General features: G+C 71.1%; 62 protein-coding genes (1 of these 62 running past the window's edge). 50 read left to right on the plus strand and 12 right to left on the minus strand.

All coding sequences use genetic code 11. From position 1 onward, the window contains the following. Positions 1-210 precede the first annotated feature (210 nt). Positions 211-1,125, plus strand: a complete 915-nt coding sequence (locus FHS88_RS19080; protein WP_184487094.1) for a hypothetical protein — start codon at positions 211-213, stop codon at positions 1,123-1,125. Here the strand turns inward: FHS88_RS19080 and FHS88_RS19085 are convergent. Next, complete coding sequence (locus tag FHS88_RS19085; RefSeq protein WP_184487095.1) at positions 1,122-1,391, minus strand: hypothetical protein; 270 nt, start codon at positions 1,389-1,391, stop codon at positions 1,122-1,124. The two genes, FHS88_RS19080 and FHS88_RS19085, sit on opposite strands and share 4 nt — an antisense overlap. Between FHS88_RS19085 and FHS88_RS19090 the strand changes: the two genes are divergently transcribed. Further along, positions 1,390-2,139 carry a hypothetical protein gene (locus tag FHS88_RS19090; RefSeq protein ID WP_184487096.1) on the plus strand — a complete coding sequence of 250 codons (750 nt, stop codon included), beginning with the start codon at positions 1,390-1,392 and terminating at the stop codon, positions 2,137-2,139. The two genes, FHS88_RS19085 and FHS88_RS19090, sit on opposite strands and share 2 nt — an antisense overlap. A 59-nt stretch (positions 2,140-2,198) precedes the next feature. Here the strand turns inward: FHS88_RS19090 and FHS88_RS19095 are convergent, their stop codons facing one another. From FHS88_RS19095 to FHS88_RS19105, 3 genes are read right to left on the minus strand one after another with little or no spacing between them, the layout of a single operon-like run. Beyond that, positions 2,199-2,657 (minus strand): hypothetical protein, encoded by a 459-nt coding sequence (locus FHS88_RS19095; protein ID WP_246420359.1) that lies wholly within the window; start codon positions 2,655-2,657, stop codon positions 2,199-2,201. 2 nt (positions 2,658-2,659) lie between these two features. Next, positions 2,660-4,012: a recombinase family protein gene (locus tag FHS88_RS19100; RefSeq protein ID WP_184487097.1), complete on the minus strand. Its 1,353-nt coding sequence runs from the start codon at positions 4,010-4,012 to the stop codon at positions 2,660-2,662. Continuing rightward, entirely contained in the window at positions 4,009-4,518 is a 510-nt protein-coding gene (locus tag FHS88_RS19105) for a DUF2924 domain-containing protein (protein ID WP_184487098.1), read from the minus strand. The genes FHS88_RS19100 and FHS88_RS19105 overlap by 4 nt, the downstream gene beginning before the upstream one ends. Before the next feature lie 351 nt (positions 4,519-4,869). On the opposite strand from FHS88_RS19105, the gene FHS88_RS19110 reads away from it, so the two are divergent. The 14 genes from FHS88_RS19110 (at position 4,870) to FHS88_RS19175 (ending at position 17,120) form a co-directional block, all read left to right on the plus strand. Next, positions 4,870-6,111, plus strand: a complete 1,242-nt coding sequence (locus FHS88_RS19110; RefSeq protein ID WP_184487099.1) for a hypothetical protein — start codon at positions 4,870-4,872, stop codon at positions 6,109-6,111. Further along, the gene (locus tag FHS88_RS19115) at positions 6,074-7,072 is read left to right on the plus strand and encodes a winged helix-turn-helix domain-containing protein (protein ID WP_184487100.1); all 999 of its coding nucleotides are present in this window, start codon (positions 6,074-6,076) and stop codon (positions 7,070-7,072) included. Before FHS88_RS19110 ends, FHS88_RS19115 begins: the two co-directional genes overlap by 38 nt. 110 nt (positions 7,073-7,182) lie before the next feature. After that, entirely contained in the window at positions 7,183-7,755 is a 573-nt protein-coding gene (locus tag FHS88_RS19120) for a sigma factor (RefSeq protein WP_184487101.1), read from the plus strand. 33 nt (positions 7,756-7,788) lie between these two features. Continuing rightward, positions 7,789-8,130 carry a hypothetical protein gene (locus FHS88_RS19125; RefSeq protein ID WP_184487102.1) on the plus strand — a complete coding sequence of 114 codons (342 nt, stop codon included), beginning with the start codon at positions 7,789-7,791 and terminating at the stop codon, positions 8,128-8,130. Further along, entirely contained in the window at positions 8,130-8,621 is a 492-nt protein-coding gene (locus FHS88_RS19130; protein WP_184487103.1) for a hypothetical protein, read from the plus strand. The genes FHS88_RS19125 and FHS88_RS19130 overlap by 1 nt, the downstream gene beginning before the upstream one ends. Next, positions 8,621-9,457, plus strand: a complete 837-nt coding sequence (locus FHS88_RS19135; RefSeq protein WP_184487104.1) for an ATP-binding protein — start codon at positions 8,621-8,623, stop codon at positions 9,455-9,457. The genes FHS88_RS19130 and FHS88_RS19135 overlap by 1 nt, the downstream gene beginning before the upstream one ends. A gap of 3 nt (positions 9,458-9,460) precedes the next feature. Next, positions 9,461-10,192: a hypothetical protein gene (locus FHS88_RS19140; RefSeq protein WP_184487105.1), complete on the plus strand. Its 732-nt coding sequence runs from the start codon at positions 9,461-9,463 to the stop codon at positions 10,190-10,192. A gap of 7 nt (positions 10,193-10,199) precedes the next feature. Continuing rightward, positions 10,200-10,655 carry a DUF6511 domain-containing protein gene (locus FHS88_RS20955; RefSeq protein WP_246420363.1) on the plus strand — a complete coding sequence of 152 codons (456 nt, stop codon included), beginning with the start codon at positions 10,200-10,202 and terminating at the stop codon, positions 10,653-10,655. Position 10,656: 1 nt separating this feature from the next. Continuing rightward, a complete protein-coding gene (locus FHS88_RS19150; RefSeq protein ID WP_211842465.1) occupies positions 10,657-11,439 on the plus strand; it encodes a hypothetical protein in 783 nt (260 codons plus the stop codon). Further along, on the plus strand, positions 11,436-12,761 hold the full coding sequence (locus FHS88_RS19155; RefSeq protein ID WP_184487106.1) for an ATP-dependent DNA helicase: 1,326 nt from the start codon (positions 11,436-11,438) through the stop codon (positions 12,759-12,761). The genes FHS88_RS19150 and FHS88_RS19155 overlap by 4 nt, the downstream gene beginning before the upstream one ends. Then, positions 12,758-15,334 carry a VapE domain-containing protein gene (locus FHS88_RS19160; protein WP_184487107.1) on the plus strand — a complete coding sequence of 859 codons (2,577 nt, stop codon included), beginning with the start codon at positions 12,758-12,760 and terminating at the stop codon, positions 15,332-15,334. Before FHS88_RS19155 ends, FHS88_RS19160 begins: the two co-directional genes overlap by 4 nt. A 466-nt stretch (positions 15,335-15,800) precedes the next feature. Further along, positions 15,801-16,349: a hypothetical protein gene (locus FHS88_RS19165; protein ID WP_184487108.1), complete on the plus strand. Its 549-nt coding sequence runs from the start codon at positions 15,801-15,803 to the stop codon at positions 16,347-16,349. Next, positions 16,346-16,573: a hypothetical protein gene (locus FHS88_RS19170; RefSeq protein WP_184487109.1), complete on the plus strand. Its 228-nt coding sequence runs from the start codon at positions 16,346-16,348 to the stop codon at positions 16,571-16,573. The genes FHS88_RS19165 and FHS88_RS19170 overlap by 4 nt, the downstream gene beginning before the upstream one ends. Next, positions 16,563-17,120, plus strand: coding sequence for a DUF6456 domain-containing protein (locus tag FHS88_RS19175; protein ID WP_184487110.1), 558 nt, complete (start codon positions 16,563-16,565; stop codon positions 17,118-17,120). Before FHS88_RS19170 ends, FHS88_RS19175 begins: the two co-directional genes overlap by 11 nt. Positions 17,121-17,124: 4 nt before the next feature. Here FHS88_RS19175 and FHS88_RS19180 read toward each other — a convergent pair whose 3' ends face one another. Further along, positions 17,125-17,628, minus strand: a complete 504-nt coding sequence (locus tag FHS88_RS19180; RefSeq protein WP_184487111.1) for a GNAT family N-acetyltransferase — start codon at positions 17,626-17,628, stop codon at positions 17,125-17,127. Continuing rightward, complete coding sequence (locus FHS88_RS19185; protein WP_184487112.1) at positions 17,625-17,948, minus strand: type II toxin-antitoxin system TacA family antitoxin; 324 nt, start codon at positions 17,946-17,948, stop codon at positions 17,625-17,627. Before FHS88_RS19185 ends, FHS88_RS19180 begins: the two co-directional genes overlap by 4 nt. 360 nt (positions 17,949-18,308) lie before the next feature. On the opposite strand from FHS88_RS19185, the gene FHS88_RS19190 reads away from it, so the two are divergent. The 20 genes from FHS88_RS19190 (at position 18,309) to FHS88_RS19280 (ending at position 34,795) form a co-directional block, all read left to right on the plus strand. Continuing rightward, entirely contained in the window at positions 18,309-19,781 is a 1,473-nt protein-coding gene (locus tag FHS88_RS19190) for a site-specific DNA-methyltransferase (RefSeq protein WP_184487113.1), read from the plus strand. Further along, positions 19,771-21,039 carry a site-specific DNA-methyltransferase gene (locus tag FHS88_RS19195; protein WP_184487114.1) on the plus strand — a complete coding sequence of 423 codons (1,269 nt, stop codon included), beginning with the start codon at positions 19,771-19,773 and terminating at the stop codon, positions 21,037-21,039. Before FHS88_RS19190 ends, FHS88_RS19195 begins: the two co-directional genes overlap by 11 nt. A 100-nt stretch (positions 21,040-21,139) precedes the next feature. Next, a complete protein-coding gene (locus tag FHS88_RS19200) occupies positions 21,140-21,376 on the plus strand; it encodes a hypothetical protein (protein WP_184487115.1) in 237 nt (78 codons plus the stop codon). A 95-nt stretch (positions 21,377-21,471) separates the two neighbouring features. Beyond that, entirely contained in the window at positions 21,472-22,329 is an 858-nt protein-coding gene (locus FHS88_RS20960) for a DUF3489 domain-containing protein (protein ID WP_246420366.1), read from the plus strand. 146 nt (positions 22,330-22,475) lie between these two features. After that, positions 22,476-22,676 (plus strand): hypothetical protein, encoded by a 201-nt coding sequence (locus FHS88_RS19210; protein ID WP_184487116.1) that lies wholly within the window; start codon positions 22,476-22,478, stop codon positions 22,674-22,676. Beyond that, complete coding sequence (locus FHS88_RS19215) at positions 22,676-22,957, plus strand: hypothetical protein (RefSeq protein WP_184487117.1); 282 nt, start codon at positions 22,676-22,678, stop codon at positions 22,955-22,957. Before FHS88_RS19210 ends, FHS88_RS19215 begins: the two co-directional genes overlap by 1 nt. Before the next feature lie 78 nt (positions 22,958-23,035). After that, positions 23,036-23,566, plus strand: a complete 531-nt coding sequence (locus tag FHS88_RS19220) for a MerR family transcriptional regulator (protein ID WP_184487118.1) — start codon at positions 23,036-23,038, stop codon at positions 23,564-23,566. Between the two features lie 79 nt (positions 23,567-23,645). After that, positions 23,646-25,499: a phage terminase large subunit family protein gene (locus FHS88_RS19225; RefSeq protein ID WP_338146673.1), complete on the plus strand. Its 1,854-nt coding sequence runs from the start codon at positions 23,646-23,648 to the stop codon at positions 25,497-25,499. Positions 25,500-25,511: 12 nt separating this feature from the next. Beyond that, a complete protein-coding gene (locus FHS88_RS19230; RefSeq protein ID WP_184487119.1) occupies positions 25,512-25,748 on the plus strand; it encodes a phage head-tail joining protein in 237 nt (78 codons plus the stop codon). Then, positions 25,748-27,214: a phage portal protein gene (locus FHS88_RS19235; RefSeq protein WP_184487120.1), complete on the plus strand. Its 1,467-nt coding sequence runs from the start codon at positions 25,748-25,750 to the stop codon at positions 27,212-27,214. The genes FHS88_RS19230 and FHS88_RS19235 overlap by 1 nt, the downstream gene beginning before the upstream one ends. Continuing rightward, positions 27,211-28,692: a ubiquitin-activating E1 FCCH domain-containing protein gene (locus FHS88_RS19240; protein ID WP_184487121.1), complete on the plus strand. Its 1,482-nt coding sequence runs from the start codon at positions 27,211-27,213 to the stop codon at positions 28,690-28,692. Before FHS88_RS19235 ends, FHS88_RS19240 begins: the two co-directional genes overlap by 4 nt. Positions 28,693-28,714: 22 nt before the next feature. Further along, complete coding sequence (locus FHS88_RS19245) at positions 28,715-30,859, plus strand: prohead protease/major capsid protein fusion protein (protein WP_184487122.1); 2,145 nt, start codon at positions 28,715-28,717, stop codon at positions 30,857-30,859. Positions 30,860-30,932: 73 nt separating this feature from the next. Beyond that, complete coding sequence (locus FHS88_RS19250; RefSeq protein ID WP_184487123.1) at positions 30,933-31,283, plus strand: DUF2190 family protein; 351 nt, start codon at positions 30,933-30,935, stop codon at positions 31,281-31,283. Further along, a complete protein-coding gene (locus FHS88_RS19255; RefSeq protein ID WP_184487124.1) occupies positions 31,280-31,936 on the plus strand; it encodes a structural protein in 657 nt (218 codons plus the stop codon). Before FHS88_RS19250 ends, FHS88_RS19255 begins: the two co-directional genes overlap by 4 nt. After that, positions 31,933-32,205, plus strand: a complete 273-nt coding sequence (locus tag FHS88_RS19260; RefSeq protein ID WP_184487125.1) for a hypothetical protein — start codon at positions 31,933-31,935, stop codon at positions 32,203-32,205. Before FHS88_RS19255 ends, FHS88_RS19260 begins: the two co-directional genes overlap by 4 nt. 6 nt (positions 32,206-32,211) lie before the next feature. Continuing rightward, positions 32,212-32,526 (plus strand): head-tail joining protein, encoded by a 315-nt coding sequence (locus FHS88_RS19265; protein ID WP_184487126.1) that lies wholly within the window; start codon positions 32,212-32,214, stop codon positions 32,524-32,526. Further along, positions 32,523-33,239: a DUF6441 family protein gene (locus FHS88_RS19270; protein WP_184487127.1), complete on the plus strand. Its 717-nt coding sequence runs from the start codon at positions 32,523-32,525 to the stop codon at positions 33,237-33,239. Before FHS88_RS19265 ends, FHS88_RS19270 begins: the two co-directional genes overlap by 4 nt. Further along, positions 33,236-33,364: a hypothetical protein gene (locus FHS88_RS21160; RefSeq protein ID WP_272872853.1), complete on the plus strand. Its 129-nt coding sequence runs from the start codon at positions 33,236-33,238 to the stop codon at positions 33,362-33,364. The genes FHS88_RS19270 and FHS88_RS21160 overlap by 4 nt, the downstream gene beginning before the upstream one ends. Next, positions 33,361-33,807, plus strand: a complete 447-nt coding sequence (locus tag FHS88_RS19275) for a hypothetical protein (RefSeq protein WP_184487128.1) — start codon at positions 33,361-33,363, stop codon at positions 33,805-33,807. Before FHS88_RS21160 ends, FHS88_RS19275 begins: the two co-directional genes overlap by 4 nt. 31 nt (positions 33,808-33,838) lie before the next feature. After that, on the plus strand, positions 33,839-34,795 hold the full coding sequence (locus tag FHS88_RS19280; protein WP_184487129.1) for a phage tail tube protein: 957 nt from the start codon (positions 33,839-33,841) through the stop codon (positions 34,793-34,795). A 3-nt stretch (positions 34,796-34,798) separates the two neighbouring features. Here the strand turns inward: FHS88_RS19280 and FHS88_RS19285 are convergent, their stop codons facing one another. Together FHS88_RS19285 and FHS88_RS19290 are read right to left on the minus strand one after the other, a co-directional pair. Continuing rightward, the gene (locus FHS88_RS19285; protein ID WP_184487130.1) at positions 34,799-35,242 is read right to left on the minus strand and encodes a hypothetical protein; all 444 of its coding nucleotides are present in this window, start codon (positions 35,240-35,242) and stop codon (positions 34,799-34,801) included. After that, positions 35,232-35,495 carry a type II toxin-antitoxin system Phd/YefM family antitoxin gene (locus FHS88_RS19290; RefSeq protein ID WP_184487131.1) on the minus strand — a complete coding sequence of 88 codons (264 nt, stop codon included), beginning with the start codon at positions 35,493-35,495 and terminating at the stop codon, positions 35,232-35,234. The genes FHS88_RS19285 and FHS88_RS19290 overlap by 11 nt, the downstream gene beginning before the upstream one ends. Before the next feature lie 55 nt (positions 35,496-35,550). Between FHS88_RS19290 and FHS88_RS19295 the strand changes: the two genes are divergently transcribed. The 8 genes from FHS88_RS19295 (at position 35,551) to FHS88_RS19330 (ending at position 43,824) form a co-directional block, all read left to right on the plus strand. Further along, positions 35,551-35,928 (plus strand): hypothetical protein, encoded by a 378-nt coding sequence (locus FHS88_RS19295; protein ID WP_184487132.1) that lies wholly within the window; start codon positions 35,551-35,553, stop codon positions 35,926-35,928. Between the two features lie 152 nt (positions 35,929-36,080). After that, on the plus strand, positions 36,081-36,263 hold the full coding sequence (locus FHS88_RS19300) for a hypothetical protein (protein ID WP_184487157.1): 183 nt from the start codon (positions 36,081-36,083) through the stop codon (positions 36,261-36,263). Then, the gene (locus FHS88_RS19305) at positions 36,253-38,340 is read left to right on the plus strand and encodes a phage tail tape measure protein (protein ID WP_184487133.1); all 2,088 of its coding nucleotides are present in this window, start codon (positions 36,253-36,255) and stop codon (positions 38,338-38,340) included. Before FHS88_RS19300 ends, FHS88_RS19305 begins: the two co-directional genes overlap by 11 nt. 15 nt (positions 38,341-38,355) lie before the next feature. Further along, on the plus strand, positions 38,356-39,045 hold the full coding sequence (locus FHS88_RS19310) for a hypothetical protein (protein WP_184487134.1): 690 nt from the start codon (positions 38,356-38,358) through the stop codon (positions 39,043-39,045). Continuing rightward, the gene (locus tag FHS88_RS19315) at positions 39,042-39,632 is read left to right on the plus strand and encodes a hypothetical protein (RefSeq protein ID WP_338146675.1); all 591 of its coding nucleotides are present in this window, start codon (positions 39,042-39,044) and stop codon (positions 39,630-39,632) included. The genes FHS88_RS19310 and FHS88_RS19315 overlap by 4 nt, the downstream gene beginning before the upstream one ends. A 3-nt stretch (positions 39,633-39,635) precedes the next feature. Then, on the plus strand, positions 39,636-39,986 hold the full coding sequence (locus FHS88_RS19320) for a DUF6950 family protein (protein ID WP_184487135.1): 351 nt from the start codon (positions 39,636-39,638) through the stop codon (positions 39,984-39,986). Position 39,987: 1 nt separating this feature from the next. Beyond that, on the plus strand, positions 39,988-41,973 hold the full coding sequence (locus FHS88_RS19325) for a phage tail protein (RefSeq protein WP_184487136.1): 1,986 nt from the start codon (positions 39,988-39,990) through the stop codon (positions 41,971-41,973). Positions 41,974-41,982: 9 nt separating this feature from the next. Next, positions 41,983-43,824, plus strand: a complete 1,842-nt coding sequence (locus FHS88_RS19330; RefSeq protein WP_184487137.1) for a pectate lyase family protein — start codon at positions 41,983-41,985, stop codon at positions 43,822-43,824. A 6-nt stretch (positions 43,825-43,830) separates the two neighbouring features. Here FHS88_RS19330 and FHS88_RS19335 read toward each other — a convergent pair whose 3' ends face one another. Further along, complete coding sequence (locus tag FHS88_RS19335) at positions 43,831-44,037, minus strand: hypothetical protein (RefSeq protein WP_184487138.1); 207 nt, start codon at positions 44,035-44,037, stop codon at positions 43,831-43,833. Positions 44,038-44,265: 228 nt separating this feature from the next. Between FHS88_RS19335 and FHS88_RS20965 the strand changes: the two genes are divergently transcribed. Further along, the gene (locus FHS88_RS20965) at positions 44,266-44,517 is read left to right on the plus strand and encodes a hypothetical protein (protein WP_246420369.1); all 252 of its coding nucleotides are present in this window, start codon (positions 44,266-44,268) and stop codon (positions 44,515-44,517) included. 121 nt (positions 44,518-44,638) lie between these two features. Here the strand turns inward: FHS88_RS20965 and trxC are convergent, their stop codons facing one another. The 3 genes from trxC to FHS88_RS19355 form a co-directional block, all read right to left on the minus strand. Continuing rightward, entirely contained in the window at positions 44,639-45,064 is a 426-nt protein-coding gene (gene trxC, locus FHS88_RS19345) for a thioredoxin TrxC (protein ID WP_184487139.1), read from the minus strand. 124 nt (positions 45,065-45,188) lie between these two features. Next, positions 45,189-46,010: an SDH family Clp fold serine proteinase gene (locus FHS88_RS19350; protein WP_246420387.1), complete on the minus strand. Its 822-nt coding sequence runs from the start codon at positions 46,008-46,010 to the stop codon at positions 45,189-45,191. After that, entirely contained in the window at positions 46,010-46,762 is a 753-nt protein-coding gene (locus tag FHS88_RS19355) for a rhomboid family intramembrane serine protease (protein WP_184487141.1), read from the minus strand. The genes FHS88_RS19350 and FHS88_RS19355 overlap by 1 nt, the downstream gene beginning before the upstream one ends. 283 nt (positions 46,763-47,045) lie before the next feature. Between FHS88_RS19355 and mbfA the strand changes: the two genes are divergently transcribed. From mbfA to FHS88_RS19380, 5 genes are all read left to right on the plus strand, one after another. Then, complete coding sequence (gene mbfA, locus FHS88_RS19360; protein WP_184487142.1) at positions 47,046-48,032, plus strand: iron exporter MbfA; 987 nt, start codon at positions 47,046-47,048, stop codon at positions 48,030-48,032. A 127-nt stretch (positions 48,033-48,159) separates the two neighbouring features. Further along, a complete protein-coding gene (locus FHS88_RS19365; protein ID WP_246420382.1) occupies positions 48,160-49,284 on the plus strand; it encodes a S1C family serine protease in 1,125 nt (374 codons plus the stop codon). Between the two features lie 83 nt (positions 49,285-49,367). Next, complete coding sequence (locus tag FHS88_RS19370) at positions 49,368-49,784, plus strand: phosphate-starvation-inducible PsiE family protein (RefSeq protein WP_338146676.1); 417 nt, start codon at positions 49,368-49,370, stop codon at positions 49,782-49,784. 76 nt (positions 49,785-49,860) lie between these two features. Next, positions 49,861-51,735 (plus strand): ATP-dependent zinc metalloprotease FtsH, encoded by a 1,875-nt coding sequence (gene ftsH / locus FHS88_RS19375; RefSeq protein ID WP_184487143.1) that lies wholly within the window; start codon positions 49,861-49,863, stop codon positions 51,733-51,735. After that, positions 51,735-54,461, plus strand: partial view of an ATP-dependent Clp protease ATP-binding subunit gene (locus tag FHS88_RS19380; protein ID WP_221244496.1) — the 5' portion only. 84 nt of this gene lie beyond the right edge of the window; 2,727 of the gene's 2,811 nt are visible here — the first part of the coding sequence; the start codon lies at positions 51,735-51,737; the stop codon falls past the right edge of the window. The genes ftsH and FHS88_RS19380 overlap by 1 nt, the downstream gene beginning before the upstream one ends.

Raw genomic sequence — 54,461 nt, forward strand, 5'->3', positions numbered from 1 at the left:
GCTCGCAACTCCACCCTAGCCGCCAGGTCCGATGGCCACCCCAGCCCTACACCCCGGCCGAAGCCGGAATTTCCACCACCTCCGCGGACGCTACCGGCGACCACCCTCCGGCTTCCAGCTCGGCTTGGGTAGCTGGGCTCCTCCCTTATTCATTGGATGCCTTTGAGTACCGCATCGTCCCGCTTTGCATACCCGACCGAGCAGTGCGACGTGCACGACTGCCTCGGTCTCCTGGATTACCGCCGCAAGCGGACCGAATGGCTCGGCTGGCTTCAGGGAGACCCGCACAACAGCATCAACAGGCAACTTTACGGGTTCATGTGGGACGATGCCGTATTCAGGATGCTGAACGAGGCCCGGCGCTTTGCCACGAAGGAACAGCCGACCTCTGCGGTCGCGCCGACGCTTGCATCCATGCTCGACCAGGGTTTCGTGGCGACGCAGATCCTCGCGGTCAGCAGGCTCGTGGACAAGCGCAAGGACGTCATCAGCCTACGCCGCCTTCTCGATGACATTGAGGCCCACCGGCACCTCGTCACGCGCGAGATGTTCGTCTGCCACGACGGACTGCTGTACAATGCCGCGGCGGCGGAGCGGGCGTTCTGGGCGAAGGCGCCGCGGCCGACCACGGGTGTGGTGACCATGTTTCTGCCCACCGAGGGCCCGGAGGCGTTCGACACCGCCGAGAGGGGCCACAGAGCCTACGACGCGCTGTCCGAGAAGGCGCCGGCGGACCGGTCGCGCACGGACACCATCCAGCCCGCGGTGTTCGATGGAATCCGCGCGTTGCTGGAGGACCAGACGGTCACCTCCTTGGTCGAGTTGCGACACAAGTTCGTGGCGCACGCCGCCGACAAGCTCTCGCGGCGGCGTGCCGGTATCGAGCGCTTTGGCGTCACCCTCAACGGGCTGGAGGCTGCCCAACGCTCGCTGGTGCAAGCTGCTCAGCGCATCGAGCTCGACCTTCTGTGGGGTAGCAGCCGCGGTGTGGTCCCAGTGCCGCAGCACGATCACCTCCGGTATCTGGACCTACCGTTCGCGCCGGCCGACCGGCTCCAGGAGCTCAGAGACTGGTGGCAGAGGCACTGCGAGGCGCGGGAGGAATGGACGAGCGCCCGGAGCTAGACCGCGGTAAGCGGGGGCGCTGCCGCATCCGCCGCAAGACGCAGGGCGAGTATCTCGGCGAGCCGCACTGCCGCATCCTCGGATGTGGCCTTGGCGAGCACCGAGATGCCGGCGGAGCGCGGCCGCTCATCCACTTCGTATACGAAATAACCGAAATCGCTGCCGAACGCCTTCACCTCGCACTCCGCAAGCGCGGCATGAGATAGGGTCGATACGCAGAGCGTCCGAATCGCGCCGAGCGGCGCAGACCAGAAGAGGTCGTCCATGGCCAGATCCCCGTTCAGGGAGCGCAGCACGCCCACAATCTCCGCGAACGAGCTGGCCGCCTACATGGTTGCCAGCGACGTTGGGAGGGAGGGAATCATCCAGCGGGCGCGTTGGCAACCTGCGGCCCCGGTCGTGCGGTACCGCGATGCGAGGCGCGCCATCGCTCGCTTCTTGACGGATCGCCACCGGAGCACGCAGATCCTTCTCGATGCCAGAGCCCGCCTTGAGATGCTGGCCGAGGATACTACGGGGCGCCCTTTCGCGCGTGAGGACGCACGGGCCTCGATCGGCGCCATCGACGCCTTCCAGGCCGGGCTGAACAGCTTCGGCTTCGGGGGGATGCGCTTCGAGACCCCGCCGCAAGATCTCAGCCCGTTGGACATCGAGGGCGTGGCGGTGACCGTGTCGCTGGACCTCGTCGTCAGGGCGAGCGATCGGCGGCGCGGAGACCTGGTGGGCGGCATCCTCCTCCGGCTCTCCAAGGGGGCGGACGGCGAGAGCGAGGCGGCGAGCGCGAGGCGTAGGGACGTGGGGATGTACGCGACGACCCTGGTGTACATGGCCTGTGCAGAGCAGCTCGACGGGCTGGGTATGCCCTCTCCCACGGTTTGCTTCTCGGTGGACGTCCAGCGCCGGGAGCGGCACCGGGCGTCGAGCCAGTATCTCACCCGCGAGGCCAACCTGCGCGCCGCCTGCCGTGGCATCCAGCGAGCCTGGAGCAACGTCGCGCCGCCCCCGGGCGCATGATACGGCGGGCGCGGCTGCGCAGCCTTGTCGCCTCGCCGGATGCTCACCGCAACGGCGGCTTAGCGAGGGGAAGGCGCGCAAGCTGCTGTGCCAGACGGGGAAGGCCGGACCCGCGTGAGCCGGGAGGCGGCACCGCGGTCGGATCGCACAACGAGGCGCTGCTCGGCCCACGTGGAGGGCAGCGGCGCCAGGAAGACAGGGAGCGTCAATCCGTCCGGCTGCCGCCCGTCCAGGATCGCCTCGACGATGTCGGGCGCCAGCAGCGTCAGCTGCAGGATGCGGCCGAGATAGCCCCGGTCGATCCGTTCCGCGGTGGCCATCTCGCTGATCGAGGCGTAGCGTCCCTCCTCCAGCAGGTGCTGCCACCGGTGGGCTCGCGCCAACGCCTTCACCAGCGCCGTGTCGGCGCGCGTCGGCACCGCCGCCTCGCCACCGTCCGGGACCGGCGTCACCACCGTCTTCCGCCCCGGCCGCCGTCGGATGGCCAGCGGCACCCGGACCGTGATGCTGGTCGCCATGGTCATGCGGCGGCCCTTAGCGCTCCGGGGCTGATCGCGCCGAGGTCGCGGACCAGACCGGCCAGCCCCTCAACCCGGAGCCGGATGTCGGCGCCGGTCGGCCCGACGATGACTCGCTCCACGAGCGCCCGCACGATGCGCGCCTGCTCGGCGGGGAACAGCTCATCCCAAAGCGGATCGAGCCGGTGCAGCGCGTCCCGCGCCTCGCCCTCGGTGAGGTCCGGCGCCTCCTTCCGCGCCGCGAGCCAGGTGCCGACCACGACCTCCGGCTGCCGCAGCAGCGCCCGGACCTGGTCCACCACCGCCGCCTCGATCTCGGCGGCGGACACGCGCCGCACGAGGCCGTCGTCGTGGTCTGGACCGCCCTTCAGCACGGACTGCGCGACGTAGTAGCGGTAGAGCCGGCCCTTCTTCACGCAGTGGGTCGGCGACAGCGCCCGCCCGTCCACCCCGAAGATCAGCCCCTTCAGCAGCGCCGGTGCATGCTGGCGATTCTGCGCCGCCCGGGTCCGTGGGCTGACCTGAAGGATGGCGTGCGCTCGATCCCACAGATCTCGCGGCACGATGGCCTCGTGCTCACCGCGATAGACGTTCCCCTTGTGCGTGACCTCCCCGATGTAGGTCCGCAGGTTCAGGATCTTGTAGACATCCCCCTTGTCGAGCGGCCGGCTGGACTTGGCGGTCACGCCCTCGGCCTGCAGGCGGCGCACCGTCTCGATGCCGGAGCCTGTCTCGACGAAGAGCTCGAATACCCGCCGCACCCGTGCGGCCTCCAACTTGTTCACCACCAGCTTGCGGCTGTCGACGTCGTAACCGAGCGGGACCTTCCCGCCCATCCACATGCCGCGCGCCTTGGACGCCGCGACCTTGTCCCGGATGCGCTCGCCGATCACCTCACGCTCGAACTGCGCGAAGCTCAGCAGGATGTTCAGCGTCAGCCGCCCCATACTGGTCGTCGTGTTGAAGCTCTGCGTTACGGAGACGAAAGTCACCTGGTGCGCCTCGAAAGTCTCGACCAGCTTCGCGAAGTCCATCAGCGAGCGGGACAGGCGATCGATCTTGTAGACGACGATCACGTCGATCAGGCCGACCTCGATGTCGCCGAGCAGCCGCTTCAGTCCAGGCCGCTCCAGCGTGCCGCCGGAGAAGCCGCCGTCGTCGTAGCGATCGCGCACCAGCATCCACCCCTCGGCGCGCTGGCTGGCGATGTACGCTTCACACGCCTCGCGCTGCGCGTCGAGCGTGTTGAAGTCTTTGTCGAGCCCCTCGTCGGTGGACTTCCGCGTGTAGACCGCGCAGCGGAGCTTCTTCACCGAGGCGGGCATGGCCCCGTCCGTGAGCTTGCGGCGGCTCATGCCCCGGGCCTCCCCTTTAGTCCAAAGAAGGTCCAGCCGTTCCAGCGCGTACCCGTGATGTGCCGCGCGATGGCCGAGAGCGACCGATACGGGCGGCCCTCGTACTCGAAGTCATCGGCGCGCACCGTCACCACGTGCTGCACGCCGTCGTACTCGCGCACCAGTCGCGTGCCTGGCAGCGGCCGGCTGTCGGCGCGGATCCGGCGCAGCACCACATTGCCGCCGTCGAGCTGTTCCCCGAGCGCCTCGAGCCGCGCCCGAGTTTCAGGCTTCAGCCCGCCGTATGCGAGCTCTTGCACGCGGTAGCTGAGCCGGCTCACCAGGTAGGGGCGGTTGAAGGGCGGCGGCTCCTTGCCGAACAGGGCTCGCCACTGGTCCTTCAGCTCGGCGGCCGTGGCGGTCTGCAGCGCGGCGAGGCGCGGCAGGACCTGCGCCGGCGGGATCTTCGGGATGGTGGGCGCCGGCGGCGTGATCGTCTTCGCCCTAATGGTCGATCCTCGGGTCATGCGACTCCCTTTCTCTTCGGGTTCGCATGCAGGCGCTGCCGGGCGGTGGAGTGTAGGCGAATGTCTCCCGACCCGCGGGCCTGGTCGGCGTCGCGCGCGAGATCTTCGGCAGCGCGGCTGCGGAGCCGCAGCAGGCCGCGGGCGAGGAGGTCGCAGACCTCGCGGAGGTGGGGTGGGAGGTGGGGGTTTGGCGGGATGGGCGCTGCCATACCCCGCCCTTACTCACCGCCTCGCCGAACCGTATCGCCGCCGCGAAATAGGATTCGACTCCGGGCGGGGCGCTTGTCTAGAACAAACGCGGAACGCGCTCCCATCCCCCCAACCTTCGCCCGCCGAGCGAGAACCCCGCCCATGGCCTCCGACTTGAGGAAGTTCGTCAATCCCAAGTTCCTGCGCACCGTGAGCCTGGAGCTCTTCCGCGAGTTGTTCGAGCGCGAGGCACCTGGCGCCGACCCGTCCGATTCGACCATCTTTGACCTGCCGGAGCCGGAGGCGCGAGCCGCGCTGACGAAGCTGTTCGAGGGGCCCGAGGACGCGTTGCCGAGCGGGCTGGTGGCGGATCTCCACCACGTCGCGGAGCTCGGCACCGAGGCTGGCATGGTGCTGCTGCAGGAACGCGCCGCGCGCCTGAAGGTCACCATTTCCGCACCCGCCGACGACGGCACGGATGACGCGATCCCGCTCGACCCGAAGCACTTCGCGCTGCTCGCGTACCTCCGGTACCCGAAAGTGTTCGACGCTGCGTCGGACCTCGCGGCGCTTCAGGCGCGGTCGTCCTTCGCGGAGTACGTCGGCCGCGATGAGAGCGTCGAGCCCGTCCTGGCCGGTCTGGCCAAGGACGCCTTCGAGGCCGCGGCCGGCGAGATGTTCAAGCGCGATCATCGCGGTGCCCATTGCCGCGTCGGCTGGTACGAGGATGGCGATACGCTGCGCGCTGTGGTTACCCATGGGGCACCTGTCTCGGTCCTGCCGGTGGTGGGGCGCGGGGGCGAGGAGGTGATCCGTTTCCGGCGGCTCGAGTACGCGGTCCTCTCCTACCAGGTGAGCACCGGCCGGCTCGGCATCGCGGGGCTGCGCAAGGCGTTGCGCGCGGATCTGGCGGAGTTCTTCGCGCGCCACATCCTGCAGCGGCCCGGCTTCTTCGCCGGCGAGGATTGCCAGGACCTTTACACCCTGGAGCGCATCGAGCGGACGGGCCTCGGCTTCGGTGTCGATCACGCCTTCGACCCCGGGATCCAGCGCGTCGAGATCATCGAGGTGCAGTTGGACAGGCTCGACAGCGAGACGCGCGACGGCCACCCCATCGTCCTGGCGACGCACGTCACGCGCTCCTTCAGTGGCTCTGCCCTCATGCGCGTCCAGCAGTACACCGACCGTGTGGCGTTCGGCCCCGGCCGGTACCGTATCGGGCATGTCGTACTGCGCATCCACTTTGCCGGCAGGAAGCGCGCGACGAGTGTGACGGTGAAGATCAAGCCGCCGTCGCTCGCGGTGTTCAAGCGGCACCGCTTCGAGGCCCGCATCATGGAGCTTCTCCGCCGAAACGGCTTCTGCCTTGAACGACAGCCTGGCGAAGCTGCTGCTGCGGCGTAGCGCCGCGGGGCCGGAGCCGATCCTCTCTGGGCGCGACGCGGCACCGTTCCTGGGGCCTGCATTCGCGCGACTGCTCGCGAAGGGGATCCTCACGGAACTCCCGCCGGCCTCGAGCTGGCCGCCCTGCGCGGGCTGCACCTGTGGGTTTGGCGAGCGACCGATCGTGGAGATCGACGGTCGGCTCGTTGCCGATTGCCCTGACGACGCGAACGCGGGCACCGTGCTCGACGCTGCCGATCTCCGCAGCTTCGCCATCGCAGTCGATCGCCTTGTCGCCATGCTGGCCGCCGGCACAGGCTGGCTTGACCCGCCCGAACGGCTCGCGGCCGGCGTCTGGCGGCTCGGAGACCTGGCCGAAGGCCGAGCCGTGGTGCTGGTCGTGGATCCGCTTGCCTTCCAGCCGTCCGTGCTCCTCCCGATCCTGCGGGCGGTCCCGGCGCCACCGAGCACCACGCTCCTCGTGCCTTCCGGCGTCGACGCCGATACACGGCGCCCGTTTCTCGACATGCGCTACCACCTCGTCGGGCTGCTCTACGCGCTACATCCGACCGATCTGAGCCTTCAGCGCGATCGGCTCGCGCCATCGGCGACGGGCGCCCCGGCGACCGACGCCGGCGGGATGCTGCTGGCCATCAACGTCCTCGGTGTCACGGCCAGCTTCGTCGGGGCGCAGCTGCGGCTCCGGCCGCGTGACTTCGACGTGCTGTCGGTGCTGGCCCGCGAGGCGGCCGATGGCCAGGCGCTTGCGCGGCAGGACGACCTGCTCCGGGCGCTGTCCGGTGGAGAAGATCGGGCAGAGCCGATCGCCGTCGAACAGCTGGAGAAATCGATCAGCCGCATCCGTGAGGCCCTGTGCAGCGCGGCGGAGCTCCGGCGCCAGCAGGGCCGGGACTTGATCGTCAACGTGACGCGGCGTGGCTACCGCCTGGCATCGCCCCCCATCCGGGTGGTGCTCGCCTAGCCAGCGCGCGGCGGAGAGGATTCCGGGAGGATCGGGGGAGGAGGGCGAGAGGATTCCTCCGGCTGCTCGCCCGACGCTGTGGCCATCGACCTCGATGGAGCCCAGCCCGAATGTCCCGCCCGGTCACGCCCGCCGATCTTCGCACCATCCAGACCGTCGCTGCCGAGGAAGCCCGGAGGCTCGGGCGCAGCCTCGGCTTGTTGCCCCAAGACCGCGATGACCTCCGTCAAGACCTGCTGGTGGACCTGCTGTCGCGGCTGCCGGCCTATGATCCGGCGAGGGGCACGCTCGGCGCCTTCGCCCGCGTCTGCATGCGCCACGCCGCCCTCCGCATCGGCGAGCAGTATCGGCAGCGACGGCGCCGCGCGCACACTGTCTCGCTCGACGACGGGCTGGCGGGCAGCGAAGAGCTGACCTTCGCCGACGTCCTCACCGAAGCGGACAGCTATGGGAGTTGGTGCGGCCAGCCATCCGACGCCTTCGCCGCGCTGGAGCGCCACCTCGACCTCGAGCGCGCCGTCGGCGCCATCGACCCCGAGGATCACCCCCTCTGCGCCGCGTTGAGCCGCCACACGCCGCACGAGTTCGGCGAGCAGCGCACGATGCCGCGCATGCGGATCTATCGGCGCATCCGCGAGATCCGGCTTCGGCTGCTCGCGGCCGGCATCCCCTCGGCGGCCTGATACGGAATTCGAGGTGCCCGAGTAATGCTGGTCATGGCCACCTGCTCTCCGACCCCCACCCCACCGCCGGCGCCGCTCACCGAGGCGGCGTTCTGCGCCTGGCTCGGCAACGCCGCGAGCGGCGATGCCATCACCTACCACCGCGGCGCGCTCGCGCGTGAGACCTGCCCGAGCCTCAACCTGCTGCCGCAGGACGAGCGCGTCCGGGTCGCCCGGCTGTCGAGCCGCGCGCTGAAGCTGGCCGAGGCGGGGCATGTACATCTCGTGCAGCGCCGTCGCGGCTTCGAGGACTACGAGTACGTCGCCATCGCGCGGCGCCGGCCGCGGCGGATCTCGCCCCTGCTCCTCCCGCGTATCCTGACGGAGGCGGCGTGATGGTCTCACTCGCACCGAACCGCCCCACCCTCGACAGCCTGCGCCACCTGCCAGTGGGCGACATCATCGCGCTGCCGGCCGAGCACCTCGCCCTCCTCCAGGCCGAAGCGCGCGAGGCGGTCGAGGCCGCCAAGCGCATGCAGGACTGGATCGAGGCCGCCATCGCGCTCCGCTACGAGCAGCGCGCTGTCGGCGCCCGCGCCGCCGCCGGCAAGAACACCGGCACCGTGCGCTTCGACGACGGCGCGGTCGAGGTCACCGCCGAACTTCCGAAGCGCGTCGACTGGGACCAGCGCCGCCTCGCCGACCTCGCCGCGCAGATCCGCGCCGGCGGCGAGGATCCCGGCGAGTACCTCGAGGTGAGCTTCAAGGTGCCGGAGCGCGCCTACGTCGCCTGGCCTGAGCGCATCCGCCAGGCCTTCGAGCCGGCACGCACGGTCCGCACCGGCCGGCAGACCTTCCGGCTGACCCTCAAGGCGGGAGGCGCCTGATGCCGCTGCGCATCGTCACCGCCGACGAGCGTCTCTCCGCCGCGGCGAACAAGACCACCATGGCGCTGTTCGGCCCGAGCGGCGTCGGCAAGACCACGCTGGTGAAGACGCTTCCGCACGAGACCACGCTCTGCGTGGATCTCGAGGCCGGCATGAAGTCCGTCCAGGACTGGCCCGGCGACAGCATCCCGATCCGCTGCTTCGAGGACGCGATCGACCTCGCCTGCCTGATCGGGGGCGTGAACCCGGCCGCCGATCCGAACGGCTACTTCTCGGCCGCCCACCACCAGCATCTGGTCGCCGCGCATCCCGACTTGGTCCGGCTGCTCGCCGGCAAGAGCATCGTCTTCCTCGACAGCATCACCGACCTGACCCGGCAAGCGATGGCGTGGGCGAAGACGCGGCCTGAGGCCTTCTCCGACCGCACCGGCAAGCCCGACACGCGCGGCGCCTACGGCCTGATGGCGCGCGAAGTGATCGGGTTGCTGAAGCACCTGCAGCACGCCCCGGGCAAGAGCCTGATCATGGTCGGCATCCTGGAACGTGTGACCGATGACCTCGGGCGCGTCTCCTGGCAGCCGCAGATGGAGGGCGGCAAGGCCGGCCGCGAGCTCCCCGGCATCGTCGACCAGGTGGTCTCCATGGCGCTGTTCTCGCGCGATGCGCAGGGCGCGCCGGTGCACGACCCGGAGCGCGGCACCGAGCGCCGCCTCGTCTGCCGCACGGCGAACAGCTTCGGCCTGCCGGCCAAGGACCGCTCGGGCCGGCTGGACGAGACCGAGCCGCCCGACCTCGCCGCCCTCCTCCGCAAGATCAACCTCGCCCCCAGGAGCTGACGCATGACCTTCGACATGAACGACGCCGAGCTGCCGCGCGGCACCGACCTCATCCCGGACGGCAGCTTCGTGAAGCTGCGCATGGAGATCCGCAAGGGCGGCATCGACGGCGCCAGCCCCTTCGACCGGGAGTTGCTCAAGGCGGCGAAGACCCCCGGCAGCGACGTGCGCATGCTCGACTGCGAGTTCACCGTGGTTGCGGGCCCGCACAGCAAGCGGAAGCTCTGGCAGAGCTTCACGGTCGCCGGCGGCAAGGTCGACGAGCAGGGTGTCTCCATCGGCTGGAAGATCTCGAAGGGGATGTTCCGCGCGATGATCGACAGCGCGCTCGGTCTCGATCCGCACGACATGAGCGAGGCGGCGAAGGCCAAGCGGATCCTGCGCGGCCTCGCCGACCTCAACGGCATCACCTTCGCCGCGAAACTCCGCGTCGAGCCGGCCAACGATCCCCGCTACGGCGACAACAACCGGATTGACCGGGTGGTGCTGCCGGGCGAGGCGGAATACCCACGCATCATGGCGGGCGAGGCGCTGGCGCCGCAGCCGAGCCAGCGCGCGGCGCGACAGCCGGCGGCCGGCAACACCCCGTCGGCCTGGGGTGGCACCGCGGCGCCGGCGTCCGCCGCGCCTGCGGCCCGGGTCTGGGAGCGCCCCGCCGCGACGCCGCCCGCCCAGCCCCCCGCTCCGCCCGCCCAGGCCCCGCTCGCCGGCGGCCCGACCTGGCTGAACGGTTGATGGCGGGATGGCACGACGCCGCTGGGGCCAGTCCCGGCCGCGGGCAGCGCCCGCCGCAGCGCCAGCGTCCCTGCCGCGCTGCACGCCCGAGGACCAGGTCCGGCGCCTGGTCTGCGGGCTGTGCGGCCGCGAGGCGAAGGGCTTCGGCTATGTGCACGGGCTGCGCTTCGGCGAGTTCCCGCACCACCGCTTCTGCAGCATGGCCTGCTGCGAGGCGGGCGGCGCGCTGGCGCGGAGGTCCAACGGCGTGATCGACAAGACGCCGATGGAGTCTCGCGCGATCAAGGACGCGCGCCGCCCCCTCGCCGAGGTGCTGCGGGAGCTCGGGCTGCTCGCACCCTTCCACGACCGCAGCGCGACGGAGATCGACCTAATCATCGAGGCCTGCGTCGACGGCTTCCAGGCATCGATGCGGCGCCAGGCCGCCGAGCGCGATCCGCTCGACGACCCTATCCCCTTCTGAGGTGACGGTGCTGCTCGACCTGAACCACGGCTCCGGCGCGGTCTATGGGCGCCTCGACCACAGCCGCGAAGGCGCCGTCGCCGTGACGGTGCGCGTGAACGCCGCGATCGACGCTGCCCTGCTCGTACGCCATCGCCGGCAGGTGCCGCGCGACTACCTCGGCGGCAGCCGTGTTGGCGAGCCCTGCGCCCGCAAGCTCGTCTACGAGATCACGCACGCGCCGAAGGACCGCGACTTCGACGCCGACATCCTTCGGGTCTTCGACGCCGGCCACCAGTTCGAGGCGCTGTCCATCAGGTGGCTCCGCCTTGCAGGCTTCGACCTGCGCGACCGTGGCCCGGATGGAGGCCAGATCGGCTTCGTGGCGGCAGGCGGGCGACTGCGCGGCCACGCGGATGGCGTGATCGTCGCCGGCCCCGAGGTCGGCGTCGCCTGGCCTGCGCTGTGGGAGCACAAGGCGCTCGGCCAGAAATCCTGGACCGACCTGGTGAAGCGCGGGCTGCGCCTGTCGAAGCCGATCTACTTCGCGCAGGTGCAGCTCTACATGGCGTACCTCGAGCTCGAGGTGGCGCTGCTGACGGCACTGAACCGCGACACGCTGGCGCTGCACCACGAGGCGGTGCCCTTCGACGCCGCAGAAGCGCAGCGGCTCTCCGACCATGCCGTCGACATCTTGCGCGCCGCCGATGCCGGTGAGCTGCCGCCGCGCATCGCGAAGGCCGCCGACTTCTATCTCTGCCGCCTGTGTCCCTACGCCACGCGCTGCTGGGAGACGCTCGCATGAGCGCCATCACGCCCTCCGACACGCAGCACCGGGCGATCGCCGCGATCAGGCACTGGTTCCAGAGCGAAGCCGACCGCAAGCAGGTCTTCCGCCTCTTCGGCTATGCCGGCACCGGCAAGTCCACCGTGCTGCGCTTCGCGCTGGAGGAGCTCGGCCTCGAGCACCACCGGGGCGGCGGGGACGGCGAGCCCTGCACGCCCGGCGTGGTCACCGCCACCTTCACCGGCAAGGCCGCGCTGGTGCTGCGACGCAAGGGCACGCCGGCGCGCACCATCCACAGCCTCATCTACTCCGTCATCGAGGCGACGGAGGAGGAGGTCGAGGCCGCCGAGAAGAAAATCGAGGAGGCCGTGGCACGGGCCCGGGGGCTGACCGGCTTCGAGCGCACCACGGCGGAGGCGACGATCGAGGCGATGCGCCAGGGCGTCGCCGATATGAAGCGCCCGCGCTTTGCGCTGAACCCAAAGAGCGACGCCGCGCACGCGAAGCTGATCGTGCTCGACGAGGTGTCCATGGTCGGCGAGGAGATGGCGCGCGATCTGCTGAGCTTCGGCAAGCCGATCCTCGTGCTCGGTGATCCCGGCCAGCTGCCACCGATCCAGGGCGAAGGCGCGTTCACCAAGGACGCGCCCGACATCATGCTGACGGAGATCCACCGCCAGGCGTCGGAGAGCGCCATCATCCGCCTCGCCACCATGGCCCGGCAGGGCGAGCCGATCGGCTTCGGGCGCTACGACGACCACGTCTGGAAGATGCGGAAGCTCGACGTGACTCCGGAGCAGGCGCTGCGCGGCGGCCAGGTGATCTGCGGCATGAACGCGACCCGGCTGCAGCTGAACAACGCCATGCGCCGCGCTGCCGGCTTCGGGGCCGGCGGATGGCTGCCCACGGGCCCGGGCGAGAAGATCATCTGCCTCAAGAACCAGAACGATCTCGGCCTTATCAACGGCATGTTCCTCACCCTCTCCGACATCGTCGACGAGGGCAGCTACTACCTCTCGGCGGTGGTGACGGATGAGGACGGTAACCGCATCGGCGCCCCCCAGGCGGATGGCAGCCGCGGTCGGCTCCGCATCTACAAGGGCCACTTCGAGGACCACGTCGCCTTCGACAAGGGTCGCCACGACCGGGACTGGAAGCTGAAGAAGGGGCTGACCGAGGCGACCTTCGGCTGGGCCATCACCGGGCACAAATCGCAGGGCTCGCAATGGGAGAACGTGGTCGTCTGGGATGACGGGCTCGGGCGGACCGAGCTCGACCGGCGCCGCTGGCTCTACACCGTCATCACGCGCGCCGAGCAGGGGCTGGTGATCCTGGCATGACCGCGACCCCGATCGACCTGAACGATGCGGGCTTGGCGCCGGTCCGGCACGACCTGGCGGAGGTGCGGCGGCGGCTCGCGGACACCGCGAAGGAATGGCTGCCGGCGCTGTTCCCGAACGCCCGGCGCGCCCCGGACGGCCGGACGCTGCGGTGCGCGGATCTCTCGGGTCGTGCGCCCCGCGGCGAGGGCTCCTGCGTGATCCACCTGGAAGGGCGCTTTGCGGGGTGGGGGTTCGACCACGCCACCGGCGAGAGCGCCGGACCGATCGATATGGTCTACCACGCGACCGGTGCGCCGGAGCCGCGGCTGTTCGACGAGGCGGCGAGGCTGGCGCGCATGGACAGCCCGGCGCCGCCCGCACGCGCTGCGGAGCCGCGGCCGGACCACAGCCACGAGGTCGCGCGCATCCTTGCCGGCTGTGCCCCGCTCGCGGGCTCGCCCGCCGAGGCCTACCTCAGCGGACGCGGGCTCGCCCCGCCCGACAGCCCCGATCTGCTGTTTCACCCTGACCTGGCTGACTTCGAGAGCCGGCGCGGCTGGCCCGGGATGGTCGCCATCGTCCGCGACGCCGCAGGCGAGCCCACGGGCGGCATCCACCGCACCTATCTGCTGGACGATGGATCCGGGAAGGCGCCGCCGGGGAAGAAGATGCTCGGGCCGGTCGCCGGCGGCGCGGTGCGGCTCGCGCCCACGCGCGAGGACGGGCGGATCGGCGTGGCGGAGGGGATCGAGACCGCGCTCGCCGCCATGGCTCTGTTCGGTGTCGCCACCATGGCGGCGCTCTCGGCCGACGGGCTGCGGCGCTGGCAGTGGCCGGAGGGAACCCGCCACGTCACCATCTTCGCCGATGCCGGGCATGCCGGGATGCAGGCCGCGGCGACGCTGGCAGATCGGCTGAACGTCGCGGACATCCCCTCGCGCATCGTCGCTCCGCTGCATGGCGACGACTTCAACGACGACCTGCGTCGCGGGGCGACCGCCGCCGACTACGAGCAGGCGGCTGGCGGGGAGCCGAAAGCGCCCGCCACCGCGGCGGCGCCCGCGACGGTGGAAGAGCTGCTCGCCGCCGCCTCCAGCCTCACCCGCCCGCCTGACTCCGAGCCCCTCGCAGACCTGCTGGGCCGGCTGGCCCTGGCGCGCCTCGATCCCCTCCCGGAGCGCCAAGTCCTCGCCGCGGTGAAGACCGCGACCGGCATCGCTGTCTCCATCCTGGAGAAGCAGCTGGTCGAGCTACGCCGACGGGTGAACGCGACCGGCGACGTCCGCCGCGCGCCCGTCCGGCCGCCGTGGGCCTCGCTGCTGCGGATCGACGCCGGCGGCGCGCCGGAGCGCAACGAGGCCAACGTCATCACGGCGCTGTCGCTCGACGCCGCCTTCACCGGCGCGCTGATGTTCGACGAGTTCAGCCAGGAAATCATCGTCGCCCGGGCGCTGCCCTGGGATCCGGCAGGCACGGTGCACCTCCGCCCCTGGGGTGAGGCCGACGACGTGCGCTGCGCCGAATGGCTGCAGCGGCACGAGATCAATGTCCCGCCCGTCGTGGTCGGCCGCAGCGTCGTCGCCGTGTCGCGCAACATCCGCATCCACCCGGTGCGCGACTACCTCGAAGCGCTGGCCTGGGACGGCACGTCGCGCCTCGACACCTGGGCCGTCGCCTATCTCGGCGCCGAGGACACGCCGCTCCACCGGAGCATGGCCGCGCTGTGGATGGTCTCCGCTGTCGCGCGGATCATGCAGCCTGGCTGCAAGGCCGACCACATGCTGATCCTGGAGGGGCCACAGGGCATCCGGAAGTCGACCGCCCTGAAGGTGCTCGCCTCCGAGCCCTGGTTCACGGACGAGCTCGCAGAGCTCGGCTCGAAAGACGCAGCGCAGCAGATGCGCGGCATCTGGATCATCGAGATGGCGGAGCTCGACGCCATCGGCCAGGCGGACGTGTCGCGCATCAAGGCCTTCCTCAGCCGCACCACGGACCGCTACCGGCCGCCCTACGAGCGCTACGTCGTTACCGTCCCCAGGCAATGCGTCTTCGCCGGCACGGTGAACCCGGACACCTATCTGCGCGACGAGACCGGCAACCGGCGCTTCTGGCCGCTGCGCTGCGGCGACATCGACCTCGAGGGCCTGCGGCGCGACCGCGACCAGCTCTGGGCCGAGGCCGTCGCGCGCTACCGCGCCGGCGCGCCATGGTGGATCGAGGACCGGGCGCTGGTGGCCGAGGCCAGCGCGGCGCAGGAGGCGCGCTACCAGGGCGACGCCTGGGACGCGCGGATCGAGCGCTGGCTCGTCTCCGAGCGCAAGCCGGTGAATGTCGGCGTCGGACACTTCGAGGACTGGCAGGAGCGCTTCGTGCCGCGGGCGAAGCCGCTGACCGACGTCTCGATCGGCGAGGTGCTGGAGCAGGCACTCGGCATCGAAGCGGCGAAGTGGACGAAGGGCGACCAGATGCGCGTGGGCGCCTACCTCAAGGCGAAGAAGTGGGAGCGCTACAAGACGACCGGCTCCGCCAAGGACGGCGTCGCTCGCGAATGGCGCTACCGCCGGCCCTCCCCGTCAGAGGAGGGCGCGTGATGTCCCTCCGGCACCTCGCTTGGCCGCCGTTCTGTCCCACTGTCCCACCTCGACGATTTCCGCCGGCGAAGTGGGACACGCGCAAGCCCAGCTTTTCAGCGGGTTTCCGAGCGGCTGTCCCACTGTCCCACCTGTCCCACCTACTCCTTAGAGCTATACGCGAAGGGTGTGATGGGTTGGGACATACATTTTCCTATACGGGCTTAGGCGGGCCGTCCTGGAGTGGGACGGGTGGGACAAGGCCGCGCAAATATATGAATTCGAACGTATTTCGCCGTCCCACTTCGGTCGCAGGGGTGGGACGAGGCGGGACGGGTGGGACGTCCCGGCGCTCCCGCTCAGCGCATCGAGCCACCGGTCCGCCCAGACCAGCAGCGCGCCCCCTGAAGCCGGGCAGCGACGGCGAGCTCCGCCAAGAACCGCGCCGTCGCCGCCCTCACCACGACGATCCCCTCTCGGAGACCCCATGGCTTCCGTGACTCTCCCCATGCCCACCGCCGGCGCAAGCGGCCCGCCCCTCGCGGCACCGCTGCCAGTCGCGCTCGGCCGACCCGCCATCCTCGCGCTCGACCTCGGGACCACGACTGGATGGGCGCTGCGCGGCCAGGACGGCGGCATCACCTCCGGCACCGTCACCTTCCGTCCCAGCCGCTTCGAGGGCGGCGGCATGCGGTATCTCCGCTTCCGCGGCTGGCTCGGCGAGCTGGCCGCGCTCACCGGCGGCCTCACGCGCATCGCCTTCGAGGAGGTGCGCTCCCACGCCGGCACCGATGCCGCGCATCTCTACGGCGGCTTCCTCGCCCACCTCTCTGCCTGGTGCGAGGAACGCGGCATCGCCTACGAGGGCGTGCCCGTCGCCACCATCAAGCGCTTCGCGACGGGCAAGGGCAACGCCGACAAGGCTGCGATGATCGCGGCCATGCGCGCCCGCGGCTTCGCGCCGGCCGACGACAACGAGGCCGACGCGCTCGCCATCCTGCTCTGGCTCACCGACGCACAGGGAGGCCGCGCATGAGCATGCACGGCGCACCCTCGCTCGCGCGAAGCCCGATCGCCCGACTGCGCAGCCCGACCAGCGAGCCCGAGTTGACCGCCATGCGCGCGGCCGCCTGGCACCGCCAGGGCGTCGTCGTGATCCCGATCGACGAGATCACCGATCCCTGGCTGCGCCAGGCGATCACCAACGAAGCCAACCGCCGCTGGGGGCGGCGCAATGGGGAGAACAGCCATGGCCGGTAAGCGGAAGGCTAAGCGGGTGACAGTGCCGTGCGAGGATCTGTCGAAGCCCTCGCCCTGGCGTCTTCAGCATGGCTGGTTCGACGAGGGCGTGCGCGGCAAGGATCCCGACACCGGCACGCCGATCCTGCACCGCCGCGCTGTCGACACCCTGGGCATGATGCTGGCGAACGGGACGATCACGCGGGAGATGCACGAGGCGGGCTGCATGTTCCGGACGGCGTTCCGCACGGCCGCGCTCGACGGCATGCGCACCTCCGCCCTCCTGTACCTGCCCAGCAGCCAGGCGGGGCTGACCCTCAGCGAGCGCCAAGCCGCCGCACGGAGCCGGTTAGCCGAAGCGCTAGCCCTGCTCGGTGGTGCCGACAGCCCGGGCGGCAGCTGCCTCTGGCATGTGGTCGGCCTCGAGCACTCGCTGCGGGAATGGGCAACCCACCGCGGCTGGTCCGGGCGGCCGGTCCACCACGTGCAGGCGCAGGGCATGCTGGTGGCCGCGCTCGGCGTACTCGCGGTGCACTACGGCTTGGTGCCGCGACGAACCGCGGCGTGAGGGATCAGCCAAGCGCCGCGCGCAAATCCGTCAGTGTCGCCATCAACACCATGGGGTCAATTGGCGAGACCACGAAGCCGCAGGACAGGTAGAAGCCCTGCGCTGTCGGGTTCAGCGCCTGGACCAGAAGCCCCCGCATGGCGAGCGCCTCGCTCGCCTGCAGCGTGCGCAGCACCGCATCGCGCAGCAGGGCACGCCCGATCCCCTGGCCCTGTACGCTGCGATCGACGGCAAGACGCCCCAGCACGGCCATCGGGATTGGGTCGGGCATGTTACGACGAACGCGACCAGGCGCCGCGGTCACCGCGACGGCTCCCGCCGCGAGGCAATAGTAGCCGACCACGAAGGAACCCCGGCACACGACGAAGGTGCGCGACGCCCCGGCGGCCTGGTTCGCGCGAGCGCGCTTGCGCAGCCACTCGTCAAGCGAGGGCTCGCCGCTGTCGAACAGCGTCAGCTCATGCGTGTCGTCGAGTGGTGCCGGGGCGCTGAGCCGGCCGGCACTCATTCCCACGGCGGCGCCGTCTCCAGCAGCTTGCGGAGCCGCCCATCCGGGTTCGGCGGCGCGTCGAGCAGTGCCTGGAATTTCGCGTAGGCCGCCGGCTGGGCGCGGAACAGCGTGCGGTCGAGGATGGCGTCTGCCGCCGCGCGGCGTGCAGCTTCCAGCATGAACTCCGACCGCGACTTGCCGGCGATCACAGCCGCCTGATCGATCAAGGCTCGCTCGTCAGGGCGGACGCGGATGTTGATCGCGCCGACCGTGGTGGCGCTCGGGCGGCGCGTCCGTGGCGTCGACGGCTTGGTGGTGCGCTTGGCGGGTGTGGGCATGGTGGCCTCCTGCCTGGGAGATAGGGCGGCGTATGGACAATGTCCACCTTGCGCGCGAGCCCGGCCCGAAAGCGGGTTGCGGCGCTGGAACCACCGGACATACACTCTGGCCACGCTGACGATTTGCGCCCGCGCGGCGGCTCACCAGCCACGCTGCGGCTCAATCGAGACAGTGGCTCTTGAGCCGCATGGTTCCTTCCTGGGCCCGGCGTATGCGGGATGCGGAAGCGCGCAACATCGCTAGCGCCAGGCTGGAAATATGGGTTGCGGTTTGCAGCATTACCCCGCGGCTTCAAATCGCTAGCTGCAAACCGGCGCCGGGCCGCGGCCCTGCAAACCACCTGCAAACCGGATGGCATCATGACGCTCCCCTGGATCGCGGCGAAGATTGTGCTGCGTCCGGTGGCGGAGCTGCGCCCGCATGCGGGCAATGCCCGCGTGCACGGCGCCGCGCAGCTGGAGCAGATCAAGGCCAGCATGCTGGCCTTCGGGTTCACCAACCCGCTGCTGGTGGACGAGGATGGCGTGCTGATCGCCGGTCACGGCCGGCTCGAGGCCGCGACGGCGCTCGGCATCGCCAAGGTGCCGGTGATCGTGCTGCGCCACCTGTCCGCCGCGCAGAAGGAGGCGCTGCGCCTCGCCGACAATCGTATCGCGGAGAACGCGACCTGGGACCAGGCGCTGCTGCGTGACGCGCTCGCTGCGGTGCAGACAGCGCAGGAAATTGATCTCGGCGCACTCGGCTTCTCGACGGATGAGATCGCAGACATTCTCGCGGCGGCTGGAGATGCCGTGTCCGACGGCGACGCGCCCGAGGCTCTGTCCGCGGATCCCGCCGAGGGGGGCGGCGCGACTGGCGCGGCGGGCACCGGGGAGGAGCCGGCGGACGATCCCGCCGATGCCGATCCGGAGCCGCCGCGCCAGGCCGTCACCCGTCCCGGCGATCTCTGGCTGCTGGGCGAGCATCGCCTTCTCTGCGGCGACAGCACCGATGCTGCCTCGGTCGCTCGCGTGATGGGCGAGGGCCGCGCCGCGCTGCTGTTCACCAGCCCGCCTTATGGGAACCAGCGGGACTACACCACCGGCGGTGTGACGGATTGGAATGCGCTGATGCAGGGTGTGTTCCAGCATCTCGACGCGGCCATGCGCCCGGACGGCCAGGTGCTGGTGAACCTCGGGCTGATCCATCGCGACAATGAATGGCAGCCCTATTGGGCCGGCTGGCTCGACTGGATGCGCGCCCGCGGCTGGCGCCGCTTCGGTCTCTACACCTGGGACCAGGGGCCCGGCCTGCCGGGAGACTGGAACGGGCGGCTGTCGCCCGCCTTCGAGTTGCTCTTCCACTTCAATCGCGAGGCCAGGCGCCCCAACAAGATCATCCCCTGCCGCTGGGCGGGGCACGTCAACTCCGAGAAGGGTGGCCTCCGCGCCAAGGACGGCACCGTCGGCGAATGGCAGCATGCTGGCCAGGGCGTACAGGAGACCAGGATCCCGGACAACGTGCTGCGCATCACGCGGCACAAGGCCCGCGGCATCGAGACGGAGCATCCCGCGGTGTTCCCCGTCGCGCTGCCTGACTTCCTGATGCGCGCCTATGCCGACGAGGGCGACGTGGTGTTCGAGCCCTTCGCTGGCGCCGGCACCACCATTATCGCTGGCCAGCGCACCGGCCGCCGCGTGCGGGCGATCGAGCTCGCGCCTGCCTATGTCGACCTGGCCGTGGCGCGGTGGCGGATGCTGCATCCCGATCTGCCAGTGACGCTGGCCGATGACGGTCGCGACTACGACGCCGTGGCCGCGGCGCGGGTGGAGGTCACCGCCGATGCAGCCTGACCTCGTCGTCTCCGCGCTGCCGGTGGTCGCGTTGGTCCCCTATGCCGAGAACGCGCGCACGCACTCGCCGGCGCAGGTGGCGCAGATCGCCGCCTCCATCGCCGAGTTCGGCTTCGTGAACCCGGTTCTGGTCGACGCCGAGGGCGTGCTGATCGCCGGCCATGGCCGCGTCATGGCGGCGAAGCAGCTCGGGCTCGCCTCGGTGCCGGTGCTGCGGCTCGGCCATCTCTCTCCCGCGCAGGCGCGTGCCCTGCGGCTGGCGGACAACCAGATCGCGCTGAACTCCGGCTGGGACGAGGCGCTGCTCGCCGCCGAGATTGCGCGCATCCGTGACGAGGCCGTCGTGGATCTCGACGTGCTGGGCTTCTCCGGCATGGAGCTCGACCGGCTGCTGGCTGCGGCCGACGCTGGCCTTGGCGATGATGCCGACGACGCCCCGCCACCGCCCGTGGTGCCCGTCACGCGCACCGGCGATCTCTGGCGCTGCGGCGACCACCGCCTTCTCTGCGGCGACGCGACGAAGCTGGTCGACGTGCAGCGCGCCCTCGGCGCCGGCCACCTCGCTGACATGGGTTTCGTCGATCCGCCCTACAACGTGGCCTACGAGGGCGGCACCGCCGCCAAGATGACCATCGCCAATGATGCGCTCGGCGGTGGCTTCCCCGAGTTCCTTCGTCCCGCGCTGGCCAACCTGCTCTCGGTCACCAAGGGCGCCTGCTACGTCTGCATGTCCTCCTCCGAATGGCCGACGCTGCATCGCGTCTGGCAGGAGGCCGGAGGCAAATGGTCGAGCACGATCATCTGGGCGAAGAACACCTTCGCGCTCGGCCGCGCCGACTACCATCAGCAGTTCGAGGCGATGCTCTACGGGTGGAAGGCCGGCGCGCAGCACTACTGGTGCGGCGCCCGCGACCAGGGAAATGTCTGGCACTTCGACAAGCCGGCGCGGAATGACCTGCACCCCACCATGAAGCCGGTGGCGCTGGTCGAGCGCGCCATTCGCAATAGCAGCAAGCCGCGCGACACGGTGCTGGACTGCTTCGGTGGGTCGGGCACCACCATGATCGCGGCGGAGCGCACGGGGCGTCGCGCCGTCCTGCTGGAGATCGACCCTGCCTATGCTGACGTCATCGTGCGTCGCTGGCAGGAGACGACTGGCGAAGCGGCCGTGCTGGAAGGCGATGATCGCATCTTCGCCGATGTCGCCGCGGCACGCGGCACCAGCAATCATGATGTGATCCAGACCGGCGAATCATAGCAATCTCGCGCCGCTGCATCTTGCTTGGCTCGTGCGCGCCACAGCGCGAATGGTCCGTCACACGCAGAGCATCACGCCCTGCACCACGACGGAGAGCACCATGACCGACCGCGAAGCCCGCGCCGCCCGCAACCAGGAACGCAGCCTGGCCGCCTTCCTCGCGAAGAAGGCCGAATTCGACGCCCTCCTCGCTGAACTCACCCAGGCCAGCGCGGACCATTTCGGCGCGGACCCGGAGACGGTGCTGTGGGGCGAAGCGGCTTGGCTTTCGGATGCCACCGCGAAGCTGAAGGACATCGCAGACCAGCATTTCCGCCGCGGCGAATACGCAGCCTGACGCGGGCCACTTCCGCACCGCCCCGACCGGCAGCGCCGGCGGGGCTCCCGGCAGTAGGGGCCGATGGTCGGCACCCGCAACCGGAGACCACCACGATGACCAAGCTTTCCGACACCCAGCGCGTGATCCTCAGCGCCGCCGCGCAGCACGAGATGGGCCTCGCCCGCGCGCCGAAGACCCTGCCGGCTGCGGCCCGCAACGCGGTGTTCCGCAGCCTGATCAAAAACAACCTTCTGACCGAGATCAACGCCCCGCGGGACTTCGTGAGGCTGGGCTGGCGCCAGGATGAGGACGGCACCTGGATCGTGGCGCGCATAACCGACGAGGGGCTGCGCGCCATAGGCATCGACCCGAACGAGGGCGACGCGGTGGCCGGCGAGCCCGACTGCTCCGGCATCGAGGCCAGCATGCCCGACACGGCGCCCACGGGCGCGGAGGAGACGGCGCCGCAGGGTGAGGACGCCACGGTCGCCGAAGCCGCCCAGACTGCGCCCCTGACGGAGGAAATCGCCATGCTCGACCAGGCCCTGGCGGTACGCCGCGCCACGCCGCGCACCAGTCTGCGCGACGCTGCCGCGGCGGTGCTAGCCGCCTGGGATGACGAGGCCAACCGCGAGGGCGACATGATCGGCGCCCTCGACGCGCCGATGGAGGCACTGCGCACCCTGCTCGCCGGCAAGCCGGCCCGCGTCGCCCGCGAGCCGGGTACGCCGCGGAAGCCGCGCGAGGGCACGAAGCAGGAGCAGGTGCTCGCCATGCTGCGCCGCCCCGAGGGCGCGACCGTCGCGCAGATCGCCGAGGCGACGGGCTGGGCGCAGCACACGGTCCGCGGCTTCTTCGCCGGGCTGAAAAAGAAGGGTCACAGCATCGAAGTGCGCGAGCGTATCCGCCAGGTCGGCCCGAACAAGACCGGCGCGAAGGGCTCCTTCACCATCTACGCCCTGACGGAGTGAAGCATCTCAGCCACGCCACTGAACATGATCGGGAGCGCCGGGGATCAATCAAATTCCCGGCGCTTTATCGAGTTGGCTGCGCTCCGACACAGCGCGAATCGTCCGTCACGCGCAGGGGCATCCCGCCCCGCCAGACGGAGACGACGATGAGCACCACCATCCTCCCGCACGAAACGGCCGAAGGCCCGCAGGATCGCGCCGCCTGGCAGCAGCTTCTCGCCACCGCGCCGCGCGGCACCGACAGCGTGGGACGCGCCACCATTCAGGTCTGCACCGCCAGCGACGGGCGCGGGATCTTCGCCACGGTGGACTACGCCACTTGGCAGACCGAGAAGGAGGAGGGCTGATGCCCTCCGAGCGACGCTGGATCATCCTGGCGCAGGACGGGCGGCACGTGACGATGGGCCGCGCCGCGCCGCCCAGCGAAGCCGAGATCGAGGCCGCCGCCGCGGCGCTTGCCGCACAGGGGCTGGCAGGCTGGCTCGCCACACTCGACGGGAACTACTGGTCGCGCCGCCGCGTGGCCCTCGCGCCGGTGCAGATGCTCGGCGACGGCGCCACGCTGGACTGGTCCGCCGCCATCACCGCCTTTGAAGCCGCCCGCCAGCGCGCCCTTCGTCCCCTCTGAGAAGGCCGGCATCGCCATCACGCGCGGCGGCTTGCGGGCCCCCATCGCGGCTCCGCGATGGGAGGCAGAGTCGCCGCCATGCCGGAACTGACCGCCTCCACGCGCGAGGCCGCGCGCCGCCTTGGCGTCAGCGACACCGCCATCCACAAGGCCGAACGTGCGGGCCGCATCGCCCGCGAGCCGGACGGCCAGTGGGACATCGACAAAACCCGCCGTCGCCTGGTGGAGACCGCTGATCCCGCCCGCTCGCCCCTGGCCAGTGGCGCGGGCGCGGACGGCACGCCCTTCGCGCGGCTGAAGGTCGCGCAACTCGCCCTGAAGGTGGAGGCGCAGCGCCTTTCGCTGGACGAGACCAAGCGCCGCCTGCTGGACGTTGCCGAGGCCAACGCCGCGCTCGATGAGATCGGCAGCACCATGCGCGACGCGCTGCTGAACTGGCCCGCCCGCGTCTCCGGCCTGATCGCCGCCGAGATCAGCGTCGATCCGCATCTGCTGCAGACCATCCTGCAGAGCCACATCAACGACCTGCTGACGGAGGCCGCAGATCGCTTCGATCCCGCAGCCCTCGGCGGCAGCGCCGCCGGCAGAGATCGGCCCCCGGACGCGTGAGCATGTGCGCCGCCGCGTCGGCGCGATGCTGCGCCCACCACCGCAGCTCACCGTCTCGGAATGGGCTGAGCGCCATCGCATGCTCGGCAGCCGGGCCTCGGCCGAGCCCGGTCCCTGGCGCACCAGCCGCACGCCCTACCTCAAGGACGTGATGGACGCGCTCTCGGCGGTGCATCCTGCCCGGCGCGTGGTGTTCATGAAGGGGGCGCAGGTCGGCGCGACGGAGAGCGGTAACAACTGGCTCGGCTACATCATGCACCACGTGCCGGCGCCGGCGCTGGCGGTGCAGCCGACCGTGGAGCTGGCCAAGCGCTTCTCGCGCCAGCGTATTGACCCGCTGCTGGAGGAAACGCCCGCGCTGCGGGAGCGGGTCGCGCCGGCCCGGGCGCGGGACAGCGGCAACACCATGCTGTCGAAGGAATTCCCCGGCGGCATTCTGGTCCTGACCGGCGCCAACAGCGCGGTCGGGCTGCGCTCGATGACGGCACGCTTCCTCTTTCTCGACGAGGTGGACGCCTATCCCGGCGACGTCGCCGGCGAGGGTGATCCCATTGCCCTGGCCGAGGCCCGGGCCCGAACCTTCGGCTGGCGCCGCAAGGCGTTCCTGGTCAGCACGCCCACCATCGCCGGGCGCAGCCGCATCGAGCGGGAATACCTCGCCTCCGACCAGCGGCGGTTCTTCGTGCCGTGCACGGCCTGTGGCGAGATGCAGTGGCTGCGCTTCGAGCGGCTGCTCTGGGAGAAGGGTGCGCCAGAGACGGCGCGGTATCACTGCTCGGCCTGCGACCACCCCATGCAGGAGCACGACAAGACCGCCATGCTCGGCGGCGGGGAATGGCGCGCGACGGCCGAGGGCCAGGATCCGCACACCATCGGCTTTCACATCTCGGCGCTGTACTCGCCCGTCGGCTGGCTCTCCTGGGCACAGATCGCCCGCGATTGGGAGGCGGCCCAGGGCAAGCCCGAGGACATCAAGACCTTCAAGAACACCGTGCTGGGCGAGACCTGGCAGGAGCAGGGCGAGGCCCCGGATTGGGAACGGCTCGTCGAGCGCCGCGAGGATTTCCGGATGGGCGTCGTGCCCACCGGTGCGCTGGTCCTGACCGCCGGCGTCGACGTGCAGGACGATCGCCTGGAATGCGATGTCTGGGGCTGGGCCGAGGGCTTCTCGTCCTGGCTGGTCGATCACGTGGTCATCCCCGGCAGCCCGCGGGATCGCGAGCCGTGGAACGAACTGGCGAAGCTCCTGGCGCGCGACTGGCCCCGGCACGGTGGCGGTGCGATGCGCATCGCCCGCCTCTGCGTCGACACCGGCGGCCGGGACACGGCGGCGGTCTATGGCCACCTGCGCCGCCTGCGGGATCCGCGCATCGCGCCCACCAAGGGCATCGACGGTTGGAACCGGGCACAGCCGGTCCAAGGCCCGACGCCAGTGGATGCGCTGGTGAACGGCCAGAAGCTGCGGCGCGGCCTGAAACTCTGGACGGTGTCGGTCTCCACCTGGAAGGCCGATCTCTACCGGCGTCTCTGGCTCGGCCGCGGCGACGCAGAGGAGCTGCCGCCCGGCTGGGTGCATCTGCCGCGGGCGATCGATGTCGAATGGGTCAAGCAGCTGGTTGCGGAGCAGCTGCGCACCACGAAGGATCGCCGCGGCTTTGCCCGGCAGGAATGGGCCAAGCTGCGGGAACGCAATGAGGCGCTGGACTGCGCGGTGCTGGCTCGCGCGGCGCTCTGGCTGCTCGGCGCGGATCGCTACGGCGAGCAGTTCTGGGCGCGGCTGCGGGATGAGGCGGCGGATGCGCCGCTGCGGACCAGCGAGGTTCCCGCCGCCGGGAATGTCGCTCTGCCATCACAGCCGCCGGCGGCCACGCCGGCACCCGACAGCCAGCGCCCGCGGGGCTGGCTCGCGCCACGCAGTGGCTGGCTTCGCTGAAGGAGGACGAGCATGGACCCGACCGTCCTCGCCTGGGCACTTGCACAGCCCGCCGGCACCCGCGCCACCGTGCTGGCCGCCGCCTTCACCGGCGGCACCACGCGCGTGACCTTCGACGGGCGCACCGTGGAATACCGCTCGCTGGATGAACTTGGGCGCGCCCTGTCGGTGCTACACGCCGCGGAGAACACCGCCGCACGCCGCCCCAGCGTGACCTTCGCCAGCTTCTCGCGCGAGGGAACCAGGTGATGGGGCGTCTTCGCGATGCTTGGAACGCGCTGCGCGGCTATGCCGCGGCACAGGACCACCGCGCCTCTGCCTGGGCGCCCTCTGGGGGCAGCGCCACGGCTGAGGTCGGTGCCGCCGCTCCCACGGTCGCACGCCGCGCCCGCGATGCGGTCCGCAACGACCCCTACGCCACGCGCATCGTTGACCTTTGGACCGGCAACGCCATCGGCGCCGGCATCACCACCCGCTGGCCGGACAAGCCCCATGCCGAGGCCTGGCGCCGCTGGTCCGACAGCACGGCCTGCGATGCCGAGGGGCGGCTTGACCTTTATGGCCTTCAGGCGCTGGTGATGCGCGCGGTGGTCGAGAGCGGCGAATGCTTCATGCGCCTCCTGCCGGCCGACATCACGCCGGCGAACCCGATCGGCCTCCGCCTCCAGGTGCTGGAGAGCGACCACTTGGACACAGCACGGCAGGGCGTCATCGAAGGCGTCCCGACCCTGCAGGGCATCGGCCTGGGCGAGGCGGGCGAGCCGGTCGGCTATTGGCTACACCGCGTGCATCCCGGCGCGTCCTGGCTTCTGCCGGGGGGAGCCACCTGGCTCAGCAGCCAGCGCGTGCCGGCGCGCGACGTGCTGCACATCTATCGCAAGCGCCGGCCCGGCCAGCTGCGCGACGTCTCCTGGCTGGCGCCCGTGCTGACCCGCCTGCGTGACCTCGGCGACTATGAGGCTGCCCTCCTGATGAAGGCCAAGATCGAGGCCTGCCTCGCGGCGGTCGTGTCCGAGGATGGCGATGAGACGATGACGGGCCCGGCGTCGGGCCTGCTGCGCGATGCCCAAGGCCGCACGGTGGAGAGCTTCGAGCCGGGGATGATCCTGTATCGCCGCGGCATGGGCAGCGTGGAGGTGGTGAACCCCTCGGGCGGCGGCAGCCACGCCGCCTTCGCGCGCCGGGCCCTGGAAGCCTCCGCGGTGGGCACCGGCCTGACCTACGACCAGGTCGCCGGCGACCTCACCCAGGCGAACTACTCCAGCCTGCGCGCCGGCAAGATCGAGTTCCGCCGGCTTTGCGAGCAGGTGCAGTACGGCATGCTGATCCCGATGCTGGTCCGCCCCATCGCAGACCGCTTCCACGCCCAGGGCGCGCTGCTCGGGTTGTGGGGTGCGGAGGTGCCGGAGGGGCTGTCCCATGTCCCGCCCGCGCACGAGATGATCGACCCGCTCAAGGACACCACCGCCCTCATCGCGCAGGTCCGCGCCGGCTTCGTGCCGCAGCCCGAGGCAGTGGGCGCCTTCGGCTACGACTTCCGCCAGGTGGTGGAGATGATCCGCGAGGCCAGCGCCCTGCTCGACGAGGCCGGCCTCTCCCTCGACAGCGATCCGCGCCGCGTCGCGAAGTCCGGCGCCGCCCAGGACGCCGCCCAGCTCGCCGCCATCGAGATCGCCGCCACGGGCGCGGCCACCACCCCAGGAGCCCCCGCATGATCCCAGGCGCCTATGACTGGACGGAGGATATGCTACGCGTGAAGTCCATGCGCCGGCGCTTCCGCGACAGCTTTGTGGGCAGTGCCCTCGACGAGCGCCGCTGGGAGCTGCTGACGCGGGGCTCCGGCATGGCGCTGACGGTCGCCGATGGCACCGCGCGCATCACCACCGGCACCACCCTCGACGACGAGGTCGTGTTGCTCAGCCGCGCCACCTTCATGATGCCGCTGCGCGTCATGGTGGCGCTCAACCTCAGCCAGCGCATCGCCGGCCAGACCGTCTGGATCGAACTGGTCAGCGTCCACCGCGAGACCGGCCTGCCCGACGAGCGCAACATCGCCGCCTGGCGCGTCGACGGCACCAGCGCCACGCTGGCCAACTACGAGGTCGCCGGCGACGGCTCCCCCCGGCTCGGCACCACCTCGGGCGTCACCATCCCGACCACGGCGCCGGCCGGCTGGTCAATGCTGGAGCTCGAGCCGACCAACGAGGAATGCTACTTCCACACCCGGCTGCTCGACGCCACCGGCCAGCGCGCCCATTCCTACCTGCGCCAGCAGCAGCTGCCCGACCCCAACGCGCTCTACAAGCTGCGCCTGCGGGTGCGGAACCGGCAGGTGTTCCACGGCATCACCGCGGTGGCCGACAATGGCAGCGGCCTGGTGCGGGTCACGCGCGCCTCGCATGGCTACACCACCGGCGACAGCGTCACGCTGGAGAACGTGGCCGGCGTACCCAGCGCCAACGGCACCTTCACGATCACGGTCATCAACACGAACAGCTTCGACCTGGTCGGATCGAGCTTCGCCGGCGCCTATGTGAACAACGGCTGGGCGAGCATGAGCCGCAACGCCGATGCGGCCTCGAGCACCGAGGTGCGGCTGCAATTCGTCACCCTCTCCGACTATGCCGAGCTCACCACCGCCATCACGGCCGGGCGCGGCAGCCTGGCTGCGGGCCAGGGGGTGGGGGTGAACATCCTGAGCGCCCCGGTGGTCGTGGGCGGCCAGGCGCGCAACACGGCGGGCACGGTGCCGGTGCTGGCGGCCACGGGCTATTCGGCGAACCCGAGCGCGGTCACCACGGCGCGCGGCGTCGACCTGCTGGCGACGCTGATCGGCGCGCTGGTCATCAAGCCCTTCTCGATTCCGGAGGCGGACTGGCAGTACGCCGGCGCCGCGGGGGGGATCACCGGCACGGCGGATGTGGTGGTCAAGGCCGCGGCGGCCGCCGGCATCCGGAACTACGTGACCTCCATCGACGTCCGGAACGCGCACGCCACGGTCGCGACCGAGGTGGTGATCAAGGATGGCGCCACGGTGATCTGGCGGCAGCTGCTGCCGGCGGCGATGGCTGCGCCGGTCGAGATCGTCTTTCCCACCCCGCTGCGCGGCACGGCGGCGACGGCGGTGAACGTCGCCTGCATGACCACGGGCGCGCAGGTCTACGTCAACGCCCAGGGCTACGCCGCGCCCTGAGCGCAGCCAGCAGGAATCCAGCATGTCCGAAACCACCGAGCCGGGCGGCAGCGATGCCGCACCGGAACCTGCCGCTGCGTCCGATCGGCCCGCCCCGGCCGTGCCGGTTCCCACCGGTGGGCAGTCGATCGTGGCTCAGCGCGCCATCACCGCCCCGGCCACCGTCGACCGTGCCGCGCGCACCGTCGAGGTGGTGTGGTCAACCGGCGCCCGCGCCCGCAACTTCGTCCCCGCGCTCGGCCTCATCACCGAGGAGCTGGAGATGTCGCCTAATGCGGTGCGCATGGACGCGCTGCGTTCCGGCCAGGCCCCGGTGCTGAACACGCACCGGCGCGGTGATGCGCGAGACGTCCTGGGCCGTGTGGTGGCCGCCCGCATCAAGGCCGGTCGCGGCCACGCCACGCTCCGGTTCAGCACGGCGGCGGATGTGGAGCCGGTCTGGCAGCGGATTGCCGACGGCACGCTGCGCGCGGTGAGCGTCGGCTATCGCGTGCACCGCTACGAACCGAGGCCCGACCATGCCACCGGCGAGACCATCCACCGCGCAGTGGATTGGGAGCCTTTCGAGATCTCCGTCGTGCCGGTCCCCGTGGACCGCGATGCCGCCGTCCGTGCGCAGGGGGAGCAGGGCCTCCCCGCGCCAGCCATCGAACCCGCCCTGCCTGATGAGGAACCCACCATGCCCGAGATGACGCCGGCCGAGCCGGCTGCTGCCCCGTCGGCGCCGCCTGCCGCGTCGCCGCCCATCACCCCGCCCCAGGAGACCACCGTGACCACCAGCCCCGCCCCGGCCACGCCCCCCGAGCCGCCCCGCGCGGCGCCCGCACCGGCGCCCGACCTCGACGCGGTGCGCGCCGAGGCCCAGCGCGCCGAGCGCGAGCGCATCGCCGGCATCGACACCGCGATCGAGGCCGCCCGCGCCCTGGTTCCGGCCGACCGCATCACGCCCATCCGCGCCGAGGCCGTCGAACGCGGCTGGTCTGCCGACCAGGCCCGTCGCGCGCTCTTCGACGCCATGGTGGCCGCCGCCCCCAGGCCCTCCCTGCCGGCACGCCCAGAGACGGGTCCGGGCCATGACGACCCCGCCATGCTGGTGGACGCCATGGCCGAGGCGCTGGCCGCTCGCTCCATGCCCGGCTACCAGCCGCCCAGCACCGGCCCCGGCGCCGGCCGCCACGCCGAGTTCATGGGCTGGCGCCCCTCCGACATGCTGCGCGAGCTTCTCTCCCGCCGCGGTGACCGCAACCCGCCGCGCAACCCAACGCTGCTGGCCGAGCGCGCCTTCCACACCACCAGCGACTTCCCCGCGCTGCTCTCGGCCGCGGCCAACAAGATGCTGCTCGCGGCCTACGCGCCCGCGCAGCCGACCTACCGGCAGATCTTCCTGCGGCGCGATTTCCGCGACTTCAAGCCGCACCGGCACCTCCGCGTCGGCGACTTCCCGACACTGCTGCCGCTGCTGGAGAATGGCGAGATCCAGGTCGGCACCATGTCCGAGAGCCAGGAGATCGTCGTCCTGCAGACCTTCGCGCGGCGCATCCGCGTGACGCGGCCGATGCTGGTGAACGACGACCTCGGCGCCTTCACCGACTTCGCCGCGGCGATTGGCCGGCGCGTCGCCGAGTTCGAGAACGCCACCGCCTACCAGCTGGTGAACTCCGGCAACGGCGACGGCCCGACGCTGACCACCGGCAACGCCACCGTGTTCGGCACCGCCACGGCGCGGGCGAACAAGGCCAGTGCCGGCTCGGCGCTCGACCTCGCCGGGCTCGCCGCGGGTCGCGCCGCCATCATGCGCCAGAAGACCCTCGACGGCCTGCCCATCTCGATCGGCAGCGCCATGCGCCTGCTGGTCGGCCCGAACCAGGAGCTCGCGGCGCGGCAGCTCACCGTCGCGGTGGCGGCGACGCAGATCTCGAACGCGAACGTCTACGCCGGCTTCGTGCAGCCGCTGGTCGAGCCGCTGATCGGGGCGAACCGCTGGTACCTCTTCTCCGACCCGCTTGCCTCGCCGGTCTATGTCTACGGCTATCTGAACGGGGCCGAGGGGCCGCAGGTCACCACCGGGCCCGTCCAGGGCGCCGACGGCGTCGAGGTCAGCGTGATCTTCGACTTCGGCGTCGGCGCCATCGACTGGCGCGGCGCCTGGTTCAATCCCGGCACCTGATCCCTCTCACCACCACAGCAGCTTCGTCGAGGGCGCCCCCACGGGCGCCTTCGGCGTTTCAGGAGACCCTTCCATGCGCAACTGCATCCGTCCCGACGCACGCTCCATCCCCATGGTCGTGCCCTATGCCAGCGGTGTGCTCTCCGGCCAGGGCATGCTGGTCGGCGCCTTCTTCGGGGTGGCGGCGATGGACGCCGCCCAGAACACCACCGTCGAATGCGAGACCCGCGGCGAGTTCGAGCTCGCCAAGGACCCGACCCAGGCGATGACCGCCGGCGCTCGCGTCTTCTGGGACAACACCAACCGCCGCCTCACCACCACCGCGACCGGCAACTTCCAGGTCGGGGTGGTGACCGTCGCGGCCCTCGCCGCCGACACGACCGTGCGCGTCATGCTGGCCCGCGTCCCGGCCTCCGGCGCATGAGCGGCGATCCCAAGGCCGCGCGGGGCTATCGCAACCGCAACCCCGGCAACATCGAGCACGTCGCGGCGAACAAGTGGCTCGGCCTCGAGGACCCGCCCTCGGACGGGCGCTTCTGCCGCTTCCGCTCGCACCAGCACGGCATTCGCGCGCTGGCCCTGCTGCTGCAAAGCTACCAGGACCGGCACGGGCTGCGCACGGTGCGCGGCATCGTCGCACGCTGGGCGCCGAGCACGGAGAACAACACCCGCGCCTACCAGGACGCGGTGGCCAAGCGCCTGGCGGTGGGCCTCGACGATCCGATCGACCTGCACGACGCGGCCACGCTGCGCGGCTTGGTCGAGGCGATCATCCGCCACGAACTCGGCGGCCAGCCCTACGCGCCGGAGGTCATCGCCGAGGGCCTGCGCATGGCAGGGCTGGTCCAGCCCGGCCTCGCCCACAGCGGCACCGTCCGCGCCGCGGCGGGCTCGGTGGTCGCCGGCGTCACGGCGGCGGCCGTGGTCGATGCGGTCACCACCCTGGCGCCGCATGCCGAGGGGTTGGCCGCGGTGCTGCGCGCACTCGGCCCCTGGGGCGTCGCCGTCGCGGTGATCGGCGTCGCGGCCTGGACCATCCACCAGCGGCTGCGGCGGCAGCGGGAGATCACCGGATGACGGACCATGACCGCGAGCTCGGCACCATCGTCACGCGCCTGACCGAGATCGAGCGGCGGCTCGCCGAGGGCGACAAGGACATGCGCGAGCTCACCCGCACCGTGACCGAGCTGGTCAAGGCGATGGCCAGCCTCACGGCGCGGCTCACACTGTCCGCCGGGGTGCCGGGCGCCTCGCCCGCGATCCCCGCCACCGGCGCGGCGGCGGCGGGCGGCATTGTCGGCGCGGCGGTGGGCGCGAAGCTCGCCTCCTGGTTCGGGCTGGGATGATCCGCCATGGGCGTGTTCGATGAGGCGCTGGCGGTGCTCGCCGCGGATCCGAACCTTGGCGTCGCGGCGACCTATCGCGCGAGTGGGACGGGGGCGCCCGTGCACCTCCGCGTCCTGCGCTCCAGCCCGGATCGCATGGCCGGGGCCTTCGACACGGCGCTGCTGCAGGCGACCGACGTGCTGGCGGTCGGCATTGCCGTCCTGCCGGGCCTCGCGGCGGGCGACACCTTCACCATCGGCGCGGACCTGCTGACGGTCGAGAGCGCCGAGCGCGACGCCGCCGGCGTCGCCTGGCGCGTGCTCTGCCGGCGCTCGCCGTGAAGCTCGTCGCGGCGATCACGGGCGATCTCCGCCGGCTGCTGGCCGAGGAGGTGCGCGCCGGCGAGCGCGCCGCCAAGGCCGCCGTCCGCGCTGAGACCGAGCAGGTCAAGCAGGAGCTTCGCCAGCAGGTGATGTCGGCCTTTGGCGGGAACGCCCGCGGTGTCGCCAATGCCTGGCGCTCGCAGGTCTTCCCGAAGTCGGGGGAGTCCCTGCGGCCGGCTGGGCTGGTGTTCACCAAGCTGCCGAACGTGATCGATGCCTTCGAGCGCGGCGCGCTGATCCGCCCCAAGGGCGGTCGGAAGTTCCTCGCCATCCCGACCGGCTTCAATCGGCAGGGCGGGCGGCGCGGCGCCAAGGCGCGGGTCAGCCCGGCGCAGATGGTCGCCTCCGGGCAGGGCTTTCTCCGCTCGTTCAAGTCCGGGCGGGGCTTCGTGTGGTGCCTGCCAGTGCGGCAGGGTTCGCGCACGGGGCGCGGCCGGGCGCCGCTGGTCGCGGGGGGCCTCGCCACGGTGGCGACCGCCCGGCGCAAGGGGGCGGCGGCGTGGCAGCAATCGCTGCTCGCCCAGGGCTTCGTGCCGATGTTCCTGCTGCTGCCCCAGGTGACGCTCGCCAAGCGACTGGATGTGCAGGGCGCGGCCGAGCGCGCGCTGCGCCGGCTCCCGCGGCGCTTCGTTGCCGCCTGGGAACGCGAGAGCGGGAGGACAGCCGCATGACACGACGCGCGAGTCTTTTCCTGATCGCCAGCCTCGCCGTGCTGGGTTGGGTCAGCGTCGGCTTGGGCCTGGCGCTCACCTGGGTCGCAGGGCGCTTCGTCGCACAACTGCTGGGCTGGGCATGAGCGCGCGCGAGGCCGCCATCGCGGCGCTGCACACCCGGTTGCAGACGATGCTGGCCGCACGAAATCCGGCTCCCGCAATCCTCCGCGGTGAGACCATACCGCAGCGGCTGCCGGCCGGCGGGCTCGTCGTGGTCCGCGACGGCGAGACGGTGGAGGAGACCGCGATCCTCTCGCCGCTCGCCTGGGCCATCGAGCACCGGGCAGAGGTCGAAGTCACCGTTGCCGGCGCGACGCCGGCGGCGCGCGCCACCCTGCTCGATGCACTGCTGGTGGATGTCGCGTCCGCCATCACCGCCGACCGCACGCTCGGCGACGCGGTGGAGTGGGCGCAGCCAGGCGCGCCGGACTTCGAGGACGTGGAATTCGAGGGCGCCGCCGCCGCCCGCGCCGCGCGCGTGCCCGTCACCCTGTTCTTTACCGTGGCCGGCTCGCCGCTGGCCTGACCCCTGCCGATCCTGATCCCGGAGACCTCCGATGCCCCGTGCCATCGGCGCGAATTGCCGCGTCCACACCTTCCCCGAGACGGTCTATGGGACCGCGCCCGGCGGCAACTGGCGCCGCATGCCCTTCCTCTCCATCGACCTCGGCGCCGAGCAGCCGCTGCTCGACAACGACATCATCGGTGTGGGCGCCAACCGCGATCCCGCGGCACCCTTCCTCGACACCGTCACCGTGCGCGGCCAGGCGGTGGTGCCGGTCGACCTGGTCAATATCGGCCACTGGCTGCGGCTGCTGCTCGGGCCGCCGACCACCACCGGCACCTCGCCGAACTTCATCCACACCTTCGCATCCGGCGCGGCGGCGCTGCCGTCGAACAGCATCGAGATCGCCTATCCCGACGTGCCGAGCTTTGATGTCTGCGCGGGGGTGCGCGCCGACACGCTCGAGCTGGATTTCTCGCCGACCGGCCCCGCGACGGCGACCCTAGGCCTGATGGGCCAGGGCTCAGCACGCAGCGGGGCGAGCGGCGCCGGCACACCGACGAGCCACGCGCTGACGCTGTTCAACAAGGCGCAGGGCAGCATTGCACGGAATGGCGCGGCGCTGGCGCAGGTCACCGGCGCGCGGCTCACCTATGCGAACGGGATGGAGCTCGTCCGCACCATCCGCGCCGACCGGCGCGTGGAGGGCGTGGATCCGGGTGTGACGCGCGCCACCGGGCAGATCACCGTGCGGTTCGAGAACACGACGCTGCTGACGCAGGCGCAGGACGGCACCGCGGCGGAATTCGCGCTGGCCTACACGATCAACGGCAACCGCAGCCTCACCTTCACGCTGCACGAGGTCTACCTGGCGCTCGCCAAGACGCCGATCGAGGGGCCGGCCGGCGTGGAGGCGACCTTCGACTTCCGCGCCGCCTTCAACGCCACGGCGACGCGGATGATGACCGCGGTGTTGCGGAACGATCAGGCTGCGGCGGTGTATGCGTGAGGACTACTCGGTGCGCCGCACGGCCGTGACGCGGCGCTTCTGCCGCCACCCCGCAAAGGCAGCCCGGATCTGCGCCATCACGCGGTCAGGCAGTGGGCCGTAGGTGAATGTGCCGGTTCCGCCCTCAGTCAGACGCAGGTCGGGCCCGGGCCAGACGAAGTGGTTGTATTCGGTCACCACGACCCAGCACGGCTCGCGCTGCAGCCCCAGCCGTGCACGCGTTTCGGCCGGGATCTCGACCGCCGCACCAGGCTCCGCGGGCGGGGTTGAGGTGAGGGGCAGAACGACGACCTCGTCCTGGCCGTCCTCCTTGCGGATCAGGGCCACCACCGCCGACGGACGGTCCTTCGACCCTTCCTCGCGTCCCGCCGCGTGCTCATGGCTCCACAAATAGGCGTAGCGGATCACGTCGCCGACCGCCGGCAGCGCCGGCGTGTCAGACCTCATGATCGAAGCGCTTGTTCTCCTCTGGCGGCCGCGCCGCGAGGATGGCGTCCACGATCTCCTGCGGCGCGTCCTCGGTCCGGAACACCTGCCGGTCGCGCCGCTTGAGGCGCTCGTATTCCTCGATCGAGATCAGCACCGTGCGCGGACGGCCGTTGCGGGTGATCGCGACGGGCTGGGTGAGAGCCTTGTCCTGGTAGAGGCCGAAATTCCGCTGGGCCTCGGCAGCGCCCACCTTGAGCATCGGCTCGGGCATCGGTCGCGCTCCTTAAACTGCATAACCTACATAACCCATGAAGAGGCGAATTTCCATGCTCACCCTCGACCTCCCCACCGAGCCCTACTGGCTCGACCTGCCGCGCGGCGTGCGCGTGGAGATCCGGCCCGTCACCACGGCCGTCATGGCCGCCGCCCAGGCCGCCGCACAGCGGCGGCTGGCCGCGCTGCGTGAGGCCGACGCGGCGATGGACCCCGACCTCGCCCGCGGCCTCGCCTTTGCCTTCCTGGCCAAGGCGCTGGCGCGGCATGCCGTCACCGCCTGGGAGGGGATCGGCGACGCCGCCGGCAAGCCGCTGCCGCTCTCGCCGGAGGCGGTGGAGCGGTTGATGGACCTCGACGAAATGGCCAGCGCCTTCTGGGAGCGCGCCCTGCTGCCCATCCGGACAGTGGCTGCGGAGGGAAACGCCTGAGGCTCCGCGCCGCCTGGCACTTCGGCGCGGGGCCGGACTACTGCCGCGGCTGTGCCGCCCTGGGGCGCGACTGTGGCCAGGCCTGCCCCTATGCCGCGCATGCCCCCGCCAGCGCCGAGGGTGCCGCCCTGTGGGCCGCGGGGACGGCCTGTGTGCGCGCCGACATGGCGGGCATGGACCTCGATGTGGCCGGCGCCGTGGCGCTCGCCCGGGAGATGGGCGTCTCGGGCTGGGCCGCCGCAGACCTGCTGACCGCACTGCGTCTCGGCCTCGTGGCCGGCCTTGCCGCGCGCACCGCCCCCACTGACGCCGGAGGCTCACCCCATGGCGGATAGTACCCGCCGCGTCTCGGTCCGCCTCTCGCTGGACGACGCCGCCTCAGTCAAATCCGGGCTGCGTGAGGTGGGCGAGACCGGCCAGCGCGAGATGCAGCGGATCACCCGCAGCGCGGAACTTGCGTCGCGGTCCCTGTCGCTGCTCGGCCCCGTCCTCGCCGGCCTCTCCATCGGCGGCGTGGCTGCGATGGTCCGCTCCGCCGTGGATGCGGTAGGTGGCCTTGGCGAGCTGGCCGAGGCCGCCGGGGTCTCCACCGACGCGCTGCAGGCCTTCGGCTATGCCGCCACCCAAGTCGGCCTGTCCAATGAGGAGTTGCAGCGCAGCCTGCAGGCGCTGACCCGGCGCATCAGTGACGCAGCCACGGGCGAGCAGGCCGCGCAGCAGGCCTTCACGCGCCTCGGCATCTCGTTCCGCGACACGGCGGGCAATGCGCGGTCCACCGAGGCCGTCATGGCGGAGCTGGCCGAGCGCATCGCCGGCCTCTCCGACCCGGCCGAGCGCACCGCCGCCGCCACCGCCGTCTTCGGCGACCGGCTGGGCCAGCGCATGATCCCCTTCCTGCTGCAGGGGCGGGACGGGCTGGAGCGCCTCACCGCCGAGGCGCTGCGCTTTGGCGCCATCGCCGACGCCGACCTGATCGCCAAGGCCGACGAGGCGTCCGACAAGATCGCGGCCCTGGAGCGCGCCTTCTCCTCGCTGGCCCGCAACCTGCTGGCGCAGGTCGCCCCCGCCCTGTCCAGGGTGGCGGACGCCATCAACCGCGTCATGACCGGCGCCAGCCCGGCCGAACGGCGCGCCAGCCTGGAGCAGAACCGCGACGCGCTCCGCCGCAGGCTGGAGGAATTGGAGGCCGAGGAGGCCGGTCAGGCGGCGCTCTCCTCCCAGCCCCGCCGCGGCACCATCCAGCGCGGCGCGGTCGGCGTGGCGCGGGAGCAGGCCGGCGTCACCCGCACCGGGCTGATCGCCGAGATCCGCCAGCAGCTCGACGAGGTGCAGCGCGAGATCGCCGCCCTGGAGGCCGAGGCCCGCGCTGCCGAGGAGCGCGCCCGGCAGATCCTCAATCCCGACAGCCGCGCCGGCGGCGGCAACGAGGCGGCACTCCGCCGCCAGCGCGCCGCCGAGGACATCGCGCGCCTCCAGGAAAACCTCGACGCGCGGCTGCGCATCGAGCGCGAGTTCCAGGCCCGCCTCGCCCGCATCCGCGAAGCCGAGCAGGCCGGCGCCATCGACGCCGCCGAGAGCCAGCGCCTGGCCGCGGCCGCCACGCGGGAGCGCGACGAGGCGCTGCAGCGGCTGACGGCCAGCCAGCGGGGTGCGATCGCCAGCACGCGGGAGAACCGAGACGCCGAGCGCGAGCTGAACGAGGTGCTGCGCGAGCGTGAGCGCCTCATCCAGCAGAATGAGACCGCCTATGAACGCTACCAGCGGCGGATCGAAACCCTCGGTCGGCTGGTGGAGCGGTCGGAGCGGGTCGGCCGCCCGTTGCCCGACGAGACCATCCGCCGCGAGGCCACCGCCGCGCTGGAGGAGCTCGAGCGCGCCGAGCGGCGGGTCGCGGAGGGGGCGGAGCGAGCCAGGGACGTCGGGCGCGAGCTCGGCCTGACCTTCTCCTCCGCCTTCGAGGACGCGATCATCCGCGGTCGCCGCTTCTCGGAGGTGCTGCAGGGCATCGGCCAGGACATCGCCCGCATTATCGCCCGGCGCACCATCACCGAGCCGCTGGGCAACGCGGTATCCTCGGCGCTGTCGGGCTTTTCCTTCGATGGCATCGGATCTTGGCTGGGTGGCCTGTTCCGTGCGGACGGTGGGCCTGTCACAGCCGGGCAGCCCTATGTCGTGGGTGAGCGCGGGCCGGAGTGGTTCGTGCCGCGCCAGTCCGGGACGGTGCTGCCAAACGGTACCAACCCGGGCGGCACCACCATCAACACCTCCATCGCGATCGACGCGCGCGGCGCCGATGCCGGCGTCGAGGCGCGGCTGCGGCTGCTGGCTGGGCAGATCGCCCGGCAGGCCTCGGCCATGACGCTGGATGCGATCCGCCGCGGCGGCGCGGCCTACGACACCGTCCGGGGGTAGGGAGGAGCGGCGCGGATGACGGAATACGCCTGGCCGGCCGAGCTCCGCCCTTCGCGGCAGGTCTTCTACCTCCAGCACAACACGCTGCGCTTTGTCTCGCCGGTGACCCGGCAGGCGCAGGTGCTCCGGCGCGAGGGGGCGCGCTGGGTGGCGGAGCTCACCTTCGACCCGCTGAATGCGCGGCTGGCCGGCGTGCTGGAGGGGCTGCTCGCCGCACTTGCCGGCTCGGTGAATACGGTCCGCCTGCGCGACTTCCGGCGCGAGTTCCGCACCGGCGATCCGAGGAGCCAGGGCGACGTGCCCTCCGGACCGTTCTCCTTCGACGATGCGACCATCTTCACGGATGACACGGGGCTGGTGGTTGGCTCCGGCACGCCGGCCTCCGCGGCGGGCGCGCCGCGCGGGGCGCTCTCCATCGCCACCCTGGGCTGGTATCCGAACGCGGTCGCAGTCGGCGCGGGCGACCACATCGGCATCGCCGGGCGGCTCTACATGGCCACCGAACGGGTGATGGCCTCCGGCACCGGCACCGCCACCATCCCGGTCGCGCCGCCGCTGCGCGCCGCGGCGCCGGTCGGCGAGCCGCTGGTGCTGACGGACGCCACCGTGCCGATGCGCCTCGTCTCCGACGACGAGGGCGCCAATCCCACCCGTCCCGGCCGCTTCACGGCCATCACCTGCCGCTTCGAGGAGGCGCTGCCGTGACCACCGAGGGCGATCCCGCCATCCGGGCGACGCCGCGCCTCACGCTGCAGGCCGCCGCCGCCGCCACGGCGCCGGTGGTCGCACCCGTTGTGCTCTGCGAGCTCGACTTCGCCACCGGCCCCTTCCGCGTCTGGACGGGCCTTGGCGACCTCTCCTGGGCCGGGCTCACCTTCGAGGGCATCGGCGACCTCGGGGCGATGTCGGAGGTGGAGGAGACGGTCGAGCTCCGCGCCGTGCGCCTGACCCTCACCCTCTCCCCGGTGCCGCAGGAGGTGATCGACATTGCCCTCGCCGAGCGCAGCTTCCGGCTGCGGCCGGCCCGGCTCTGGCTGGCGCTGCTGGATGCGGGGGGCGCCTTCGTCGCCGATCCGTTCCCGCTCTGGGCGGGGCTGATGGACACCATGGAGGTGGTGGACGGGCCGGAGCCGCGGGTCGCGCTCGCCTGCGAAAGCCGCCTGGTCGACCTCGAGCGCGCCGAGGTGCGCCGCTACACGGATCCGGACCAGCAGGCCGAGTACCCGGGCGACCGCTTCTTCGAATACGTCCCCGCCCTGCAGGACGCCGAGATCCGGCTGCCGGCGCGATAGCGCATGCGCCATCCGGACTGGGTCGCCCGCCTCGCAGCCCTGCTGCGGGAGGCGGAGGCGCGCGCCTTCCATCCGCGGGAGTGGAACTGCGCGACCTTCGCCCTCGCCGCCGTGGAGGCAGTGACGGGGGAGCGTCCCCGCGTGCGCGTGTGCTCCTCGCTGCTTGCATCGGCTGACAGCGCCGGCTTCCCGCGCGTGGCGCCGCTCCTGGCCGGCACCGGCGACGTCGTACTCGCCCCCGATCCCGACCGCCTCGGCGTGGTGCTCGACGCCGGCCGCGTCGCCTTCGTCGGCCCGCGCGGCTTGCTCCGCGCCCCAATCACCCTCTGCACCCATGCCTGGAGGATCGGCTGAGATGCCCGCTGCCGTTCCCCTCATCGCCGTGGTCGCCGGCGCCGTTGGCTCGGCCGCGGTCGGCGGCGGTATCATCGGCGCCATCGTCGGCGCGGGCGCGGCGATCGGCGTCTCGCTCATCGGCGGCGCGATCTTCCCGCAGAAAAAGCCCCGGCCGCCCGCCTTCTCGGGCGGCTCCACCGCCCAGGAGGCGCAGCAGCGGACCCAGTCCTTCCGTCAGCCCATCGCCGAACACCAGATCGTCCTCGGCCGCGCCAAGGTCTCTGGGCCGATCGTCTTCCTGCACAGCAGCACCGACGACGAGGGCCGCGCCGACGGCTTCTTCCACATGGTCGTGGTCCTCGCCGGCCACCGCGTTCGCGCCATCGGCGAGGTGGTCCTCGGCGACAAGGCAGAGACGGACCCCGCCTTCGCCGGGCTGGTGCGGGTGGACCGCCACCTCGGCCAGCCCGACCAGGCGGCGAACGGGAACCTCATCGCCGAGACCGGCGGGAAGTGGACGGAGCACCATCGCGGCCGCGGCCGGGCCTACCTGGCGCTGCGGCTGAAGCTCCGCCCCGAGGCCTTCCCCTCCGGTCCGCCGAACGTGGCGGCGATCGTCGAGGGCGCGGACACCATCCTTGACCCGCGCACGGGCGCGATCGGCTGGTCCGACAACCCCGCGCTCTGCCTCGCCTGGTACCTGACCGCGCCCTTCGGCTGGAAGGCGGCCTGGGAGGACATCGACCTCCCGGCCCTGATCGCCGCCGCCAACATCTGCGACGAGATCGTCGGGCGGAAGGATGGGACGGCCGAGCGCCGCTACACCGTGAACGGCACGCTCTCGCTCGCCGAGGGCAAGATCGAGATCACCCGCAAGATCGTGGCCAGCATGGCCGGTGTGCTGGTGGTCTCGGGCGGGCGGTTCTTCATCCACGCTGGCGCGCCCGCGCTGCCGGCCGCCAACGTGACCTCGGGCGAGCTGCGCGGCGCGGTGACGGTGCAGGGCTCCCGCCCGCGCCGCGACCTCTTCAACGGGGTCCGCGCCGTCTACGTGGACCCAGCGAAGAACTGGCAGCCGACCGACGCGCCGCCCCTGCTGGCCGCGAACTATGTCACCGAGGACGGCGGCGAGCAGATCTACCGCGACCTCGACTTCCTGCTGACAACCTCGCCCTCAACCGTCCAGCGGCTGATGAAGATCGAGCTCGAGCGCAACCGACGCCAGCGCGCGGTGTCGGTGCAGCTCAACCTCTCGGCCCTGCGGCTGCGGCCCTGGGACGGGGTCCTGGTCGACCTCGACCGGCTGACGCCCTTTCCTGCGAGGGTGGTCGGCTGGCGGCTGGCGCCGGAGGGCGGCGTGGACCTGACGCTCGCCGAGGAGGACGCGGCGGTGTGGGACTGGAACCCCGCCACCGACGAGCGCGCCACCGGCGACAGCCCCTCGGTGGTGCTGCCGCAGCCCGGCGTCATCGCCGCGCCAGCAACGATCGCGGTCGAGACGCCGCAGGCAGTTGCCTTCGCGGCCCTCTCCATCGCCTGGACGCCAGTCGGCTCGGCCTATCTCGCGGGCTACGAGGTGGAGTTCCGCCCCGCCTCCGTCGCGCTGTGGCAGGGCTTCGCGGGCGGGGTGAGCGCGATCTCGGCGACCATCCCCACCGCCGAGCCCACCGCCTTCCGGGTGCGCGCCCAGGCCCGCAGCGGCGCGGTCTCAGGCTGGCGCGAGGCGCTGGTGCCGTCGCCGCCGACCGGGCTGACCGCGATCGGTGTGGCCGGCGGCATCCAGGTCTCCGGCAGCGTGCCGGGTGGCCTGACCCACCTCCAGGTGTTCGAGGCCCCGACGAACGAACTCGCCGCCGCCACCAAGCTGCCGGCCGAGCCGACCGCGCTGCCCTGGACCCGCGCCGGTCTCGCCACCGGTCAGGCCCGCTGGCTCTGGCTGCGCACCGTCTCGCCCGAGGGGAACGTCTCCGCCCTCGCCGGGCCCGTCACCGCCACCGCACTCTGAGGCCGCGCCATGCCCGCCCGCATCGACGACATCCTTGTCCTCGACACCGCCGTCTCCAAGACCGGCCTTGCCAAGTACCTCCGAGACCGCGAGGCCGTGCTGCCCTCCGACTTCGGCGGGCTGGGCGACGGCGTCGCCGACGACACCGCCGCCATCCAGGCGTGCTTCGATCGCGCGGGGGCGGACCAGAAATTCGCGATGATTCCGCCCGGCACCTGGAACGTTTCCGGCACCGTCACCCTGCCAGGCCCCGCGCCCGGCCTGATCATGCAGGGCACCATCCGCTACACGGGCACGGCGCCGACCTCCGTGCTGGTGCTCGGCGACGGCGGCACGGTGCGCAACGGCGAGAAGCTCTACTCAGGGCTGAACGTCATTCGGCAGACCATCTCCGACTGGTCCTCCGAGGCGGACATCGGCATCACCGTGCGCAACGTCGACGCCTCGCAGATCGAGCTGCGGCGGGTGGAAGGCTTCACGATCGGCATGCGGACACTCGGTGATGGCCGCGGTGTCGAGGACAGCACCTTCACCCTCGGCCGCATCGTCAACAACTGCATCGGGCTCGACATCTGGTGCGCGACGGCCACCGCCTGGAACACCTCCAACCGCTACTATGGCGGGCACTTCGCCTGCGCGACCGGGGTGAATGCGGCGCTCGACCGCTTCGGCGTCCGCCTCGGCAACGAGCCCGGCGCGTACTCGAACCACAACCGGCACGTCTTCGACGCGCCGAACTTCGAGCTCCGTCAGGCCGGCAGCAACATCGCCATCCCCTTTCTGAACCAGACATCCGGCAGCGCCATCCACGCCCGTGCCATGCGCATGGAGGCCTGCTCGCCGCTGGCGGCACGCCACACCGCCGGCGCGCAGGATTGCGAGTATGACGTGGCCTGGACCAACACCTACCTGGTCGGCATCGACTACACGGCGACGGCGAACCGCTGCGGCAACGCCGTCATCAACCGGCACCGCGCGCCGGCCTCGCGCTTCCAGCGCTTCCTGGCCGGCGTGCCGAACACCCGCGCCGTAGCCTTCCGGCAGTCGGCGACCGAGATCGGGGTGGAGGGACTGATCGCCCTCGCGACCTCCACCACCACCGCGACCTTCATGGCGGATTTCTGCTTCAACGGGCTGACCGACCTGACGCCGACCGACCGCGCGGTGACGCTGGCGGCGAACCGTGGGCTCGGGTGGATGCTGGACACCTCCCAGGCCAAGGAGTTCGCTCTGGCGCATTGGCTGACGAGCGGCGCTTCGGGCGGGCGGTTGTTCGTGCGGGTGTTCGATGGGGCGGGGAACGTCCGCGAGGACATCGCGGGAGACGTGCTCGCCTCGATCACCACCATGCAGTGGAACGGGCCGGCCAAAGGGTGGAACGCCGGCGCGCCGATGGACGACGCCAACTTGAATCGCCGGCAGACCCTCCGCGTCGGGGCGTCCGTGGCCTATGCGCAGGTGGGCGTGATCGGCTTCGATGGGTCAATCGACCTGCAATCGCTGCGTCTCTACGGGCTGCCGGAGGCGGCGCCCGCGGTGCTGAACGGGACGCCGTTACTGACGGGGGCGCTGTTCGGCTCAGGGCGGCGCGAATTCGCAGCCGAAGTGTCCTGGGATCTGCCGAGCCTGGCGCCGGGGGCCACCGCGCTGACCGACGTCACGGTGAACGGGGCGCGGGCCGGCGACCTGGCAACGGCGTCGCTAGTGTCGTCGACGCGCTTCATCGAGCTCGATGCGGCGGTGTGGTCGAACAACACGGTGCGCGTCATGGCGCGGAACATCTCTGCGGCGACGTTCGATCTGGCGGCAGCGACGCTGTCAGTGGGGGTGACGAAGCGGCGGGTCCCGTGAGCGTGCTCAGAATACGCGGTCGGTCATCAACAATGGCGTATTCGGCGGTACCAAGCCCTGATCACGCGCAAGCGTCCGCGCGAAGAACAGTATGAGCTTTCGGCCGTCGTCATCGACATGGCCCCAGATGCGCAGCATCTCGTCACGCTGCGCGGGGCCTGGCTTGCGGCCAGGGACGCGCTTAGGAGTTGGCGGATTCTGCTCGGTCGCCATTCCGGCGTCTCCAGGCTAACTTGAGGCGGAGATCATGCCCGCTGGTGACGGCCGAGGCCAGGACAGATCTGCCGGCGCGACGCATGTGCAGCCTTCGCGCAGATCGGCATCATCGGCTTCGACGGGCAGATCGAGCTCGAGGGGCTGCGGCTCTACGGGCTGCCGGAAGATGCGCCGGCGGTGCTCTACGGCTGCCCCTCGCTGGCGGCGGGAACGCGGACGCTGGCGGTGGAGACCAGCTGGGACCTGCCGAGCCTCGCGCTCGGCGCGACGGCCAATGTCGACGTCACCGTCCCTGGCGCGCGGCGCGGCGACTTCGCCGACGCCTCGCTCGACACCAGCAGCATCGCGTTTGTGCTGGACTGCCATGTGTGGTCCAACAACAGCGTGCGCGTCACTGCGCGCAACGTCAGCGCCTCGACGGTCGACCTTGCGGCGGCGCCGCTGGCAGTGCGGGTGGTGAAGCGGCGGATGCCGTGATCCGAAACAATCATCGACCGCGACTTTCGCCACATTGCCGCGCACCGTTGGCCCGAAATCTTGTGGCAAGCCGCGCGGCGAATGCTGCGCGTAACGTCCCACGATAGGGCACCATTCCGGCTCAGCCGGCCTGCGCAGAGGCCCAGCGAACGATATCAGCCGACGACATGACGCCGCTGGTGCGGGCGATCTCCTTGCCTGACTTGAACAAGATCATCGTCGGGATCCCTCGGATGCCGAAGCGGCCGGCAATGTCGGCCTCGGCTTCCGTGTCCAACTTGCCGAGGCGGAACCGGGGTTCCAGCATGCGCGACGCGGCATCGAATTGTGGTGCCATGACCTTGCAGGGTCCGCACCAGGCAGCCCAGAAATCGACCAGCAAGGGTAGTTCCGCAGTCACATGCCGCTCGAAGTTGTTCGCCGTCAGGACGACCGGCGCGCCCTGGAACAGGGCCGCGCCACAGCGACCGCAGCGTGGATTTTCGTTGAGGCGCGTCTCCGGAACCCGGTTTGTGGTCGCGCAATCGGGGCAGGCAACGGTTGGCATGGGTTGATCCTCCGCTCGGATGTCTCGTTCTTCATGTACGATGTCGGAATTGACGTCGCGCAGGGCCGAGGCGGAAACCGCGCCGTGACGATCACGACGAATCCGCCCAAGCGGTTGTCCGCCATCACCCTCCCCGTGCCTCACGCTGGCGTGGCTGCGGAAGGTACTCGACGCCGCCGCCCTGCCGCCGCACAGGTTGTGGATACAGCGTCATCAGTTCGAGCACTTCCGGCGGCATCTCCACGGTGACGGGCAGTCCCATCTCCCGCGCCTCCTCGGCGGCGATCGGATAGTCATGCGTCCAGGTCCCGGTCGCCAGGCGGGCAGCCAGCGTCCGGGCCGCCGCCGCCTCCATCTTCTCGGCGAGAAGCCGGGCCGCGGCCGCCTCGACCTGCGCGATCGCCTTGCGGCCGACATCGGCCAGCACGAGGGTCCGGTCGTCCACCTCGGCGATCGGCTTTTCCTCGGCGACCTTGATGATCGAGGCGGCCGGCATGCCGTCAAGCTGCGGATCGATCGGGCCGAGCACGGAATGGCGGCACATGACGATCTGGTCGGCAGCCAGTGCGATGAGCGTGCCGCCGGACATGGCATAATGCGGCACGAAGACCGTCACCTTCCCCTTGTGCCCCTGGATCGCCCGCGCGATCTGCGTGGCCGCCAGCACCAGGCCGCCCGGCGTGTGCAGCACGATGTCGAGCGGCACCTCTTCATCCGTGAGCTGGATCGCGCGCAACACCTCCTCGCTGTCATTGACGTCGATGTAGCGCAGAAGCGGGAAGCCGAGCAGGCTCATCGTCTCCTGCCTGTGGACCAGCAGGATGACGCGGCTGCCGCGGGCCTTTTCGATCTGCGCGATCTTGCGCACCCGCATGGCATCCAGGTAGCGCCGCTGCAGCACGGGCTGCAGGGCCGACAGCATGAGGAACAGCCAGAGAAGATCCATCACGCCCACGGTCCGCCTCCTCCGCTGCGCCGGCCATCCGGCAGGAACCCGTACATACCCTCGTCACGATAGTAGGGCCGATACACGCGCCGCGCCCGCCGGGCGAAGGGGGCGAGGAGCCATCCGGCCAGGAAGCCGCCGATATGTGCCCACCAGGCGATCCCGCCGGAATCCCCCTCTTGGCCCAACGTCAGAAGCCCCGGCACGATCTGCATGAGGAACCAGATCAGCGCGAAGCCGATCGCCCGCACCTCGAAGAAGAACGGAATGAACAGGATCGGCACCACCATCACGAGCCGTGCCGCCGGAAACAGCCGCGCATAGCACCCGATCACGCCGGCGATCGCGCCCGAGGCGCCGAGGGCGGGCACGGTCGAGGCCGGATTGGCCAGCACATGCGCGAGGCCGGCCGCGATGCCGCAGACCAGGTAGAAGGCCAGGAACCGCAGCGCGCCCAGCCGGTCCTCCACGGCGGGCCCGAATATCCAGAGCGTCCACATGTTCAGGATGAGATGGAGCCAGCCGCCATGCAGGAACATGTTGGTCAGGAATGCGCTCCACCCCCCTGCCGGCGCTGCGGGCAAGGCGCCGGAGAAGCGCGCCGGCACCAGGGCGTGGCGGTAGAGAAAGGCCTCCAGCTCGCGCGGCGGCAGCGACGTCTGATGGAGGAACCCGAGGACGCAGGCTCCGATCAGGGACCACACGACGAAGGGCGGGAAGCGGGACGCAACTGTATCCTGCAGCGGCAGCATCGGAGGATCCGGCACAAGGAGGAACCGCCCGTCGCCTGACCTCCGCTCGCCGCCTGGAGGCCTGGGCTTGTGGCGCGCGACGCGATCATGGCATCGGCCGAGCCTCGGCGAAATGCCCCGGCTGGCGCCCCGGTCGTCCCGCCGAACGCCGGTCCGCATCATGGCACATCGTCGCGTTGCGCCGACCCCTACCGATCTACCGAGGTCGGCCGGCCCGGTCGCGGAAGCTGGCCGAAGCGGGTATCGTCCGAACGGTCCTGCCCCCAGCCTCTCCCGGAGCCGCATGCGCCTCATTCCCCTGCCGAGCTTCGGCCGCCGCCGTTTCGCCACCCTCTCGGCGCAGGAGATCCTGGCGCTGGCCATCGCCTCCGAGGAGGAGGACGCGCGCATCTACGCGCTCTATGCCAAGCGGCTGCGCGACTCCTATCCCGAGACCGCCGGCCTCTTCGATGCCATGGCTGCGGAGGAGGACGAGCACCGGCGCCGGCTGATCGACCTCTACCGCGCTCGCTACGGGGACCTCATCCTGCCCATCCGGCGCGAGCATGTCGCGGATTTCTACGCCCGCCGGCCGGTCTGGCTGATCGAGAACCTGGGCCTCGACCGCATCCGCGCCGAGGCATCAGCCATGGAGCGCGAGGCCGAGGCCTTCTACCGCGCCGCCGCCGAGCGGACGACGGATGCCGAGGCGCGCCGGCTGCTCGGCGACCTCGCGGCCGCCGAGGCGCGGCACGAGCGCGGCGTCGAGGCGATGGAGGCCGAGCTCGCGCGCAGCGGGGCGGCGAGCGAGGAGCGGCTCACCGCCCGGCGACAGTTCGTGCTGACCTGGGTGCAGCCGGGGCTGGCCGGGCTGATGGACGGCTCGGTCTCCACCCTGGCGCCCATCTTCGCCACCGCCTTCGCCACCCAGGACCCCTGGACGACCTTCCTGGTCGGGCTCTCCGCCTCGGTGGGCGCGGGCATCTCCATGGGCTTCACCGAGGCCGCGCATGACGACGGCCGGCTTTCCGGCCGCGGCGCGCCCTGGAAACGCGGCCTGGCCTCGGGGGTGATGACCGCGCTCGGCGGCCTCGGCCACGCGCTGCCCTACCTCATCCCGCATTTCTGGACGGCGACGGCGATCGCCATCGCGGTGGTCTTCGTCGAGTTGTGGGCAATCGCCTGGATCCAGAACCGATATATGGAGACCCCGATCGGCCGCGCGGTGTTCCAGGTGGTCCTCGGCGGTAGCCTGGTGCTCGCCGCCGGCATCCTGATCGGCAGCGGGTGATCGGCCGGCGCGCGGCTTCCGCCGGGCCGCTTCAGCGATAGCGTGCGGACGAGGGGTGGGCCTTCTCAGGATCGTGCCGCGGAGGCACCCTGTCCCCGGGAAGGCCGACTGGCGGGGGAGTTCCGCGTTGGACAACGGACGTTTCGTGTTCCGGACCCTGCTGCTGATGCTGGCGGGTCTCGTGCTGATGACGGCCTGGCAGAGCATCCCGCTGATCCAGGCGGAGATCCTTGCGGGGCGAGCCGAGCCGCGGGTGGTGACGCCGCGGGGGGACCTCGCGGAGGATGAGCGTTCGACCATCGCGCTCTTCGAGCAGGCGCGGGGATCGGTGGTGTTCATCGCCACCACCGAGCGCGTGCTCAACCCCTGGACGCGCAACGCGCTGCAGGTGCCGCGGGGGACCGGTTCGGGCTTCCTGTGGGACCGGCTCGGCCATGTCGTCACCAACGACCATGTCATCGCCGGCGCCTCCGGCGCGGTGGTCCGCCTGGCCGATGGCCGCGCCTACAACGCCGTGCTGGTGGGCACGAGCCCGGCCCATGACCTCGCGGTGCTGCGCATCGGCGTCGGCACCGGGCGGCCCGAGCCGCTGCCGATCGGCACTAGCCACGACCTGCGCGTCGGCCAGAAGGTCTTCGCCATCGGCAATCCCTTCGGCCTGGACTGGACGCTGACCACCGGCATCATCTCGGCGCTGAACCGCGAACTGCCCAGCGAGACGGGGGCGGTGATCGAGCGGCTGATCCAGACCGACGCCGCGATCAATCCCGGCAATTCCGGCGGCCCGCTGCTCGATTCCGCCGGCCGGCTGATCGGCGTGAACACCGCCATCTACAGCCCGTCCGGCGCCTCGGCCGGGATCGGCTTCGCGGTGCCGGTGGACACGGTCAACCGCGTGGTGCCGCGCCTGATCGCCCAGGGGCGCTACATCCGCCCCTCGCTCGGCATCCGCGTCGAGGAGCAGCTCAACGCCGCGCTCTCGGCGCGGCTCGGCATCGAGGGCGTCTTCGTGTTCGAGGTCGAGCCCGGCTCGGCCGCGGAGCGCGCGGGGATCCGCCCGGCCCGCCTTGGGCGCGACAGCGGCTTCCAGACCGGCGACGTCATCCTGGAAGTGGAGGGCCGCCCGTTGCGCCGCGTGGCGGAACTGCTCGCCGCGCTCGACCGGCACGCGCCGGGTGATACCCTCACGCTGACGATCCTGCGGGACGGCGCCCGCCTCGGAATCGCGGTCACCTTGGATGCAGGCCGATGACCGAACCGAAACCGTCGCGCGGCAGCCTTGCGCTGTGACGGTCGCTGACCTTCTACGAGAAGTTCGAGCAGTCCGTCATCTTCGTGCTGACGATCCTGATCGCGCTGATCGTGCTGGCCGCGCTGTGGAACCTGCTCAAGCTGGTCGCCACCTCGCTGCTTCTGGTGGACATTTTCGACCCCACGGATCCGGCGGTGTTCCAGACCGTGTTCGGCGCGATCTTCACCGTCGTGATCGCGCTGGAGTTCAAGCGGTCCTTGCTGGTCGTCGTCGAACGGCGATTCGGCATCGTCCAGGTGCGCACGGTGGTGATGATCGCCATCCTCGCGGTGGTGCGGAAGTTCGTCATCCTCGACCTCAGCCAGACCGAGGCGATGAAGCTGCTCGCGCTCGGCGCGGCGATACTGGCGCTCGGCATCGTCTACTGGCTGGTACGCGACCAGGACCGGCGCGAGGCGGAGGTCGCGGCCCTCGAAAGCGCCGAGACGAGGCCGCCCTGATCACCCGCTTCCTTCCCTTGCGGCCGCAGGGCCGTTCGCGCTTCACTCCGCTCCGCGACGGCGGCCGGAGCCCTCAGTGAACAAGCAGCAGCAGATCAACATCTGGTACTGGATCGGGGCCTTCCTGCTGCTCCTGCTCTTCCAGGGCTGGTGGCAGGGCGCATCGGTCACCGAGCGCATCCCCTATTCGCGCTTCCTCGAACTGCTGCAGCAGGACCGCATCGCCGAGGTGCAGGTGCGCCCCGAGAGCATCGTCGGCCGCTACCGCGAGCCGATCGACGGGCGAACGCATTTCCTGACCACCATCGTGCCGGAGGACCTCACGCGCCGGCTCGAGCAGTCGAGCGCGCGCTACGACGGCACCATCCAGAATACCTTCCTGACGAACCTGCTCTCCTGGGTGGTGCCGGCGGTCGTCTTCTTCGGGCTGTGGATGTTCGTCTTCCGCCGTGTGGCGGAGAAGCAGGGCTTCGGCGGGCTGATGGCGGTCGGCAAGTCCAAGGCCAAGGTCTATGTCGAGAAGGACACCGGCGTCACCTTCGACGACGTCGCCGGCGTGGACGAGGCCAAGGCCGAGCTGCGCGAGATCGTCGATTTCCTGAAGCAGCCCGAGAAATACGGCCGGCTCGGCGCGCGCATCCCGAAGGGCATCTTGCTGGTCGGCCCCCCGGGGACGGGCAAGACGCTGGTCGCGCGCGCCGTGGCCGGCGAGGCGGGGGTGCCCTTCTTCTCCATCTCCGGCTCCGAATTCGTCGAGATGTTCGTCGGCGTCGGCGCCGCGCGCGTGCGCGACCTCTTCGAGCAGGCGCGCAAGGCCGCGCCCTGCATCATCTTCATCGACGAACTGGATGCGCTCGGCCGCCGCCGCGGCGCCGGCGCCTTCGGCGGCGGCCATGACGAGAAGGAGCAGACGCTCAACCAGCTGCTGACCGAACTCGACGGCTTCGACCCGCGCGAGGGGATCGTGCTGCTCGCCGCCACCAACCGGCCCGAGATCCTCGACCCCGCGCTGCTGCGCGCCGGGCGGTTCGACCGCCAGGTGGTCGTGGACCGACCCGACAAGTCCGGCCGCGCCGCCATCCTGCGGGTGCATCTCAAGAAGGTGAAGCACGAGGGGCTGGATATCGAGCAGATCGCCGCGCTGACGCCAGGCTTCTCGGGCGCGGAGCTCGCCAACCTGGTGAACGAGGCGGCGATCCAGGCGACCCGCCGCGGCGCCGAGGCCGTGACCATGGCCGATGTCACCGCCGCGATCGAGCGCATCGTCGCCGGCCTCGAGCGCAAGGGGCGCGTGCTGAACCCGAAGGAGCGCGAGGCGGTGGCCTGGCACGAGATGGGCCATGCGCTCGCCGCCGCCTCCCTGCCCGGGGCGGACCCCGTGCACAAGGTCTCGATCATCCCGCGCTCGATCGGCGCGCTCGGCTACACCATGACGCGGCCCACCGAGGACCGCTTCCTCATCACCCGGCGCGACCTCGAGAACCGCATGGTGGTGCTGCTGGCCGGCCGCGCGGCCGAGGACCTCGTGCTCGGAGAGATCTCGACCGGCGCGGCGGACGACCTCGCGCGCGTGACCGACATCGCGCGCCAGATCGTCACCCGCTTCGGGATGCACCCCTCGCTCGGCCAGGCGGTGCTGGAGCCCGAGCGGCAGAGCTTCCTCGGCGACGGACTGCCGGGCCTCACGCCGCGCGACTATTCGGAGGCCACCGCGCGCGAGGTGGATGTCGCGGTGCGCGGACTGATCGACGAGGCCTATGCGCGCGCCAAGGCGCTGCTGGCGGAACGCCGCGGCGACCTCGAGGCCGGCACGCGGCTGCTGCTGGAGCGCGAGACGATCACGCCTGACGACTTCCCGCCGCTGCGGCAGGCGCGCACGGCGGCTGGCGATCAACAGGGCAACACGGGATCCGCTGCCGCGGCGGCGGATCAAGAGAAGGAGCGGACGTGATGGACGGCAAGTGCGATGTCTGCGGGCGGCAGGCGACGGTGCGGGTGCGCGCCGTGGTCAATGGCGAGCGGCAGGATCTGGAGCTCTGCGACACGCATTACCGCGAGTTGCTGCGCCGCCAGGGGCGCACGGCCTCGCCGCTCGAATCCCTCTTCGGGCGCCATGGCAGCCTGTTCGAGGAGTTCTTCGGCGACCGCCCCTTCGGAAGCCTCCTGGGCGGCTTCAGCGGGGCGGCCCCTGGCGGGGAGGAGGACGAGGAGGTCGTCGACGCGACCTTCGGCGATACGCCTGCCCAGCCGGCGCCGAGGCGCCGCGGCCAGCGCGGCACGGCGCGCAGGGCGGGCGGCCGGTTCGCCGAACGCCTCAGCGACCAGGCGGAGCGGCTGCTGCAGGAGGCGGCGCGCCACGCCTCCGAGATGGGGCGGCCCGAGGTGGACACCGAGCACCTGCTGCTGGCGCTGACCGGCTCGGAGGTGGTCAAGACCGTCCTCGGGCAGTTCAAGATTTCGACGGATCAGCTCCGGACGCAGATCGAGCAGGAGGCGAAGCGCGGCGAGAAGCCGCATGAGGGCGCGACCGGCGTGGCGCCCCGCGTCAAGGACGCGCTGAGCCGCGCCTTCACTGCCTCGACCGACATGGGCCATTCCTATGTCGGGCCGGAGCATCTGCTGATCGGCCTCGCCGAGGAGGGCGAGGGGCTGGCGGCCAACATCCTTCGCAAGCTCGGCCTCACGCCGCAGGCGCTGCGCCAGCAGGTCGCCCGCGTGGTCGGCAAGGAGGGGGCGGAGGAGGGCCGCGCCGAAGCGCCCACCAACACGCCCGAACTCGACAAGTATTCGCGCGACCTGACGAAGATGGCGCGCGACGGCAAGCTCGACCCCGTCATCGGCCGGGCACAGGAGATCGAGACGACGATCGAGATCCTCGCCCGCCGCAAGAAGAACAACCCCGTGCTGATCGGCGAGCCGGGCGTGGGCAAGACCGCGATCGTCGAAGGCCTTGCGCAGCGGATCGTGGATGGCGAGGTGCCCGAGGCGCTGCGCGGCAAGCGGCTGGTGGAGCTGAACATCAACTCGATGGTCGCCGGCTCGAAATACCGCGGCGAGTTCGAAGAGCGGGTGCAGAAAATCCTCAAGGAGGTCACCGAGCACCAGGGCGAGATGATCCTCTTCATCGACGAGATCCACACCATCGTCGGCGCCGGCCAGGGCGGCGGGGAAGGCGGGCTCGACATCGCCAACGTGTTCAAGCCGATGCTCGCGCGCGGCGAGCTGAACCTGATCGGCGCCACCACGCTCAACGAATACCAGAAGCACATCGAGAAGGACGCCGCGCTGGAGCGGCGCTTCCAGCCGGTGATGGTGGCGGAGCCGACCGTCGCGCAGGCGATCATGATCCTGCGCGGCCTGCGCGACACCTTCGAGGCGCACCACAAGGTGACGATCACCGACGAGGCGATCATCGCCGCCGCCGAGCTCTCCGACCGCTTCATCCAGGGCCGCTTCCTGCCCGACAAGGCGATCGACCTGATCGACCAGGCGGCGGCGCGGGTGAAGCTCTCGGCCACCGCGCGCCCGGTCGAGGTGCAGGAGATCGAGGCGGAGCTGCACCAGCTCAAGCGCGAGCAGGACTATGCCGCCTCCCGCAAGCAGTACGAGAAGGCGGCGGAACTCGGCAAGCAGATCGAGGCGAAGGAGGCGCGCCTCAAGGAGCTGGTCGAGGCCTGGGAGAAGGACCGCGCCACCGGCTCGGCCGAGGTGCGGGCGAGCCACGTCGCGCAGATCGTCTCCAAGCTCACCGGCATCCCGGTCAGCGAGCTGACCGAGGCCGAGCGCGAGAAGCTGCTGAAGATGGAGGAACGGCTGCACCAGCGCGTGATCGGTCAGGAGCAGGCGATCAAGGCCGTCTCGGACGCCGTGCGGCTGGCGCGCGCCGGGCTGCGGGAGGGCTCGAAGCCGGTCGCCACCTTCCTCTTCCTCGGGCCCACGGGGGTGGGCAAGACCGAGCTCGCCAAGGCGCTGGCCGAGGTGGTCTATGGCGACGAGGGCGCGCTGCTGCGCATCGACATGTCAGAGTACATGGAGAAGCACACGGTCGCCCGCCTGATCGGGGCGCCGCCGGGCTATGTCGGCTATGACGAGGGCGGGCAGCTGACCGAGAAGGTGCGCCGCAAGCCCTATTCGGTGATCCTGCTCGACGAGATCGAGAAGGCGCACCCGGATGTCTACAATGTGCTGCTGCAGGTCTTTGACGATGGGCGGCTCACGGACGGCAAGGGGCGGGTGGTGGACTTCACCAACACCATCATCATCGCCACCTCGAACCTCGGCTCCGATCGCATCCAGAAGCGGCTGCATCTGCGCGGCACGGCGGCCGAACAGCCGGAGAAGCTCAAGGAGGAGCTGATGGAGGTCCTGCGCGGGCACTTCCGTCCGGAGTTCCTCAATCGCATCGACGAGATCATCGTCTTCCACGCGCTTTCGAAGGCGGAGATCCGCCAGATCGTGCTGCTGCAGCTCGAGCGGGTGAAGCGCACGGCGGCAAGCCAGGGCGTGACGGTCGAGCTCGACGACAGCCTGGTCGAGATGCTCGCCGCCGAAGGCTACCGCCCCGAATACGGCGCGCGGGAACTCAAGCGTCAGATCCGCAGCCTCGTCGAAACCCGGCTCGCGCGCGCCATGCTGGGCGGGGAGGTGGCGAAGGGCGACACGATCCGCCTGCGCTGG

This window comes from Neoroseomonas alkaliterrae (assembly GCF_014199195.1).
GTDB lineage: Bacteria > Pseudomonadota > Alphaproteobacteria > Acetobacterales > Acetobacteraceae > Neoroseomonas > Neoroseomonas alkaliterrae.

Coding starts and splice junctions, on each gene's coding strand:
- FHS88_RS19210 (WP_184487116.1), top strand. CDS start 22,476: ATGAGCACCACCATCCTCCCGCACGAAACGGCCGAAGGCCCGCAGGAT.
- FHS88_RS19290 (WP_184487131.1), bottom strand. CDS start 35,495: ATGCCCGAGCCGATGCTCAAGGTGGGCGCTGCCGAGGCCCAGCGGAAT.
- trxC (WP_184487139.1), bottom strand. CDS start 45,064: ATGCCAACCGTTGCCTGCCCCGATTGCGCGACCACAAACCGGGTTCCG.
- FHS88_RS19130 (WP_184487103.1), top strand. CDS start 8,130: ATGGTCTCACTCGCACCGAACCGCCCCACCCTCGACAGCCTGCGCCAC.
- FHS88_RS19225 (WP_338146673.1), top strand. CDS start 23,646: ATGCTCGGCAGCCGGGCCTCGGCCGAGCCCGGTCCCTGGCGCACCAGC.
- FHS88_RS19165 (WP_184487108.1), top strand. CDS start 15,801: ATGGCTTCCGTGACTCTCCCCATGCCCACCGCCGGCGCAAGCGGCCCG.
- FHS88_RS19230 (WP_184487119.1), top strand. CDS start 25,512: ATGGACCCGACCGTCCTCGCCTGGGCACTTGCACAGCCCGCCGGCACC.
- FHS88_RS19110 (WP_184487099.1), top strand. CDS start 4,870: ATGGCCTCCGACTTGAGGAAGTTCGTCAATCCCAAGTTCCTGCGCACC.
- FHS88_RS19200 (WP_184487115.1), top strand. CDS start 21,140: ATGACCGACCGCGAAGCCCGCGCCGCCCGCAACCAGGAACGCAGCCTG.
- FHS88_RS19235 (WP_184487120.1), top strand. CDS start 25,748: ATGGGGCGTCTTCGCGATGCTTGGAACGCGCTGCGCGGCTATGCCGCG.
- FHS88_RS19095 (WP_246420359.1), bottom strand. CDS start 2,657: ATGGCGACCAGCATCACGGTCCGGGTGCCGCTGGCCATCCGACGGCGG.
- FHS88_RS19120 (WP_184487101.1), top strand. CDS start 7,183: ATGTCCCGCCCGGTCACGCCCGCCGATCTTCGCACCATCCAGACCGTC.
- FHS88_RS19320 (WP_184487135.1), top strand. CDS start 39,636: ATGCGCCATCCGGACTGGGTCGCCCGCCTCGCAGCCCTGCTGCGGGAG.
- FHS88_RS19335 (WP_184487138.1), bottom strand. CDS start 44,037: ATGGCGACCGAGCAGAATCCGCCAACTCCTAAGCGCGTCCCTGGCCGC.
- FHS88_RS19085 (WP_184487095.1), bottom strand. CDS start 1,391: ATGGACGACCTCTTCTGGTCTGCGCCGCTCGGCGCGATTCGGACGCTC.
- FHS88_RS19140 (WP_184487105.1), top strand. CDS start 9,461: ATGACCTTCGACATGAACGACGCCGAGCTGCCGCGCGGCACCGACCTC.
- FHS88_RS19310 (WP_184487134.1), top strand. CDS start 38,356: ATGACGGAATACGCCTGGCCGGCCGAGCTCCGCCCTTCGCGGCAGGTC.
- FHS88_RS19330 (WP_184487137.1), top strand. CDS start 41,983: ATGCCCGCCCGCATCGACGACATCCTTGTCCTCGACACCGCCGTCTCC.
- FHS88_RS19220 (WP_184487118.1), top strand. CDS start 23,036: ATGCCGGAACTGACCGCCTCCACGCGCGAGGCCGCGCGCCGCCTTGGC.
- FHS88_RS19275 (WP_184487128.1), top strand. CDS start 33,361: ATGAGCGCGCGCGAGGCCGCCATCGCGGCGCTGCACACCCGGTTGCAG.
- FHS88_RS19240 (WP_184487121.1), top strand. CDS start 27,211: ATGATCCCAGGCGCCTATGACTGGACGGAGGATATGCTACGCGTGAAG.
- FHS88_RS19355 (WP_184487141.1), bottom strand. CDS start 46,762: ATGCTGCCGCTGCAGGATACAGTTGCGTCCCGCTTCCCGCCCTTCGTC.
- FHS88_RS19180 (WP_184487111.1), bottom strand. CDS start 17,628: ATGAGTGCCGGCCGGCTCAGCGCCCCGGCACCACTCGACGACACGCAT.
- mbfA (WP_184487142.1), top strand. CDS start 47,046: ATGCGCCTCATTCCCCTGCCGAGCTTCGGCCGCCGCCGTTTCGCCACC.
- FHS88_RS21160 (WP_272872853.1), top strand. CDS start 33,236: ATGACACGACGCGCGAGTCTTTTCCTGATCGCCAGCCTCGCCGTGCTG.
- FHS88_RS19280 (WP_184487129.1), top strand. CDS start 33,839: ATGCCCCGTGCCATCGGCGCGAATTGCCGCGTCCACACCTTCCCCGAG.
- FHS88_RS19175 (WP_184487110.1), top strand. CDS start 16,563: ATGGCCGGTAAGCGGAAGGCTAAGCGGGTGACAGTGCCGTGCGAGGAT.
- FHS88_RS19295 (WP_184487132.1), top strand. CDS start 35,551: ATGCTCACCCTCGACCTCCCCACCGAGCCCTACTGGCTCGACCTGCCG.
- FHS88_RS19125 (WP_184487102.1), top strand. CDS start 7,789: ATGGCCACCTGCTCTCCGACCCCCACCCCACCGCCGGCGCCGCTCACC.
- FHS88_RS19250 (WP_184487123.1), top strand. CDS start 30,933: ATGCGCAACTGCATCCGTCCCGACGCACGCTCCATCCCCATGGTCGTG.
- FHS88_RS19190 (WP_184487113.1), top strand. CDS start 18,309: ATGACGCTCCCCTGGATCGCGGCGAAGATTGTGCTGCGTCCGGTGGCG.
- FHS88_RS19160 (WP_184487107.1), top strand. CDS start 12,758: ATGACCGCGACCCCGATCGACCTGAACGATGCGGGCTTGGCGCCGGTC.
- FHS88_RS19260 (WP_184487125.1), top strand. CDS start 31,933: ATGACGGACCATGACCGCGAGCTCGGCACCATCGTCACGCGCCTGACC.
- FHS88_RS20955 (WP_246420363.1), top strand. CDS start 10,200: ATGGCACGACGCCGCTGGGGCCAGTCCCGGCCGCGGGCAGCGCCCGCC.
- FHS88_RS19215 (WP_184487117.1), top strand. CDS start 22,676: ATGCCCTCCGAGCGACGCTGGATCATCCTGGCGCAGGACGGGCGGCAC.
- FHS88_RS19305 (WP_184487133.1), top strand. CDS start 36,253: ATGGCGGATAGTACCCGCCGCGTCTCGGTCCGCCTCTCGCTGGACGAC.
- FHS88_RS19170 (WP_184487109.1), top strand. CDS start 16,346: ATGAGCATGCACGGCGCACCCTCGCTCGCGCGAAGCCCGATCGCCCGA.
- FHS88_RS19245 (WP_184487122.1), top strand. CDS start 28,715: ATGTCCGAAACCACCGAGCCGGGCGGCAGCGATGCCGCACCGGAACCT.
- FHS88_RS20960 (WP_246420366.1), top strand. CDS start 21,472: ATGACCAAGCTTTCCGACACCCAGCGCGTGATCCTCAGCGCCGCCGCG.
- FHS88_RS19155 (WP_184487106.1), top strand. CDS start 11,436: ATGAGCGCCATCACGCCCTCCGACACGCAGCACCGGGCGATCGCCGCG.
- FHS88_RS19185 (WP_184487112.1), bottom strand. CDS start 17,948: ATGCCCACACCCGCCAAGCGCACCACCAAGCCGTCGACGCCACGGACG.
- FHS88_RS19195 (WP_184487114.1), top strand. CDS start 19,771: ATGCAGCCTGACCTCGTCGTCTCCGCGCTGCCGGTGGTCGCGTTGGTC.
- FHS88_RS19100 (WP_184487097.1), bottom strand. CDS start 4,012: ATGAGCCGCCGCAAGCTCACGGACGGGGCCATGCCCGCCTCGGTGAAG.
- FHS88_RS19325 (WP_184487136.1), top strand. CDS start 39,988: ATGCCCGCTGCCGTTCCCCTCATCGCCGTGGTCGCCGGCGCCGTTGGC.
- FHS88_RS19285 (WP_184487130.1), bottom strand. CDS start 35,242: ATGAGGTCTGACACGCCGGCGCTGCCGGCGGTCGGCGACGTGATCCGC.
- FHS88_RS19135 (WP_184487104.1), top strand. CDS start 8,621: ATGCCGCTGCGCATCGTCACCGCCGACGAGCGTCTCTCCGCCGCGGCG.
- FHS88_RS19090 (WP_184487096.1), top strand. CDS start 1,390: ATGGCCAGATCCCCGTTCAGGGAGCGCAGCACGCCCACAATCTCCGCG.
- FHS88_RS19350 (WP_246420387.1), bottom strand. CDS start 46,010: ATGGATCTTCTCTGGCTGTTCCTCATGCTGTCGGCCCTGCAGCCCGTG.
- FHS88_RS19105 (WP_184487098.1), bottom strand. CDS start 4,518: ATGACCCGAGGATCGACCATTAGGGCGAAGACGATCACGCCGCCGGCG.
- FHS88_RS19265 (WP_184487126.1), top strand. CDS start 32,212: ATGGGCGTGTTCGATGAGGCGCTGGCGGTGCTCGCCGCGGATCCGAAC.
- FHS88_RS19255 (WP_184487124.1), top strand. CDS start 31,280: ATGAGCGGCGATCCCAAGGCCGCGCGGGGCTATCGCAACCGCAACCCC.